We start from the raw sequence: 56,106 nt of genomic DNA, 5'->3' as shown, positions 1-56,106 counted from the left end.
TACAGCGGTTGGTGTCGACAGGGCAGGCTCTGCGCTCAGGCGGCGGGCTGCCCGCGCAATTCACGGCGCAGGATCTTGCCCACAGGTGTTTTCGGCAGTTCGTCCTTGAATTCGATGGTACGAGGCTGCTTGTAGCCCGTGAGGTTCTCGCGGCAATAGGCCCGCACCGCCGATTCGGTGAGCGCGGCATCCTTGCGAACGATGACCAGCTTCACCGCCTCACCCGTCTTGGCGTCCGGCACACCGACGGCTGCACATTCCATCACGCCCGGGCAAGCGGCCATGACTTCTTCCAGCTCGTTCGGATAGACGTTGAAGCCGCTGACGATGATCATGTCCTTCTTGCGGTCGACGATACGCACGAATCCCTCGTCATCCATGATCCCGATATCGCCGGTCTTGAAGAATCCGTCGGGCGTCATGACTTTGGCCGTTTCGTCCGGGCGCTGCCAGTAGCCCGCCATGACCTGCGGGCCCTTGATGGCAATCTCGCCCGCCTGACCCGATGCGACCGGGTCGCCGTTGTCGTCGAGCAGTTCGATCCAGGTCGACGGCAGAGGCAAACCGATGGAGCCTGTGAATGCCGTATTGGTTACCGGATTGCATGTTGCAGAAGGTGAGGTTTCGGACAGCCCGTATCCTTCGCAGATCGGGCAACCGGTCTTCTCCAGCCACAACCGGGCCACCGGCGCTTGTACCGCCGTTCCTCCGCCCAAAGCGACCCGCAGATGACTCCAGTCGACCGAGTTGAAGTCGGGATGATTGGCCAGTCCGTTGAACAAGGTATTGACGGCCGGGAAGCTGTGGAATCGGTGCTGGCTGAGTTCCTTGAGCACGGCAGCCAGGTCGCGCGGGTTCGGAATGAGGATGTTCTTTCCGCCCATGCGCATGGAGAGCATCATGTTCACGGTGAACGCGAAGATATGGTAGAGGGGTAGCGCGCAGACACTCGTGGGTTGTTCGCCCTCCGGCAGGTCTTTCATGACCGGTGCGTTCCAGGCTTCGGACTGCAGCACGTTGGCAACCAGGTTGCGGTGCAACAGGATGGCGCCCTTCGAAACCCCCGTGGTTCCCCCGGTATATTGCAACAGCGCCATGTCGCCGGATTTGATGGTCGGCCTTCGCAGGGTGCCCCGCGTACCGCGAGCCACGGCGTCATTGAAACGGACCGCATCGGGCAGATGGAAAGCGGGAACCATTTTTCGGACGTTGCGCACGACGTAATTGACCATCGAACCCTTCAGCAGTCCCAACATGTCTCCCATGGCGCACAGGACCACATGTTTGACGGGTGTTCTGGCGACACAGCTTTCCAGTGTCTTGGCAAAGTTTTCGATGATGACGATCGTGCGCGCCCCCGAATCACACAGTTGGTGTTCCAACTCGCGCGGTGTGTACAGCGGGTTGACATTGACCACCACGTAGCCGGCGCGCAGGATTGCGGCCACGGCGATCGGGTATTGCGGGAGATTGGGCATCATTACCGCAACTCTGTCCCCGCGCTCCATGCCCAACCCCTGCAGGTACACACCCAGAGCCTGACTCAGGCTGTCCACCTGGGCATACCGAATGTCTTTGCCCATGAAGCTGTAGGCGGCGCGACTGGCGTACTTGCGAAAGCTCTCCTCCATCAGGTCCACCAGAGAGCCGAACTGCGCCGTGTCGATGTCGGCCGGTACGCCCGGTGGATAGTGTTTGAGCCAGATGCGGTCGGACATGGGTCAATAGCTCCGGATAAGTCGAAAGGGTGGGTCGATGCCCACCATTCTGACGCGAAACTGACCGTGAAATCAGGGGGCTACCCCCAATCGGACGACCGGGCGGTACCCTTGCCCGGCCGGCGAGCCATCGGCCTGGCGGTGATGTCCTTCGGTGGCGTCCTGGCCCCCGGGGCCTGTCAGCCCCGCAACGCCGTCAGTACTTCATCCAGCATCTTCTTGGCGTCGCCGAACAGCATGCGGTTGTTGTCTTTGTAGAACAGCGGGTTGTCGACGCCCGCGTATCCCGAGGCCATGGAGCGCTTCATCACGATCGAGGTGCGGGCTTTCCAGACCTCCAGGACCGGCATCCCGGCAATCGGGCTGGCCGGATCGTCCTGCGCCGCCGGGTTGACGATGTCGTTGGCCCCGATGACCATGGCGACATCGGCGTCCGGGAAGTCCTCGTTGATCTCGTCCATCTCCATCACGATGTCGTAGGGCACCTTGGCCTCGGCCAGCAGCACGTTCATGTGGCCGGGCATGCGGCCGGCCACCGGATGGATGGCAAAGCGCACGTTGACGCCTTTTTCCCGCAGCGTTTTCGTGATCTCGTAGACCGTGTGCTGGGCCTGCGCCACCGCCATGCCGTAGCCGGGCACGATGATCACGCTCTTGGCCTCGCGCAGCATCTCGGCCGTTTCAGCCGCGCCCACCGGCACCACCTCGCCCTGCGGTTCGGCGGCGGCGCCCGAAGCGGCCGGCGCACCGCCGCCGGAGCCGAAGCCGCCCGCAATCACACTGATGAAATTGCGGTTCATGGCGTTGCACATGATGTAGGACAGGATGGCGCCGGACGAGCCCACCAGCGCGCCGGTCACGATCAGCAGGTCGTTGGACAGCATGAAGCCCGTGGCCGCCGCCGCCCAGCCGGAGTAGCTGTTGAGCATGGACACCACCACCGGCATGTCGGCGCCGCCGATCGCCATCACCATGTGGATGCCGAACAGCAGCGCGATGACGGTCATGACGATCAGCGGCGTCATGCCGTCGGCCACACTGGCGGCACGGACGAACTCGGCGCCGAACCAGATCACCACCAGCAGCGCGATCAGGTTCAACCAATGGCGCGCAGGCAGAAGCAGCGGTTTACCACCGATCTTGCCGTTGAGTTTGCCGAAGGCGATGAGTGAACCGGAGAACGTGACGGCACCGATCAGGATGCCGACGTAGATCTCTACCTCGTGAATGACCTTCTCTGCGCCGGTGTACTGGATCGACGTGTCGACGTAGCTGGCAAAGCCCACCAGGCACGCGGCCAGGCCCACCAGGCTGTGCATCAGTGCGACCAGTTCGGGCATCTGGGTCATCTTGACGGTCTTGGCCGCGTACAGGCCGATCCCGCCACCGATCACCAACGCGCCGATGATCCAGGCAATACCGGCCGAAGCTACGCGGGGGCCGACGATGGTGGCGATGACCGCCAGCGCCATGCCGACCATGCCATAGAAGTTGCCCCGTCGCGAGGTCTCGGGATTGGACAATCCACCGAGGCTGAGGATGAAAAGAATGGCGGCGCCGATGTAGGCGACCGTGGCCAGGCTGGAGGTCATAGGCGTCTCTTTTCTTGTCTGTTTATTTGCGGAACATGTCGAGCATGCGGCGGGTTACGGCAAATCCACCGAACATGTTGATGGCCGTGAGTACGATGCCGGCGAAGGCCATCCATTGGATAAGCTGATCGGGTCGTCCGTTGGTGCCAGCCTCCGGCGGCAGAATCTGCACAAGGGCGCCGATGACGATGATGCTGGAGATGGCGTTGGTCACGCTCATCAGCGGCGTATGCAGGGCCGGGGTGACGTTCCACACCACCATGTAGCCGATGAAGCAGGCCAGCACAAAAACTGTGAAGTGTCCCAGGAAGGCGGCTGGCGCATAGGCGCCGATAGCCCAGAACGCCAGCGCACCGAGACCAAAAACGACGGCCAGCGTTTTCGCGGGCAGGGGGCCGCTGCTGCCGTGACCATGACCGCCCTTTTTCTCGGCCACGACGGCAGCGGGTTTGGGCGCGGGGGTGGCTGCCGGTTTCAGCGGTGGCGCCGGCCAGGTGACCGCGCCGTTCTTGACGACAGTCAGTCCACGGATGGCGTCATCGTCCATGTTGACGTGGATGACACCGTCCTTGGTCTTGCACAGCTCCTCGGTGAGCCGGAACAGGTTGGTGGCGTACAGCGTCGACGACTGTTTGGACAGGCGCGAGGCGAGATCGGTGTATCCGACGATGGTCACCCCGTGGCGCACCACCGCTTCGCCCGGCACGGTCAGCTCGCAGTTGCCGCCCTGCTCGGCCGCCATGTCGACGATCACGCTGCCGGGTTTCATGGACTGCACCATCTCGGCGGTGATCAGCTTGGGCGCCGGTTTGCCCGGAATCAGCGCGGTGGTGATGATGATGTCCACCTCGCGGGCCTGCTGCGCGTACATGGCCCGCTGCGCCGCCTGGAAGCCCTCGCTCATGACCTTGGCATAGCCGCCGCCGCCCGAGCCCTCTTCCTCGTAGTCGACCTTGACGAACTCGCCGCCGAGCGACACCACCTGGTCGGCCACCTCGGCCCGCGTGTCGTTGGCGCGCACGATCGCACCCAGGCTGGCGGCGGTTCCGATGGCAGCCAGACCCGCCACGCCGGCGCCGGCAATGAACACCTTGGCCGGCGGCACCTTGCCCGCCGCCGTGATCTGGCCGTTGAAGAAGCGGCCGAACGCATTGGCCGCCTCGATGACGGCGCGGTAACCGCTGACGCCGGCCATGGACGTCAGCGCGTCCATCTTCTGGGCCCGGCTGAGCGTGCGCGGCAGGCAATCGATGGCCAGGGCGGTCACCTTGCGTTCGGCCAGCTGCTGCATCAGCGCGGGGTTCTGCGCCGGCCAGATGAAGCCGATCAGGGTCTGGCCTTCATGCATCAGGCCCACTTCATCGGCTGTGGGCGGACGGACCTTGAACACGATGTCCGACGTCGCCCACAGCTCGGCAGCGGTCGGCACGACCGTGGCGCCCTCCGCGCGATAGGCGTCGTCGCTGATGGTTGCGTCGTCGCCCGCGCCTGACTCCACCGACACGGCAAAACCCAGCTTGACCAGTTTGGCCACGGCTTCGGGCACCGTGGCAACGCGCTTCTCGCCCGGGAAAATCTCGCGGGGGACACCGATTCGCTGAGATCGGGGGGCGGCGGCTGCCGATTCGGTCACGGAGGAAGGCTGTTGCATGATGGAACTCCTCAGGAATTGTGGAGGTGGTGGCCGCCTGAGTGCGTAATCCTCCGCCGGGTCGGATCGAGCACACGGAATGACTCACTTCATATAAGTATCGGATTATTTATGTCGATGCTTACACGGACTGTCAGCGGCGCATTGTGCGGGATTTTGGGGCGCATGGGGCTGGTTCGGGCTCGTGTGGCGATTCCCGCCGGATAATCCGCCGATGGAAACCCGTTGGAAACCCAGCGTCACCGTGGCGGCCATTGTCGAACAGGGTGGCCGTTATCTGCTGGTCGAAGAACATACCCCGGAAGGGCTGCGACTGAACAACCCGGCGGGCCACCTGGACCCCGGCGAGGCACCCGTCGACGGCTGCACAAGGGAAGTGCTGGAGGAGACCGCGTGTGCTTTTCAGCCGTCCGGGCTGGTCGGCGTGTACCTGTCGCGATTCCAGCGTTCGGACGGTGAAGACATCACGTACCTGCGCCTGGCATTCTGTGGCGAGGTCGGCCCGCCCGACCCGGGGCGTTCGCTGGACGCCGGTATTGTTCGAACGCTCTGGATGACGCCAGATGAAGTGCGCGCAAGTGCCCACCGGCACCGTAGTCCTCTGGTGCTGCGTTGTATCGAAGATCACCTGGCGGGACACCGCTACCCACTGGCATTGATCCATACCGACCCCGGAGTCTTTGAAACGGGCCCGGCATGATCGATGGCCCGTTTCTCTGGGTCCTGCTCGGCGCAGCCGCTTTCGCCGCTGGCGGGCTTAACGCCATCGCCGGTGGCGGCAGTTTCCTGACCTTTCCGGCACTGGTGTTTGCGGGGGTGCCGCCCATTGCCGCCAATGCCACCAGTGCGGTCGCGGTCAGCCCCGGATATCTGGGCGGCAGTTGGGGCTTTCGACGCGAACTGGCCGAATTGCCGGCGGCGCTCCTGCGCCGCGAACTGGTCCTGGCGGCAACAGGTGGCGTGGCGGGCGCGTTGTTGCTGCTGGTGACTCCGGCCCGGCTTTTTTCGAGCCTGGTACCCTGGTTGCTGCTGTTTGCCACGGCCCTGTTCGCGCTAGGGCCTCGCATTGCCCAGCGGGCCGGTAAAGGCCGAGGACTGGCGCACTGGCGAAATCCCGGGCTGTTTCTGGTGGCGGTCTACGGCGGCTATTTCAACGGCGGGCTGGGCATCTTGCTGATGGCGCTGTACACGCTGGCAGGCGAGGCACGGCTGAATACGGTCAACGCGCTGAAGAATTTCAATTCATTTGTTCTGTCGCTGCTGTCTGTGGTGGCCTTCGCGTGGGCGGGTGTGATCGTCTGGCGGGAGGCTGTACTGATGATGCTGGCGGCCACCCTGGGTGGGATGGTCGGTGCGCGGCTGGCACGGCGCCTGCCCGTGGCCTGGGTCCGCGCGATCGTGATCCTGACCGGGCTGGTGATGAGCGCCGCATTCTTCTGGCGGGTTCGCTGAGCGGCTCGGCTACCGGGCCTGAATCCTTCACGCGGGTTATCCCCAGTTCACGCACCGCCCGCAATCCTCGACATTTGCTCCAGGTACCAGTACGGGTATTGGTATATGGAGTCAATCGGCTGTTTCGAGGAGTGTCTTGTGGAAACCATCGCAGTAGAAATCGGTCGCCGTCAAATGGTTCAGGCCGGCGTGCTCGGGCTTGCGGCATTTGCCAGCGGCTGCGCCTCGGTGGTGACGCCGGCCAAGGCGCGGGTTGTTGTTGTCGGCGGAGGTTGGGGCGGTCTGGGCGCGGTCCGCGTGCTGGCGGCGGCAGGTACGGTCGACGTGACCCTTGTCGAACCCAACGAGGCATTCATGTCCTGCCCTCTGAGCGCGCATTACATCGCGGGGCACCAGCCCGCCAGTGACTTTCAGCGCAGCTACACCCGCATTGACCAGTTGGGGGTGCGGCGCTTGCGTGAGCGCGTGACAGCAATTGACCGGGAAAAGCGTGAAGTCGTCACCGGCACCCAGCGGCTTCGCTACGACTATCTGATCCTTTCGCCCGGCATCGAATACATCGAAGACAGCATCCAAGGCTATGCCGATGCGCGGGCGCAGTTGCCGGTGGGTTTTCGCGCCTTCGAGCAGTTGGCGGTACGCCAACAGGTTGACCGTTTCCTGGACGCCGGAGGCAGCTTTGTCATCGGTATTCCGAAACCACCCTACCGTTGCCCGCCAGCGCCCTACGAGCGCGCATTCCTGATCGCCGAACAGATGAAAAGGCGTGGAACCAAAGGCAAGATCGTGCTGATTGATGCCAACCCCGCACCGATGCCAGCGCCGATCGCGAAACCTATACTGGATGCGATGAAGGCACTGTACAGCAACCAGATCGAATACCTCACCGACACCCCCATCAGTGCCGTGGACATGGGCCGAAAGACACTGAGCACGGCGTTGGGAGAGGTCCCGTTTACCCAGGCCAACCTGATCTTGCCGATGCGTGCGCCGGCGCTCATTCGCCAGGCCGGTCCGGGTGAGCGATGGGCGGCCGTCAGGTTGCCCAGTTTCCAGAGCCAGGCCGACGAGCGCATTTATGTCATTGGCGATGCGCAGGGCACACCGTTGCCAAAAAGCGGCCATGTCGCTTTTGGCGCCGGTCAGCAAGTGGCGGGGGATGTGCTGGACCTCGTTGCAGGCAAGCCGCTGCCCAAACCCGGTGGCGAAGTGGAACTGCCCTTGGGCATTTGTTGGGCCAACGTAACCCATGCCGAGGCGATCAACATCAATGTTCGCACCACGATCAGCGCTGCGGCCGCCCCCCAGTTGCGGTTTACCGTCGATCCGGCGCACAACGCCCGCTCAGGCGCGGCAGCTATGAGCTGGGGACAGGGCATGTGGAAGGCGATGCTCGGCTGAGCCGTTGCGACACGGGGATAATTCCCCCATGGCGAACAAGCAGCGTGTGGTCGTCGGTTTGTCCGGCGGTGTGGATTCGGCCGTGAGCGCGTACCTGCTCAAGCAGCAGGGCTACGAGGTCATCGGCATCTTCATGAAAAACTGGGAAGACGACGACGACAGCGAGTACTGCTCGTCCAACGTCGACTTTGTGGATGCCGCCGCTGTGGCGGACGTGATCGGCATCGAGATCGAGCATGTCAATTTCGCCCGCGACTACAAGGATCGGGTGTTCGCCGAGTTTTTGCGCGAGTACCAGGCGGGCCGCACGCCCAACCCCGACATCCTGTGCAACGCCGAGATCAAGTTCAAGTCGTTCCTGGACCATGCCCTGCGGCTGGGGGCGGAAAAAATCGCCACCGGGCACTACGCGCGGGTGCGCCACAACCCCGTCAGCGGCCGGCATGAGCTGCTCAAGGGGCTGGACCCGTCCAAAGACCAGAGCTATTTTCTGCACCGCCTGAACCAGGCCCAGCTGTCGAAAACGCTGTTTCCCGTTGGCGAGCTGCACAAGACCGAGGTGCGGCGCATCGCCGCCGAGATCGGTCTGCCCAATGCGAAGAAGAAGGACTCCACCGGCATCTGCTTCATCGGCGAGCGGCCGTTTCGCGAGTTCCTGAATCGCTATATCAGCAAGGAGCCCGGCCCCATCTGCGACGGCACCCCCGAACCCGGGAGTCGAGGGTTTGGTCGCGTTATCGCCCAGCATGTGGGCCTGTCGTTCTACACACTCGGCCAGCGTCAGGGGCTGGGTATCGGGGGCATCAAGGCCAAAGGGGCACAAAGGGGGGGCGGCGAACACGCTCCGTGGTTCGTCGCCCGCAAGGACATCCAGCGCAACACCCTGTGGGTGGTGCAGGGGCATGATCACCCGTGGTTGAAGTCCTTCGCGCTGAAAGCCGGTGACCCCAGTTGGTGTGCGGGCGAGGCACCACCAGCTGGTCACTATGCCGCCAAGACGCGATACCGCCAGGCAGACGCGCCCTGCGCCTTGGCGCTGGAGCCCGGTGGCGACTTCCACCTGCGCTTTGACCAGTCGCAGTGGGCTGTCACGCCGGGGCAGAGTGCAGTCCTCTACGACGGCGAGGTCTGCCTCGGTGGCGGCGTTATCGGCGGCGCCGAGGCCATCGAGCTCGCATAAGTATGAAAACAATAGCGTAAGGCGACCTTTTTACGCTGGGTATTGCCCCATTCGACGAATATCCCGGGCTGATTGCGCTCGGCATCGATTATCAGGCTCTCCACGCCGCCCCGGAAGCCGCCGCTGAGACGTGACGATCTGACATCAGGCTGACGCTTGTTGCAGTCTGCATTTGATCTTTCGCAAGAAATAGCTCTAGGGTTAACCCTAAAATCGGCATAGATTTCTTTGTCCGAGCTACCCCATGAACCACTCTCTTCCGAATACCCGTCGTTTCTCCCGTCAGCTGCTGCTGATGGCAGCTTTGGGCACCCTGGTGCCACTGGTCATGTTGGCGATGTTGTATGCCCTCGCGCCCCTGCCGCTGAGCACGGCTGCGGCGGCATCGCTGCGCACGGCCAATGCGGTTGCGGGCGTGCTGGTGAGCGTCAACGCGGTTGCCGTGGCGGTGCTGTGGGTCGCCCATCGCTTGATGCGCCGTCGCCTGCCGGTCCAGGGAGCCTGGCAGCCGGTCCGCATGACTCGCCGCGCGTCGGCCTGACGGTCGAGATCCTCGGCAATTCGCGCCTGAGGAAAGAAAAAGCCCGCCGAAGCGGGCCTTTTTTTTGGGCCGGGTGGTGCCGCCCGCCGGTTCAACTTGTGGATGCCGAGCGGTGAGTCGGGCGTTGCAAGCGGCATAGCAAGGGATAGGCGACGGCTGTACCCATGGCGCCGGCGGTCAGTGACCAACCGGCCAGATTGAACCAGTCAACCCAGTAGCCCATGTCGGACAAGGATGAAAGGTTGATCCCCGGCAAGGCGAAAAAAGCCAGCACCGTGGTGACGCCGCCAAGAATCAGCGCTTGTGGCACACGGGACAGGCGCAGATCCCTGCGGGCCATCCACATCAGGCCGATCCAGGCGGCCAGACAGACTGGAATCAGCGGGCCATAAGACCAGGCGATCTCGACCACGATATTGAGCATGAGCCAGATTTCGTACATGGTTTTCTCCGTTGGGTGGCGCTCAGACACGGCCTTTGAGCACGGCGATATAGGCGGGCTTGAGCATGCGGTACTTCAGCAGCCAGCCGAAGAAACCCGCTTGCAGCGGCTGCAGCATGGGCAGTGACGGCGTCAGTTTGCCGTCGTAGTCGAACTCGATCAGCATCGCCGCACCTTCATGCACGATCAGCGGACACGAGGTGTAGCCATCAAAGGCCAGCCCCGGTTCGCGTCCGGCAATCACGTCCACCAGGTGCTGCGCAACGATGGGCACGCTCTTCTTCACGGTGGCGGCGGTTTTCCCACGCGGTGTCCCGTTGCTGTCGCCGACGCCAAACACGTTGGGGTAACGGCGGTGCCGCAAAGTCGACTTGTCCACTTCCAGCCAGCCGCCTGCCGCCATGGGCCCCTCTTTCCAGGCCAGGTCGGACTGCTTCAGCGCGTCTGGTGCCCGCATCGGCGGGACCACGTGAATGAAGTCGTACGGTACCTCGCTGGTCAGGCCTTCCGGCGTGACGAAGGTGGCCCGGCGCGCACCGATATCCACTGCCTTGAGTTTTTGTGTCGTCTCGACGCCGATGCCCAGGTCCTTCCAGCGGGACAAAACGTTGTCGTTGACCGTCTTGACGCCGAACACGTTGCCCAGCGCCGAGTAGAACGTGACCTTGGACTTGTCCAGTGTGCCCCCCTTGGCCAGACGGTCTCGCAGCATGAAGGTCATCTTCAAGGGAGCGCCCGCACACTTCAACGGGGTAGACGGAAGGGTCATCACGGCCTGCCCGCCTTGGTAGCGGAATCGGTTCATGGCACTCCAGGTGGCCGCTGCCGCCTCGGCCGATGGGTACACGCTGGTGAGACCGTTGCTGCCTATGGCTTTCAGGTCCATGCCTTCGATAAGACTCCAGTCCTGGTGCGTACCGATGGCGACCACCAGATAGTCGTAGCGGATGCGCTGCCCTCCCGCGGTGCGAACGGTGTTGGCAGCGGGGTCGAACTCGACCACCATGTCCTTGACCCAGTCGACCGAGGCGGGAATGAAATCGGCGTTGCGGTCGATGACCTTCTCCACCGGCCAGATGCCGGTTGCCACCAAGGTGTAGCCGGGCTGATAGTTGTGAACCTCTTTGGCATCGATCAAGGTGATGTGCGCGCCGTCGAGCATGTGGGTGAGCCGGTTCGCCATGGCAATGCCGCCCAGGCCGCCGCCGGCTATGACGATATGGGCCTTGCTCGCGACCCGCGCGGCCCTGGCATCGGGATGGCTCGCCAGAGCGCCGGCAAGGCCGGCACCGGCCAGCTGGGAAAGCATGCGTCGCCGCGACAAACCGTCGGGGGGAGCTTCGGGCGTTTCGGTGGAATCCGTTGTCATGGCAGTCTCCTGGGTGTAATACTGGTAAGGGTATAAACGCACCACACATTGAACGGCAACTGTCAAAATATCCATTGATCTGCATCAATGGATTTGCGGGGACTTCCCCGAGGATTCGGTGCCAGCTTTCCTGTTCGCCCCTCTCTGGAGACCCGCATGACACACCCGACAACCGCGCCAGTGCCCGGCCGCCGCCGTCTTCTCACGGCGGGGGCTGCTGCCACCGGGCTGGCCGCCCTTGGCCTTTGGCCCGAAACCCGGTTGATGGCCCAGCAGGTGGCCGACTTCATCGAAGGACCGCCGGTGGCCGATGTGGCGCCGCGCCAACTCTCGCCGCGGGTCTGGCTGATCTATGCCGAAGATGGCTTTCCCACCCCGGAAAACCGCGGTCTGATGGCCAGCATCGTATTTGTCGTCACGTCTGCCGGCGTCTTGGTGCTGGACTCCGGCTGTTCCCTGCAGATCGGGCAGATGGCCATCCGCATGATCCGAAAGACCACCAACCGCCCTGTGGTCGCCGTATTCAACAGCCACTACCACGGCGACCATTGGCTGGGAAACCATGCTTTTGCTGACACTTATGGTCCCGCCTTGCCCATCTACGCTTTGCCCCACACCATCGAGCAAATCCGTGGCGTCGAGGGCAACCTCTGGCGCAGCCTGATGGAGCGATGGACCAACCAGGCCACCGCCGGAACCAAGGTGGTCCCGCCCAACCAGGCGGCTGCCCATGGCCAGATCCTGAAATTCGGTGACACCACCATCCGCCTGCACCATTACGGACAGGCGCACACGCCGTCGGACCTTTGCATGGAAGTGGTCGAAGACAAGGTCACGGTGGTCGGCGACATTGCCATGACCAACCGGATCGCCAACATCGATGATGGCTCTTATCCCGGTACGTTCAAGTACTACCGTGCCTTGCAGGCCGCCGCAGGAGAGCAGCTTTGGGTTCCCGGTCACGGCGAACCCAGTCGCGACCTCTTGCGCACCTACGGCAGTTTCCTCGCCGGTATCTGGGAGCCCTGTCTTCAGGCCGTCAAGGACGGCAAGCCCGAATCCGAGGCGAAGACCATGGTGCTCAGGGACCCACGCGTGGCTTCAAGGGCGAAGACCATGCAGGGCTTTGACAGCAACATCGGCAAATACACCAGCCTGGCCTATCTGGAAGCGGAAAAAGAGGCGTTCTGACGCCCGGGCGTGGTACTGCCCGGGCCAGCCGGCAGGCACGGGTTCCGTGCCCGTAACGGAACGTCAAAGGGATGTTCAGAGGGGCCGCTGCCCCACCCAGCGGGTGACATGGGCCGGACCCTGGTGGCCCGGGCCTTCGTCCAGCGTGGTTTCGCCGTGCCACGACAGCACAGGCGCGAGCAGCCCGGCAAAGTCGGCGTCGAGCTGCTGCGGGGTGCAGAGCATGTCCGGGTCTTTCGGCCCGCCGCTGTGGTGGCGCAGCTGTTCCGGGTGGAAGGCTTCCAGGATCAGCCAGCCGCCCGGCACCAGGCCGGCCGCCAGCCGCTGGTGTGCGCCGGTGCGGATGGCAGAGGGCACATGGGTGTAGACCAGCACCACGGCGTCCCAGGCGAGCGCCTCGGGCGCCCAGTCGGCCAGGTCGGCGAGCACCGTGGTCAGCGGCACACCGGCCGCCGCGGCCAGCGCCCGGGCTTTGTCCAGCCCCACGGCGGAGGCATCCACCGACGTGACGGCATGGCCCTGGCGCGCCAGCCAGACGCCGTTGCGGCCTTCGCCGTCGCCGGGCACCAGCACCCGGCTGGCGGGGGCGAGGCGCGCGGCCTGCGCGCGCAGGAAGGCGTTGGGTTCGGTGCCATATTTGTAGCCCGGCCCGGCGAAGCGTTCGTCCCAGAAGTTCATGGCGAAACGATCAGGGGGTGCTGTGCAGCCTGGCATGGATGCGGCGCGTGGTGCGCCACACGGCCCACAGCACCAGGGGAATCAGCGCACCGGCTGCGATCTCGGGGTTGATCGGCACGCCCGCGCCCTTGAGCGCCTTGCCGCCATACAGCAGCAGGCTGACCATGTAGTAGGAGATGGCGGCAATCGACAGCCCCTCCACCGTCGACTGCAGCCGCAGCTGCAGCTCTTGTCCGCGGGTGAGTTTTTCCAGCAGCTGCTGGTTCTGCTGCTCGGTGGCGATGTCCACCCGGGTGCGCAGCAGGTCGCTGGTGCGGGCCACGCGCTCGGAAAGCGAGGTCAGCCGCTGCGCGGTGGCGGCCACGGTAGCCATGGCGGGCGAGAGGCGCCGCTGCATGAACTCGCCGATCGTCTGCGTGCCCGGAATCGGGTGTTCCCGCAGCTCGGCGATGCGCTGACCGACCAGCGTGTCGTAGGCACGTGTCGCCGCGAACCGGTAGGCGTGTTCAGCGGTGGCCCGCTCCACCCGGGCCGCCAGCGCCACCAGGGTATCGAGCAGTTGGGCGTCAGAGGCGGCTTTCCCCTCCAGCTGGGCGGTGATGTCGGCCAGTTGCCGTTCCGCCGCCGCCAGTTCAGGCGCCAAGGCCTTGGCCACCGGAAGGCCGCGCAAGGCCATCAGGCGGTAGGTCTCCAGTTCGACCAGCCTTTGCGAAATCCGCCCCGCGCGGGTTTCGGTGGTATCGGGCTGGGCGATGACCAGCATCCGCTCGAACCCCCCGTCGCGCAGGCGAAAGTCTGTCGCCACCATGGAATGGTGCTGATTGCCAAGAACCGAGGCGACCACCCAGCGCTCGCCCAGCCAGTCCCGCGCCCGGACCAGGCCTGCCTCCGCATCGTGCAGGTCGCCGGTCAGCATGACCAGCTCGATCGCTGCGATGGTGCGGCCGGGAATGCCGGCCAGCCATCCGGTCGGAACCATCAGGTGGGGTGTCAGCTCGGGACTGGCGCTCTGACCCAGTGGCGCAGCGGGCAGAGGCTGCACCAGGGTGTACCGTGTGAACTCGGAATGACGCTCCCATTTGAGCACGGCATCAGGCAATGCAAGCCGGACGAAATTGCCCGCCAGCCGCCAGGCCTCCAGAGCCTCGTGGCCGGGAAGCCTCCGCAGGTGGTCATGTTCCTGGTCCCGCGAAACGCCGTGATTCAACACGGCGACGTAGACCACCAGCGCAGGCAGCCGAATTCGCGCCGGCGGCCGCACATGGACCTCGTTGTGCAAAATTGCGCGCAGGTCGTCGTCAGGCGGCAAGAACGGGTTGGACGTCGTTGACATGGCAGGCAAGGCAAAGTCGGACATGGATGCCAGCGGCTAAAAGGGGTTGGATTCGCGACTTCAATGCCCTGAATGCTACTATAAAAATAGCACAAAACGACCTTTGCACGCTGGGTATGGACCTAAAATGCCCAGAAACCGGCCGGATCGTCAGCTCCGACAGGCGAGCAGGGCCTGAAATTCCTGCAAGAGGTCGGGCAGACCGTCCGCAGCGGGCGAACCCGAGGGCAGCCGGTCGGCAAGTTCCTGTTCCAGCAGGCACACGGTCATGCGGGCGTAGGTGCTGTCCAGTGCCCGACGCACGGCCGAAAACTGCTGTGCCACCTTGCGGCAGTCGTCGCCGCGTTCGACCATGCGCTGAATGCCCCGCAATTGTCCTTCGACACGGCGCAGGCGATTGAGAACGTCGGTGCGCGCCCGAGGCGCAGTCAGCGCGCCGCCGCCGCAGTCCGCCTCTGACGCGGGGATGTCGGTGTTCGCGGTCACCCGCCGCTCCGCGCCGGCGCTGCGTCGGCAGCGGCGATCATGGCGACCGGCTCCGGTGCGAGCAGGGTGCCATCACGCAGGCCTTTGAAGCTGGCAAGCAACAATCCTGCGATGACCAGGGAGGCCAGCGCCAGCGTGAGCATGGCCAAAGTCTGGAACCAGACTGGCCCGCCCTGCGCCAGGCGCAGCGTCAGCGCCCCAAAAGCTGCCAGCGGAAATGACAGCGCCCAGAAGGTTACCGAGAACGGCTGCGCCACCGCCCGTTGGAAAACGGTCGCCGACCAGAACAGGAAAAACAGGGCAATACCCCAGGCCATCCAGGCCAGCACCGCAGGCGCTGCCAGCTGCAGCGCGGAAAGCCCAATGACAGCGGGCGGCGCCACGGTGATGAACGTGGTCGGCAACAGCCGCTCGGGCCACATGCCATTTACGCCCAGACGCACCGCCAGCAGCGCGAGCATGACCGGCCAGAAGAAGAGGCCCACGCCGAATTGCGCGGCGGCCCACTCGGGGTAGCCCAGTGCGATCCCGGCAAGCGGTGGAAGCACGTTGCCCACCACCGGAATGAACAGCACGGGTGTCACGCCTGGCCAGACCAGTCCACCCGGCTGGCTGCCCCGCAACCAGCGGGCCAGCACCCAGATCGTCACGCCGAACTGCCAGGCCGAACCGATGATCCACAGTCCCCGGCCGATGCCGCTTGGGCCGATCAGCGCGGTCAGCACCGTGGCCAGCAAGATCAGGGACACCGGGATGGCCGCCACAAAGGCATGACGAACCGGGTGCTTCAGGTCCTCGCCAAAGGCCTCAGGGTATCGCTGCCGCCGGAGAAGCGACAACAGTGCCAACACCAGGAACACCAGCGCGGCGACGGCGCCGATGGCCATCGCCCCCGCGCCCGCCATGTCGCCCAGGATGGGGGTGGCCTGTTTCCAGGCGAGCGACAGGCCGGCCAACCCCATCACGGTGGCGAACCATCCGGGCATCAGGAACTTGAGCGGTGTGGAGTGGGCGGACATGGCTGCAGGCCTTTCTGATACGGGTTCGCGCTCGTGTGCTTGCTGTCCGGTACGTGGTATCAGCAGGGGAGGGTTTGCTTCGGCCGGCTCAACGGCTGCACGCCAGCGCCTGGTCCGGAACGCCCAGCTTGCGCAAGATGATGGCCATCGGGCAGAAATTGGTCAGCCCGAATTGGAACAGATTCAACCCGACAAATGCGGTAAAGGCCAGCGCCCATTTGCTGACAAACAGCGGGCTGCCCTCCACACCCAACAGCAGGGAAACGAGGATGAACAGTCCGGCAATGACACGGATGTAACGTTCGACGGTCATGAGGAAACTCCTGAAAAAGTCAGCGGGTTGAAGAAACGGGTTGGCGCGTCGCCGGCGGCACGAGGGATGGGCCCTCGTGGCGTTTGCGATAGAGAGCGAAATACAGTACCGGAATGACCACCAGGGTCAGCATCGTCGACACCAGAATGCCAAAGATCAGTGACACGGCCAGACCATTGAAGATCGGGTCGTCCAGGATGAAGAAGGCGCCGGTCATCGCCGCCAGTGCGGTCAGTGCAATCGGCTGGGCACGCACCGCTGCCGACTGCACCACCGCATCCTTGAAGGCGACGCCCTGTTTGACCTGGAGCTCGATGAAGTCCACCAGCAAGATGGAGTTGCGCACAATGATGCCGGCCAGTGCAATCATGCCGATCATGCTGGTGGCGGTGAACTGGGCGCCCAGCATGGCGTGTCCGGGCATCACACCGATGATCGTCAGCGGAATCGGTGCCATGATGACCAGCGGTGTCAGGTAGCTGCGGAACTGCGCCACCACCAGCAGGTAGATCAGGATCAGGCCGACGCCGTAGGCGGCCCCCATGTCCCGGAAGGTTTCATAAGTGATTTGCCATTCGCCATCCCACTTGATGGCGTATTGCCGGTAGGGGTCTGACGGCTGGCTGATCCAGTATTCACCCAGCTCGCCCGCGTTGGGCAGCGCCGCATCGGACAGGCGGGGCCGTATCGCAAACAGGCCGTACAGGGGCGAATCGAGCTTCCCGGCCATGTCGCCGAACACGTAGCTGACCGGCAGCAGATCCTTGGTGAACAATGGCTTGTCAATGATGCCGCGCTCCACGCGTACCAGCTCCGACAGCGGCACCATCTGACCGTTTGCCGCTTTCATCGGCAAAGCCAGAACCTGGTCCAGTCCCACCTGGGATTCCCTTGGCAATTGCAGCCGGATCGGCACCGGGTACTTGGCCTGGCCGTCGTGCAGCCATGCCGCATCGGCGCCGGACAAGGCCCCATGTACCGTCTGGGCAACCGCGGCGACCGCAATTCCCAGCGATTCGGCACGTTGGCGGCGAACGGTCAGGTGGGCCTGGGCCGCATCCTCCCTCAGCGAGCTGTCTATCCCCACAATGTCCGGCGTTGCCGCGAACGCCTTGGCCACGCGGGCGGCCAGTTGCTGGCGACCGGCTTCGTCGGGGCCATAGATTTCAGCCACCAGCGGGCTCATCACGGGGGGGCCGGGCGGCACTTCGACCACCTTGACACGGGCGCCGTGACGGGCGCCGATCTGTTCCAGCGCGGGGCGCAGGCGTTGCGCGATGGCGTGGCTCTTCTCATTGCGGTGCGCCTTGTCGACCAGATTGACTTGCAGGTCGCCCTGCTCCGCATCGGCACGAAGGTAGTACTGGCGCACCAGCCCGTTGAAGGTGATGGGGCTGGCGGTCCCGGCGTAGCCCTGAAGGTCACGCACCTCCTTTTGCCCGGCCAGGAAGGCGCCCATGTCGTGCAGCGCGGCGGCGGTATTCTCCAGTGGCGTGCCGGCCGGCATTTCCACCACCACCTGGAATTCGCTCTTGTTGTCGAACGGCAGCATCTTCAGAACGACCCATTGCACCAGCGTCAGGCCCACGGACAGCATCAACGCCGCCAGGATGCCTGCCAGCAGCAGCCAGCGTTTGCGGGCGCTGTCCAGGAACGGTGTGAGGATGCGGGTGAACAGGCGCTGCAGCTTCGGCCCCAGACCCTTAGCCGGCGTCGCGGTGGCACCGCCGTGGCCATCGCCATGACTTTTCATCAGCTTGAGCGCCAGCCATGGGGTGACGGTGAACGCGATCGCCAGCGATATCGCCATGCCCAGACTCGAATTGATCGGGATCGGGCTCATGTAGGGGCCCATCAGTCCGCTGACGAAGGCCATCGGCAGCAAAGCCGCGATGACTGTCAGTGTGGCCAGGATGGTGGGGCCGCCCACCTCATCGACCGCCAGCGGGATGATCTCTTGCAGCGGTTTGCCAGGTTCCAGTTGCTGGTGGCGGTGAATGTTTTCCACGACCACAATCGCATCGTCGACCAGGATGCCGATCGAGAATATCAGCGCAAACAGCGAGACGCGGTTGAGTGTGAAACCCCAGGCCCAGCTGGCAAACAGCGTGGCGGTCAGCGTCAGAATCACGGCGGCGCCGACGATCACCGCTTCACGCCGGCCGAGCGCCAGGCCGACCAGCAAAATGACCGAGCCGGTCGCAAAGGCCAGCTTCTGGATGAGCTTGTTGGCTTTTTCGGCGGCCGTTTCGCCGTAATCCCGGCTGATTCGGGTTTCGATGTTGGCCGGGATCACGCTGTTGCGCAACGCTTCAATGCGCTCGCGTGCAGCGCGCGACACATCGACCGCGTTTTCCCCCGGCTTTTTTGTCACCGTCAGGGTGACCGCGGGGTATACCTGCCCGGGCTGCTCGGCAGTGGAGCCCGTACCGGGTGATGTGGCGGCGCCGGGCGAGTACCAGACATAACGCTGGGGCTGCTGGGCCCCCGCTTCCACGGTGGCCACCTCGCGCAGATAAATCGGTTTGCCCTGGTGAACACCCACCACCAGCGAGGCGATATCCTCGACACTGGTGAGGAACTCGCCGGTTTTCACACTCAATGTCTGCGGCCCGGCACCCGACGGGTCGAGCACCGCACCCGCCGGCATGCCGAAATTGGCTGCGGCCAGGGTTGCCTTGAGACCCAGAAGGTCCACGCCGCGTTCACGCAGGCGAACCGGGTCCAGGTTGACATGCACGGCACGTCCCGGGCCTCCGATGACTTGTACCTCCCGCGATCCTTTGACCGCCTTCAGTTCCAGCTCCAGGCTGCGGGCAACGCGTTCCAGGTCATGCGCAGCGAGCATGTCACGGCTCCACAGCGTGACCGCCAGGACGGGAACATCGTCGATCCCCTTGGGTTTGACGATCGGTGCCAGGGTGCCCAGACCCGCCGGCAGCCAGTCCTGGTTGGCATTGAGCACGTCATAGAGTCGCACCAGCGCCTCGGTGCGGGGTACGCCCACCTTGAACTGCACCGTCAGGATCGCCATGCCGGGTCGTGCGACCGAATAGGTATGTTCGATACCCGCGATCTGGCTGAGCACCTGTTCGGCCGGCCGGGCCACCATGTTCTGTACGTCCACGCTGCTGGCTCCGGGAAAGGGAATCAGCACGTTGGCCATGGTGACGTTGATCTGGGGTTCTTCCTCGCGGGGGGTGACCAGCACCGCAAAGAGCCCCAGCAACAGGGCCACCAAGGCCAGCAAGGGCGTGATGGCATTGGCCTGGAAGGCGGCGGCAATACGGCCCGAAATGCCCATGGGGGCGGCCGTCTCAGTGTGCGAGTTGTGCATGGACACCTCAGCGAACCGCTGTTGCGGCGGCTGGCTCTCCTGCGGGCCGAGCGCCAGCCAGTCCGGCGCGCACCGGATCGGTAGCGACACGGTCACCGGCGATCAGGCCCGCCAGAATCTCCACACCGGCCTCACCGTGATTGCTACCCAGCCGTACGGCCTTGAGGGCAAAGGTGCTGCCGCTGGCGACATAAACCGCGGTCAGTTCGCCGCGCCGGAGCACCGCCGAACCAGGAACGAGCATCCGCTGTACCGGCCCGGCCGCAAACCGTACCCGTACCTGCTGTCCGGGCACCACGGCAGACGCCACGGCGGCCGGAAGCTCCAGGCGCCATTCCAGGGTCTGTGAAACCGGGTCGGCCGCGGGCATCACCAGCCGTGCCACGGGGGCAATCCACTGCGCGCCTTGGGCTGCAGGAATCTGCACCTCCACCCGCGAGGCCGCCCGCGCAGCCTCCGCGCGGGAGGCCGGCACCTGAACCACAACACGCAGCGGCAGCGGGGCGTACACCGTCAGGATCGGTTTGCCGGGTACAGCGAGGTCCCCGGCTTCCGCCAGGGTCTGCAACACCCAGCCATCAAACGGAGCCGTCACCCGCGTGAAGCCCTGGGCGAGCGCCGACTGGCGCGCGCCCGCACCAGCCTGGTCTCGGCCCGCCTGCGCCGCCTTGAATTGTGTTTCGGCGGCATCCAGGGCGGCCTTGCTCACGAAGCCCTTGGCCTGCAGATCCCGTGTCCGCTCCTGGTTGAGCTGGGCGTTGCGAAGCTCCGCGTCGGCCTGTGCCACCTGGGCACGGCTGCGATCGACGCCGGTTGCCGCGTCGCGGTCGTCGACGATGGCAAGCACCTGACCGGAACGGACCCGATCGCCCGCCTTGACGGCGAGACTCGCGATCCGACCGGAGGCCTGCGCCGAAACGGTGCTCTGGCGCACCGGCTCCACCACGCCGTCAAATTCGAAGGCCGTGGGAACGGTCTTGGGCCCGACAGCGACTACCGGCACATCCAGTGGCGCGGCCGCCTGTGCTGGCGCCAATGCAGAGCACAGGACCAAGGCAGCCCCCAGAAATTGGCGGCGGACCGCAGGGGCAGACATCAAAGGCATCGGGGAACTCCTGACATACATGCCATAGTATATACCCCCCACTGTATATGTCAAGCGATGGAAATGAGGTGCAGATCGGGTCGGGACCGGGTGTCAGGCGAAAAAAAACCTCCAGAGGACGGCCCCTGGAGGTTGGGTGTGGACGTGGCAGACCGCGAGGTACTCAGAACGGAATGTCGTCGTCCATATCGTCGAAACCACTGGACGCCTTGGAGGCCGGCGCGGGTGGCGCAGGGGGGCGCTGCGCCGACGCGGGCGCCGGACGGGCTGCTGGCGCCGGGCGGCGCGGAGCGCTGTCGTAGCCGCCGTCGTCACCCGCCGGCTCACCCATGCCTTCGCGAGCACCAAGCATCTGCATTTCATTGGCAATGATGTCGGTGGCGTACTTCTCGATGCCATCCTTGTCGGTGTATTTGCGCGTCTTGATCCGCCCTTCGACATACACCGAGCGACCTTTCTTGAGGTATTGGCCGACGATCTCTGCCAGCTTGCCGAAGAAGGTGACGCGGTGCCACTCGGTTTCTTCGACCATCTCGCCCGATTTGTTCTTGTATTTGCTGCTGGTTGCCAATGCGATGTTGGCCACCGGCTCGCCGCTGGGCAGGTAGCGAATTTCCGGGTCGCGCCCCAGATTGCCGACCAGAATGACTTTGTTCACTGATGCCATGATGAAATCCTTGCAGGGAAACCCGATTATGCGTTGCCCACCGCGGCCGAATGACGAGAAGGTGCGCGCATCGGCCAGGCAATCAGCAGCCAAACAAGCATGGCCGCTGCGCACGCCAGAAAGAGCCCCTGCATGCCGAAATGTTTGGCCAGAAGGCCCCCGACAGCGCCCCCGGCGAAAAACCCGAGCGACTGCAGTGTGTTGTACACCCCCAGCGCGGCGCCCCGTGACGCGGACGGCGCAATGCGTGAGGCCAGGCTCGGTTGCGAGGCCTCCAGGATGTTGAAACCGATAAAAAACACAAACAACAGCCCGCCCAGCACGCCGACGTGCGGGGTACCCGAGGCCACGACCAGCAGCCCCAGCTGTACTGCCAGGATCAACCCGATGGCGGTCAGAAACGCGGCACGCAGATAACCGCGACGCTCCAGTGGAAACAGGGTGCCGCCCATCACCACAAAGGATCCCAGCACCGCCGGCAGGTAGACCCACCAGTGGTCGTCCTTGGCGATGCCGGCCTGCACCAGCAGCGCCGGTACGGCCACCCACATCGCCAGCTGCACCGCGTGCAGCACAAACACGCCAAAGTCCAGGCGCAGCAGGCCGCCATGGGTGAGCACATCCACCAGTCGCCCGCGTGGCTGGTTGCGGTGTTCAGCCGGTTCGGCCGGCACACCCCAGATCACCACGGCCACCCCACCCAAAGCCAGAATACCAGTCAGCACAAAAAGACCCGCCAGGCCGATACCGGCGGCCAGCAGAGGCGCGATGCCCAGTGACAACGCAAACATCAGCCCGATGCTCGCGCCCACAGCGGCCATGGCCTTGGTGCGGACCTCGTCTCGCGTCAGGTCGGCCAGCAAAGCGGTCACCGCAGCGGAAACCGCTCCCGCACCCTGCAGGCTGCGCCCGATGATCAGACCGGTCAGGCTGGTCGCGCTGGCAGCCAGAAAACTGCCGGCGGCGAAAACCAGCAGGCCAAGCACAATGACCCGTTTACGACCTAGCCGGTCGGACGCCATGCCGAACGGCAACTGCAGCAAACCCTGGGTGAGGCCATAGATGCCCATGGCCAGACCCACCATCGCCGGATCGTCACCGCCCGGAAATTTCTGTGCCTCCAGCGAAAAAACGGGGAGCACCAGAAACAAGCCCAGCATGCGCAGGGCAAAAATACTGGCCAGCGATGCGCTGGCGCGCCGCTCCAGCGGGGTCATCACAGACGACGAAGCAGGAGCCGAAGACAGGGAAGCGGGAGTCGCTGACACGCAGGGGGCCGATCGGGAAAAGCGGGGATGAACCGTCGATTGTCCCAAAAACAGCGGCCCACGCGCCCAGGCCCCCTGGCCCAGCGTCGGGCACGGCGGGGATAATGCCCGGTTGACCCTCCGATGCCTGCCGTGACCGAACCCGACAAACCCGACCGTCCTGCCATTTGCGACCGTGAACCGCCTGCCGTGGCCGGGCCTGGAGGTGATGACGGTGGTGCCCCACTTCCCGAAGAGGTGCGGCGACCGATCGCGTTGAAGGATGGGCATCGCAGCGCGATCAGCATCCGCGGCGCGCGCACCCACAACCTCAAGAACATCGATGTCGACATCCCGCGCAATCAGCTGGTGGTCATCACGGGCTTGTCGGGCTCGGGCAAATCCAGCCTGGCGTTCGACACCTTGTATGCCGAAGGCCAGCGCCGCTACGTGGAAAGCCTGAGTGCCTACGCCCGCCAGTTCCTGCAACTGATGGACAAGCCCGACGTGGATCTGATCGAGGGTCTGTCGCCGGCGATTTCCATCGAGCAGAAAGCCACCAGCCACAACCCGCGCTCGACCGTGGGCACGGTGACCGAGATTCACGACTATCTGCGACTGTTGTTTGCCCGCGCCGGCACGCCCTACTGTCCCGACCACGGCTTGCCGCTGCAGGCACAGACGGTCAGCCAGATGGTCGATGCGGTACTGGCACTGCCGCCCGAGACAAAAATCATGGTGCTGGCGCCCGTGGCGCGAGGCCGAAAAGGGGAGTTCGCCGAACTGTTTGCCGACCTGCAGACGCAGGGCTTCGTGCGGATTCGGGTAAACGGCGAGACCTTCGAGACGGACCGGTTGCCGCCCTTGAAAAAAAACGAGAAGCACGACATCGACGTGGTCATCGACCGACTGCGGGTGCGCGGCGCCGACGACCCGGCCGGGCGGGATCAGGTCCGCCAACGCCTGGCGGAAAGTTTCGAGGCCGCGCTGCGCCTGGCCGACGGCCGTGCGGTGGCGCTGGAGATGGACAGCGGACGCGAGCATCTGTTCAACGCCCGGTTTGCCTGCCCGGTCTGCAGCTATTCGATCAGCGAGCTGGAACCGCGCCTGTTCTCCTTCAACTCCCCGGCCGGCGCCTGCCCCACCTGCGACGGACTGGGCACCACCGACGTGTTCGACGCCGAGCGGGTCGTTGCCTTCCCGTCCCTGAGCCTGGCCGGCGGCGCCATCAAAGGCTGGGACCGGCGCAATGGCTACTACTTTTCCCTGATTGAAAGTCTGGCGCGGCACTACGGCTTCGACGTGGATGCGCCTTTCGAGTGCCTGCCCGCCGAAGCGCGGCACGCGGTGCTGCACGGTTCCGGTGACGAGGTCATCAAATTCAGCTACATCATGGAGTCAGGCGCTTCGCAGGGCCGCAAGATCACCAGGAAGCATGCTTTCGAGGGCATTCTTCCCAACATGGCGCGCCGCTACCGCGAAACCGACTCGGTGGTGGTGCGCGAAGAACTGGCCCGCTACCGCAGCACCCGCCCGTGCCCTGACTGTGGTGGAACCCGGCTGCGCCGGGAGGCCCGCCATGTCAAGGTCGGTGACGGGGCGCAGTCCAGGGCAATTTATGAAGTGAGCCACGTGACTCTGGGGGAGGCTCAGCACTGGTTCCAGACGCTGCGGCTCACCGGCGCCAAGGCCGACATCGCCGACAAGGTGGTGCGCGAAATCGGCAACCGGCTCAAGTTCCTCAACGACGTGGGGCTGAACTACCTCAGCCTCGACCGCAGCGCCGAGACGCTGTCGGGCGGCGAGGCGCAGCGCATCCGCCTGGCCAGCCAGATCGGCTCCGGCCTCACCGGCGTGATGTACGTGCTGGACGAGCCCAGCATCGGCCTGCACCAGCGCGACAACGACCGCCTGATCGGCACGCTGCAACACCTGCGTGACCTGGGCAACAGCGTGCTGGTGGTCGAGCACGACGAAGACATGATCCGCGCCGCCGACCACGTCATCGACATGGGCCCCGGCGCGGGCGTGCATGGCGGGCGCGTGATGGCGCAGGGCCGCTGCGACGAGGTCGAGGCCACCGCCGGCTCGGTGACGGGCGACTACCTGGCCGGCCGGCGCCGCATTGCCGTGCCGCCCCGCCACACCGCCCAGCCCGGCGCGGTGCTGCGCATCGTCGGCGCGCGCGGCAACAGCCTGCGGGACGTGACCGTCGAGATCCCCGTCGGCCTGCTCACCTGCGTGACCGGTGTCAGCGGCTCGGGCAAGAGCACGCTGGTCAACGACACCCTCTACACCGCCGCGGCGCGGCAGATTCACCGCGCCCACGACGAGCCCGCGCCGCACGATGCCATCGAAGGCCTGGACCTGTTCGACAAGGTGATCGCGGTGGACCAGTCGCCCATTGGCCGCACGCCGCGCAGCAACCCGGCCACCTACACCGGCCTGTTCACCCCCATCCGCGAGCTGATGGCCGAGGTGCCCACCGCGCGCGAGCGCGGCTACGGCCCGGGGCGCTTCAGCTTCAACGTGAGCGGCGGCCGCTGCGAAGCCTGCCAGGGCGACGGCGTGGTCAAGGTGGAAATGCACTTCCTGCCCGACGTCTACGTGCCCTGCGACGTCTGCCACGGCCAGCGCTACAACCGCGAAACGCTGGAAGTGCTGTGGAAGGGCAAGAACATCGCCCAGATCCTGGACATGACGGTGGAAGCCGCGCACGCCTTCTTCCGCGACGTGCCCGCCATCGAGCGCAAGCTGCACACCCTGCTGGACGTGGGCCTGAGCTACATCCGCCTGGGCCAGAGCGCCACCACGCTCTCGGGCGGCGAGGCGCAGCGCGTGAAGCTGGCACTGGAGCTGTCCAAACGCGACACCGGCCGCACGCTCTACATCCTGGACGAGCCCACCACCGGCCTGCACTTTGCCGACATCGACCTGCTGCTGAAAGTGCTGCACCAGCTGCGCGACGCCGGCAACACCATCGTCGTCATCGAGCACAACCTCGACGTCATCAAGACCGCCGACTGGCTGATCGACATGGGCCCGGAAGGCGGCGCCGGCGGCGGCACCGTGGTGGGCATCGGCACCCCCGAAGACCTGGCCGCCAACCCGGCGAGCTTCACCGGGCGCTATCTGGCGCGCGTGCTGCGCCGCCCTGCAACCGCACCGGACTCCTGAAAAGAGAGCTGAAGTCGACCATTTTGCGCTGGGTATGGTCACTTTTGACCATAAAAATGCGCCACAAGGCGGTTTCTGGCGTCGAGTGGCTTTGCGGACGGCGCGGCGGGTCCGGTTCAGGTCCGAACCACCACCGGGAACGTGGCGCTCAGGCCGTCCGGGCCAGAGCGAAAGTCAACCTCCAGCTGCGCGCGGGCGTCGGCGTCCAGACGGGCCAGCAACCAGTCGCGGGCATTGGCGCCTTCGCCGCGCACGTAGATCTGCGTCGTCAGCAACTCCCGCGAACCCAGGCGCACCTTCAGATGGATGTGGGGTGGCCGTCCCGGGTAGGAAACCGGCCGGATGGTGCGAAATCGCCAGCCGCCTTCCGCGTCGACCGTGGTGCGACCGAAACCCTGAAACGCCATGGCCCGGTCGCCGGACGACCGGCTGTGCCGGTACAGCCCCCGGTGGTCGCATTGCCAGATTTCCACCACGGCGCCCCGCACCGGACGGCCGTCGAGGTCGACCACCGAACCGTTGACCCAGGCGGGCTGGCCGCCGTCCGACATCTGGCTGCCGTTGCGCAAGAGGTCAGCGTCGGCATCGGCCAGGCTTTGGTCGGGGTAGAACGGGCCTTCGGACTGGGAGGGGGTCGGGCGCAGGGAGCGCGCATGCGCCGGCCGTCCCGCCATCAGCGCGGGAAACGCCACCCAAGCCGGCGCGGCCAGCAGCCAGCGGCGGCGGCTGGCGAGTCCCGGCAGCTGCGTGGCCCTGTCGGGGTGAATCACGGCGCCGCTTGGGGTGGGTGATCGGTGACTGACGGTCATGGAACGCCTCCAGTGTGAAAAGGGCAGCGTGCTTGGCGCACCTTGGCTTGAGCCAACCGTGCGCCGACAAGTTCCCGCCCGAAGGCCTCGGTGTGGGCGTCGCCGCGTAAAGATGAGAAAAACAATAGCAAAGAATGACCGAAATACGCTGGGTATTGCCAGTTTTTCCTCCGAAACGGCGGAAATCACCGCCACCCGAGGGCGGCGGGGCCGTTTGCAGACCCGGATTCAGGGTTCGGGCGTCAGTTTCGGCGGAGCCCAGTGCGCCAGCCAAGCCAGCCGGGGCTCCAGCTCGGCCAGCAGGGCGTCGACGTCGTGCCATCGACCTTCTGCGGCGGCCGGGCCGAGCCGCCGGGCCAGCGAGACGACCGTGACCGCCGACAGGTTGCCCGCCATGCCGATGATGGCGTGGGCGCGGCGGCGCAGCTCGGGGACATCCCGCTGCTGCGCGGCGCTGCGCAATGCCTGCGCAAGGAGTGGCCAGTCCGGCCGGGCCAGCTCGACCAGATCGGCCAGCAGCGCACTGTCGCCCTCAAAGCGGTCCCGCAGCTCGTCCAGGTCAATTTCAGCCAGCGCGGGGTCGGCGTCCGCAACGGGGCGCGCGCCGGTGGCGGGTGGCTGGGTGCCTGCGGCCATGACACGGGCCACCTCGGCGGCGAGTTCGTCCGCGCTGACCGGCTTGCCCACATAGCCATCCATGCCATGGTCCAGACACTGCTGGCGGTCGCCGTGGAGTGTCTGTGCCGTCATGGCAATGATGGGTACACGGATGCGACCCGTCTGCGCCTCGTGGGCGCGTATGGCGCGGGTGGCTGACAGGCCGTCCATCTGGGGCATCTGGATGTCCATCAGCACCAGGTCCAGGCCGCCTTGAACCGCCCGGGCGACACCTTGCGCGCCATCGGCGGCGACCTCGACCCGGTGACCCAGACGCTCCAGCTGGCGCACGGCCACCGTCTGGTTGATCCGGTTGTCCTCGACCAGCAGGACGTTCAGCGGTGCGCTGGCGGACAATGGGCGGGGCGGTGCGGACATTCTCGTCAGGCAACAAAAGCGGGTGGAGTGCCAATCCTACGGCATCGCCGTTGTGGTGCCGCCGCCGCCCGGACGGCCGCTGCCTATACTGGCGGCATGCAAGAGACCCCTGTGCCGGCCGCGCAAGACCGGACCCCCGCCGATCCCGGCCGATGTCCCGTGTGTGGTCAGGACAACCGCTGCGCGATGGAGACGGAACGAATCACCGGCGAAAAGCAGCCGCCGTGCTGGTGCACGCAGATTCGTTTCGACCCGGCTGCGCTGGCCGCGCTGCCGACCGGGGCGCGGGGTGTTTCCTGCCTGTGCCCGGCCTGTGCACGGCCGCTGCCGGCCTGAATGACCGGGGCGCCCCATGGTCCCGGCCGGCCTGTTCCCATGACGCCACCCGACACGGCGCCGCGCGGCAGCCTGGCCGATCTGCAGGCGCGCTTCGGGCGGCGGTACCGATGGCTGCTGCTGCTGGCGGTCATGGTGGGCACGATGGCGTCGATCATGTCGTCCACCATCGTCAATGTCGCGATTCCGGACCTGAGCGGCCATTTCGCGCTGGGCCAGGAGCGCGCCCAGTGGGTCACCAGCAGCTTCATGGTGGCAATGACGGTTTCCATGCTCACCACGCCCTGGCTGCTGCTGCGCTACGGATATCGCCGGGTCTATGGCGGGTGCATGCTTTTGCTGCTGGTGGGCGGTGTGGCCGGCGGGTTGGCCAACGACTTCAATCTGGTGCTGGCCGCCCGCCTTGCCGAGGGCCTGGCCGCCGGGATCGTCCAGCCCATTCCGGCCATCATCATCCTGCGGGCGTTCGAGCCGCACGAGCAGGGCCGTGCGAGCGCGGTGTTTGGCACCGGTGTGGTGCTTGCCCCGGCCATTGGCCCGAGCATTGGCGGGGTGCTGGTCGATCTGTGGGGTTGGCGGTCCATTTTTTACATGGTGGTGCCGTTCTGCCTGGCTGCGTTGTGGCTGGCGCGCCGCTACGTGCCGGTCACCGGGCCCGGCGGCCTGGCGGCCGACCGTGACGGAGCGGGCCTGGACTGGTGGGGGCTGGCGCTGGTCACCGTCGCTACCGTTGCCTTGCTGGCCGGACTGGTGGCGCTGCGCAGCGGTTTGAGCCAGCAATCGGCGCTGTTACTGGGTGCTGCCGCCGTGGCAACGCTGGGTTTCGTCCTTTTGCAGCGCCACTTGCTTCGGGGCGCCTCCGGCGGCGGACGCCAGCCTTTGCTGGACGGCCGGGTCTTCGCGCGTCAGCGCTATCGCATGGGTTCAGTGGTGGCCTTCATCTATGGTGCCGCCCTGTTCGGCTCAACCTATCTGGTGCCGGTTTACCTGCAGATGGGGCTGAAATTGTCGGCGGCGTATGTCGGCACGCTGTTGCTGCCGGCTGGCCTGGTGCTGGCGGCGACGATTGCCCTGGTCGGACGCCTGGCCGACCGTCAGCCACCGCACCGGCTGGTGGCGGCCGGACTGTTCATGCTGGCGCTGTCGTTCGCGGCCATGGTCACGGTGGGATACCAGACCCCCATGGGCTGGCTGCTGGCCTGGGTGGTGCTGGGGCGCATCGGGCTGGGATTCATCCTGCCTTCGCTCAACCTGGGCGCCATGCGGGGTTTGCCCGGGGCCCTGATTCCCCAGGGCGCGAGCGCGATCAATTTCCTGCGGATGCTGGGCGGCGCGGCGGGCGTCGCGTTGTGTGGGGTTGCCCTCGAATGGCGATTTGCGGTCCATGGCCCGACATTGACCGCTTTCAACGAAGTGTTTGTCGGACTGGCGGCCTTGTGTGCGCTGGCCCTGATTGCGGCCTTGCGGATGCGCGAAGCCGATTCGTCCACTACGGCTGCAAAGGAATGACGCGATGTGCCAGTTGCTGGGCATGAACTGCAATACCCCGACCGATGTGCGTTTCAGCTTCACCGGATTTGCCCAGCGGGGCGGGCGCACCGACCACCATGGCGATGGCTGGGGCATCGCCTTTTTCGAAGGCCGCGGCGTGCGCCATTTCGTCGATCACCAGGGCGCTGCCGAGTCGCCGGTGGCCGCGCTGATTCGCGACTACCCGATCAAGAGCTGCAACGTCATCGCCCACATCCGCAAAGCCACCCAGGGTGTGGTGGCGCTGGAGAACTGCCACCCGTTCGTGCGGGAACTGTGGGGGCGGTACTGGGTGTTCGCCCACAACGGCGACCTCAAGGACTTTCACCCGCGATTGCACGGCAGCTTCCAGCCGGTCGGCGCGACCGACAGCGAGCGGGCCTTCTGCTGGCTCATGCAGGAGCTGGCCAAATCCCATGCGGGCGTGCCCTCGGTCGCCGAGCTGAGCCTGACCTTGCGCGAGCTGGTGCCGCAACTGGCACGGCATGGCACCTTCAACTGCCTGTTGTCCAACGGACAGGCCCTCTGGGCGCATGCCACCTCCCAGCTGTGTTTTGTCGAGCGCCGGCACCCGTTTCGCAAGGCCCGCTTGTCGGATGAAGATCTGAGTGTGGATTTCGCCGAGCACACCCGTCCGAGCGACCGGGTCGCGGTGGTGGTGACGGCGCCACTGACCACCGACGAGCAATGGACGCCCTGTCCCCCCGGGCATCTGCACCTGTTCGTCGATGGCACCTTGCAGGACCGGTTGTCGGTCTGAGCCCGGCAAGGCCCTTTCAGCGCCGCCGCCGGTCCGCCAGCGCGAGCAGCGCCAGCGCCCACAGTGCCAGCAGGCCGCCCCATCCCCAGGCGCCGCCGCCGCTGGTCGGCGCCGGCAGGGCGGGTGTGTTGTCGCTGCCGGTTCCCGAACCTGTACCCGTTCCTGTACCCGTTCCGGGTGCAGCGGTTCCTGACCCTGTGCCAGTGCCGGTCCCGGAGCCTGGGCCGCTGCCCGGCAAGACGGTGAAACTCAATGCCCGGGCGTCCGAACGTCCGGCGGTGTCGGTCACCTCCAGTTCAACCTCCACCGTCGCGGCACTCACCACGGTACCGGGAATGTCAACCTGGATCACCGGGCCGGATGTGGCGAGGAAATTCAAGGTTGGGCCGGACAGCTGCCGCCAGCGGTAGGAAACCAGATTGGAGCCGCTCGCGGCCCGGCTCGCGCTGGCGTCGGCGGTCAGCCGCCCACCGGCCATGTAGGTCCCGCTGACCCGCGCGATCGCCCAGGGCCGCAAGGCCTGCAAGACGGCGCCGGGCGCGTCCAGCAGGCCCACGCCGCAGGTCGCGGTGGTACAGCGGCACACCTGGGGGGCACCTGCGGAGCAGGTGGGCTGATCGGCGCTGACCACATGGGCGCGGACGCCAGCCTTCAGGCGCTCGCCCAGCGACTCGGGGTTCAGCGACGGGTTGAGTGACAGCATCAGCGCTGCGACGGCGGCAACCTGCGGCGCGGAAAAACTGGTGCCGACCCTGTCGGTGTAGGTGTGGGTGGCGGGTTCGCGGGGACCACTGTTGCTCAGGCCGTGCAAACCCAATCCGCTCTCCCCGCCGGGTGCCATGAGCGCCAGCTGCGGGCCGAAATTGGAGTAGCTGGTCTTGAAGCCGTCCGCGCCCACTGCGCCGACCGCGAACACATTGCGGCAGTCCGCCGGCCGTCGTACCGCGCCGCCTTCGTTGCCGCCTGCCGCCACAATCAGCGTGCCGGCGGCTGTGACCTCGTCAATCACACTCTGGTAGGCGCTGGAGCAGGCTGCGTCTCCGCCCAGGCTGAGGTTGATGACCCGTGCCGGGTTGGCATTTGCGGGGGCCCCGGTTACCGCCAGCCCGGCTGACCACCGAAGGCCGTCGAGCAGGTCGCTCAGAAATGCACCACATTTGCCGGACACCCGCACGGGCAGGATGCGGCCATTCCAATGGATGCCGGCGATACCCTCCCCGTTGTCGGCCACGGCGGCAATCTGACCGGCAATGAAGGTGCCGTGCCAGGAGCTGGTCGCCACGTCGCAGCCCGCAAAAACCGTGGTGCGCTGGTCCTGCACACTGACCCAGTCGCCCGGGTCGGACGGGTCGGCGTCGCGCCCGTTACCGTCATTGGCGAATTCCACTTCCGAGACAAAATCGTACCCGGGCAGGATGCGGCCCGCCAACTCGGGGTGCGGCAGGATGCCGGAGTCGACCACCGCCACGGTGACCGGCGTGCCGGTGGTTACCGCCCAGGCAGCTGGCATGTTGATCGCCGCGGCGCGCGCACCGGCTGCCTGAAGGTTCCATTGACGGCTGGTGAACAGGGGGTCGTTGGGCGTGACGGCCTGGCGGCGGATCAGCACGTCCGGTTCCACGGACAGCACTTCGGGGTTGGCACGCAAGCGTGTTGCCAGCGCACGCGCCTGGGCGATGTCGGTCACGGTGGCAAAGCGCAGGTGGTGATGGCGTTCGGTCAGTGCACGCAGGTCGGTGCTCACAATGCCGCTGGCCTGGGCCGCAGAGCGCACACGCTCGCGCACGGCCTGGGGTGTTTCGGTGGCGCGGGCCGCCGGGGCGCGCATTTCGACGATCAGTCCCCGGACCGGCCGCCGATCGGTATCCGCAGACTCTGCGGCGCGCACGGGCACGGCCAGCATCAGTGCCAATGATGACCACAACAGGGGTTTGAGCATATTCATTGTGTTTTCTCCATGAGCGCGGGCTTCGGTGTTCCCTTCCTGGCCTCGGCACCCTGATAGGCGCATAACAGCGCTGCGACGCCGCCCGCCATGGTACCGCTCAGGTGCGCCGCCATAATGACCGTCATCTCCAGGCTCGCGTCCCAGGCGACCGGTTGCCGCCATGACGCCTCAAGCAACAGCTTGGCGGCCAGACCCGCGCCCAGCAGGGCGATGACTCCATCGCCGGGAGTGACGGGCCGGACAGGTGCGCCCCGCCGGCGGCGCATCAGATGGTCAACCACCATCGCGGCGGCCAAGCCATGCAGCGGACCGGACAGCCCGACATACCGGGGCAAATCCGGCCACGCCCCCAGTGCGAGCAAGCCCAGCGGCCAAGCGAGTGCGGCGGCGAGCCAGACCCTCTTGCGGGCTCGTGTCCCGTAGGCCAGGCAGGCCAGCGCGGCCAGTGCGAGCAGATTCACAACCAGGTGGGGGCCGTGCAGGTGGGCCAGCGGCGCGGTCAGCAGCGTCCAGGGCCGGGCCAGGCCGTCGGCCGCGAGCCAGGCCCAGGACGAATCAGGCAGCACCGACGGCGGCCTCCAGCGCGTCGACGAACATCGCCGCCACGTCAAAACCGGTCTGGTCGGTGATTTCCTGGAAACAGGTCGGGCTGGTGACGTTGATTTCGGTCAGGCAGTCGCCGATCACGTCCAGCCCCACCAGCAGCAGGCCGCGGGCATGGAGGATGGGGCCGAGGGTTTCGGCGATCTCGCGGTCGCGCTCGGAAATCGGACGTGCCACCCCCTTGCCGCCGGCCGCCAGGTTGCCCCGGATTTCACTGCCCTGCGGGATGCGCGCCAGGCAGAACGGCACCGGTTTGCCGCCGATCACCAGCACCCGTTTGTCGCCCTGGGCGATCTCGGGCAGGAATTTCTGCACCATCAGGCTCTGCGCGCCGTGGCGGTTGAGCGTTTCGGTGATGGAACCCAGGTTCAGCCCGTCGGGGCCGACGCGGAAGATGCCCATGCCGCCCATGCCGTCCAGCGGCTTGAGGATGATGTCGCCGTGCTCGGCATGAAAACGCTGGATGTCGGCCTCGTCGCGGGTCACCAGCGTGGGGCCGATGAACTGCGGGAACTCCATGATGGCGAGCTTTTCCGGGTGGTCGCGCAGCGCAGCGGGTGTGTTGAACACCCGCGCGCCCTCGCGCTCGGCCTGCTGCAGCAGGTGGGTGGCGTAGAAATACTCGCTGTCGAACGGCGGGTCCTTGCGCATCAGCACCGCGTCGAAGTCCTTCAGCGCCACCGCGCGGGACTGGGTCACCTCGAACCAGGCCTCGCTGGCGCCCGTCAGCCGGATGTCACGCACATGGGCGGTGACGCAGGTGCCGCGCTGCCACAGCACGTCCTGCGGCTCACACGCCGCCACGGTGTGGCCGCGGCGCCGGGCCTCGCGCATCATGGCGAAGGTGGTGTCCTTGTGGATCTTGAACGATTCGAGAGGGTCGGCAACAAACAGCAGCTTCATGGTGTCTCCAGGTCCCGGCAGGGGCCGGCTTGGCTATCCGCCAGCCTTGCGGGCCCCGTACTGTTGCACAAACAGCGCGATGCTGCCCGCCACCACGCCCCAGAAGGCGGAACCGATGCCCGCCACCACCACACCGCTGAGGGTGACGAGGAAGGTGATCAGTGCCGCTTCGCGGTGCGACTCGTCCTTCACCGCCGCCGCCAGCCCGCCACCGATGGTGCCCAGCAGCGCCAGGCCGGCAATGGCCGCCACCAGTTCCTTCGGAAACGCGGTCAGCAGCCCCGCGATCACCGCGCCAAACAGGCCCAGCACCGTGTACAGCACGCCGCAGGCCACGGCGGCGGTGTAGCGTTTGTCCGGGTCTTCATGCGCCTCCGGGCCCATGCAGATGGCTGCGGTGATGGCGCTGAAGTTGAGCGCATAGCCGCCGAAGGGCGCCAGCACCAGCGTGGCCAGGCCGGTCATGGTGACCAGGCGCGACACCGGCATGGTGTAGCCGGTGGCCCGCATCACCGCCACGCCGGGCAGATTCTGCGACGCCATGGTGACCACAAACAGCGGCAGCGCCAGGCTGACGAAGGCGCCGAACGTGAACACCGGCGCCGTGAACACCGGGCGGGCCAGCTCGAACGGCACGGCGCCGGGCGCGATGCGGCCCTGCGCCGCCGCCACCGCGACGCCGACCACCAGCGTCACCACCACCGCATAGCGCGGCAGCAGGCGCCGCGCCAGCAGGTAGGCCGCCAGCATGGCCAGCACCAGCGGCAGCGCGGTCTGCGCCGCCGTGAACGCCTGCAGCCCGAAGCGGGCCAGCACCCCGGCCAGCAGCGCCGAGGCCAGCGCCATCGGAATGCGCGCCATGACGCGCTCGAACCAGCCCGTGGCGCCGGCCAGCACGATCAGCACCGCACTGGCCATGAAGGCGCCCACCGCCTCCGCCATCGAAAAGCCCCCCGCCAGCCCGGCGGTGGCCAGCACCGCCGCCCCCGGGGTGGACCAGGCCACCATGACCGGTTTGCGCAGCACCAGCGAGGGCACGGCCGAGCACAGGCCCATGCCCAGCCCCAGCGCCCACATCCAGGAGGTCAGCTGGGCCGGCGTGGCACCAAAGGCCTGTGCGGCCTGGAACACGATGGCGACGGAACTGGTGAAGCCCACCAGCACCGCCACAAAGCCGGCAGCGGCCGCCGATAGGCTCAGATCAGAAAAGAACCGCATGCCCCGATTCTGGCAGGCCAGGAAGCGGGAGCTGGGAAGTTCGAAAACAATAGCTGAAAACGACCGAAATACGACGGGTATCGGCAGAAACCGTCGCAAAAGATCAGATTTCTATCTTGGAGCCGAGTTCGACCACTGCGTTGCTGGGCAGGTTGAGGAACTCGGCCGCACCGCTGGCGTTATGGTGCATCTGCGAAAAGAGCTTCTCACGCCAAAGCGCCATGCCGCCGTGCACAGTCGGAATGACGATGTCCCGCGACAGGAAGTAGCTGGTGAGCATGGGGTCGAGGTTGCAGCCTCGGCCCTTGATCTGCTCCAGTGCTTTGGGCAGGTCCGGGTCGTTCTTGAAGCCGTAGTTGACGATGACCTGCCAGCAGTCGTGACCCAGCGACTCGATTTCAACCCGCTTGTTGAGACCAACCCACGGAATTTCGTGGTTGCGAACGGTCACAAACAGGTTGTTTTCGTGCAGCACCTTGTTGTGTTTGAGGTTGTGCATCAGCGCGTTGGGCACCAGTCCGGGTTCGGCGGTCAGGAATACCGCGGTCCCTGCGACACGGGTCGGTGGTGCGACGAACACGGCCTCCAGAAAGCTGGGCAGGTCCAGCGCATCGGCACGCAGGGAAGTGTTGAGCAGCGAGCGCCCTTCTTTCCAGGTGGTCATCAGGAGGAACACCACTCCGCCGATCAGCAGCGGGAACCAGCCGCCATCGAACAACTTGAGCAGGTTGGAACTGAAAAACGCCAGATCCACCACGAAGAAAAAGCCCGTTGCCCCGACGCACAGCCACAATGGGTACTTCCAGCCATAGCGTATGACAAAAAACGTCAGCACGGTGGTGATCAGCATGTCCAGCGTGACCGCAATGCCGTAGGCGGCTGCCAGATTGCTGGACGAGCGAAACAGCACGACAGCCAGTGCGATCATGACAAACAGGCCCCAGTTGACGAAGGGCATGTAAATCTGGCCGGTGTCCTTGACGCTGGTGTGTTGCACCCGCAGGCGGGGCAGGTAGCCGAGCTGGATGACCTGTTTGGTCACGCTGAAGGCCCCCGAGATCAGCGCTTGCGAAGCGATCACCGTGGCTGCCGTGGCCAGTCCCACCAGCGGCAGCAATGCCCAGTCGGGCGCCATCATGAAAAACGGGTTTTTCACCGCAGCCGGGTTGGCGAGCAGCAGCGCCCCCTGGCCGAAGTAGTTCAGCGTAAGCGCGGGCATGACGACGGAGAACCAGGCCAGGCGGATCGGTTTCTTGCCGAAATGCCCCATGTCGGCGTACAGCGCCTCGCCGCCGGTGACACACAGCACGACAGCGCCCAGAATGATGAAGGTCGTGCCCGGGTTGTCGAGCATGAACCCCAGTGCGTAGTGCGGGCTGACGGCCCACAGGATTTCGGGATGCGCAACGATGTGGCTGAGCCCCAGCAGCGCAATCACGGCGAACCAGACCAGCGTCAGCGGGCCGAAGAACTTGCCGATGCCCGCCGTTCCGTGCTTCTGCACGGCGAAGAGGCCGAACAGGATGATCAGCGTGAGCGGAATCACCGCCTTCTTGAAGGCGGGCGACACCACCTCCAGGCCTTCGACGGCCGACAGCACCGATATGGCCGGAGTGATGACCCCGTCGCCGTAAAACAGGCAGGTGCCGAAGATACCCACTCCCAGCAGCCAGCGGCGCAAAGCCGGCTTGTCTTTGACAGATTGCGAGGCCAGCGCCAGCATCGCCACCAGGCCACCTTCGCCGTGGTTATCGGCCCGCAGCACCAGCGTCACATATTTCAGCGAGACGATGGTGGTGAGGGTCCAGAACAGGATGGAGAGAATGCCGTAGACGTTCTCGTGCGTGAACTCGACATGACCCGAGCCAAACACTTCCTTGACGGCATAGAGGACGCTGGTGCCGATGTCGCCGTAAACGACTCCGAGGGCGCCCAACGTGAGCGCCGCGAGGGATGACTTGGATGTGGACACACGACGGCGCCGCCGCAATGGCCGCGCTTTGTAGCTGAATTGGGGCTATTGTGCGCTGTCTGCCCGGGCGGGTAAACCACGCATGAGACCAAAACAGCGCGGGTTCGCAGCCGATGTTGCGGTGCGGCAACCGCCAGCAATCCGATCAGTCGTAGATTTCTGCGTCGGGGTCGGTGGCTTCGAGTTCGTAGCTGGCGGCCAGCATCGCCAGGCGGCCGACCACGCCGTACATGTAAAAGCGGTTGGGCACGCTGGCGCCCGGCTTCATGCCCGGCTGCGGCAGGTGGGCACTTTGCTCGAAGGCCAGCGGAACGAAACTGGCGCCCGGGGCATTGAGGTTTTCATCGACGCCGCGCTCGGCATGGACCCGGTAGAAACCGCCCACGACATAGCGGTCCATCATGTAGACCACGGGCTCGGCCACCGCATCGTTCATGCGCTCGTTGGTCAATACCCCCTCCTGGATGATGACGTCATTGACCGTCTGGCCGTCCTTGATGACGCTCATCTTGTTGCGGGTTTTGCGATTGAGGGCTTCCAGGTCCTTGACGTCGCGTACGGTCATGATGCCCATGCCATACGTGCCGTTGTCGGCCTTGACGATCACGAAGGGCTTCTCGGGGATTCCGTATTCCTTGTACTTGCGCCGGATTTTGGTCAGTAACGCGTCGACATTGCTGCGCAGGCATTCCATGCCGGTCCCTTCACCGAAATTGACTTCGCCGCACTGGTTGAACAATGGATTGATCAGCCAGGGGTCTATGCCCAGCAGTTTGCCGAACCGTTTGGATACCTCTTCGTAGCTCTGAAAATGCTTGCTCTTTCGGCGTACGCTCCATCCGGCATGAAGCGGCGGCAGCAGCCATTGCTCAGGCAGATCTTCCAGAATTCCCGGCGGGCCGGCCGACAGATCGTTATTGAGCAGGATGGTGCAGGGATCGAAGTTCTTCAGGCCCAGGCGCCGTTTGCTACGGATCACTGGCTCCAGCACCACCTGGTCGCCACCGGGCAGATCGATGGTGGTAACTTCCTTGATCTCGGGGTTGATCGAGCCTATGCGCACGTTCAGTCCCGCCATGTGGAAGATGCGGCGCAGTTGGGCGACGTTGGCCAGGTAGAAGGTGTTGCGGGTGTGGTTCTCCGGCACGATCAGCAGGTTCTTTGCCTCGGGGCAGATCTTTTCGATGGCCGCCTGCGCGGCCTGTACCGCCAGCGGCAGCATTTCGGGGGTCAGATTGTTCCATCCGCCAGGGAACAGATTGGTGTCCACCGGTGCGAGCTTGAAGCCGGCGTTGCGAACGTCCACCGAGGTGTAAAACGGCGGGGTGTGCTCCATCCACTCCAGCCGGAACCAGCGTTCGATGGCGGGCATGGAATCGAGAATGCGTTGTTCAAGTTCGTTGATGGGGCCGGTAAGGGCGGTGACTAGATGCGGGACCATGGGAACCTCGAAAAAGGGTTGATCACGATCTGGGGGCACAAGCCCGGATCGCAAGGGAGCGCCGGCACCTGCCGGAATCGACGGTGACCGGCCAGCGGCTTGTCACCGCTCGCCGGCACGACCGGAGCGTGCGAAAGTCCATGACAGCCCGATACCGACCGACACGCCAGTACGGCTCTCGAACAGCGGACTGGCCCGGTTGGCATGGTTGCCGTAGTGGTCCAGACGGAAGCCGGCGCGGAGCCACAGGTCGGGATTGATCTGGTAGCGCACGCCCAGACCCAGCCGGGACCCCAGAGAGCCGGCCTGCGCCTGATAGGCCGGTCGGCTGGCGGTCGCGTAGGCCGGTGCCACGCTGTAAAGATGGCTGTTCAGCCGCCGGCTTGCCCACAGCGCTCCCACGCTGGCGGAAACATCCCAGCCCGGCGCGATGCGGCGGCCCCATTTGATTTCCGGCTCGATGATGGTGCCACGGCCCTGGGCGCCCCCCTGAAACTCGATGACAGCTCTCAGCGGCAGGTCCAGCCGCCACTGGTCCTTCGCCTCCGGATCGGTCAGCCGCACCTTCAGGCGCGGGCCCAGTTCAATCAGGGTGCCGAGGTCGGGCATTCCGGCGCGAAGCTGCACATCGCGCGAGCTTGCGGGCAGCGCGCCACCAATGCCCACATCCAGTTCGACCCGAGGGGTTTTCAGCAGTCGCGCCCCGATATTGTTGTCTTCGATGCGGAAAAGCGGCCCGCGGTAGACCAGCCAGGGCGCTGCCACCGCGCGTGAAACCCGGTGCTCGGAGCCCGGATAGGCGGGGCTCGAACCCCATCCGGCGGCAATGCCTGCCTCCCACAGCGGGGGATCCGACTGGGCAGCCGCCGCGACCGGCATCAGCGCGGCCAGCGCAAGGATGGCCCTCTTGCCGCGCGGGCGGGTGCCTGTCATGTCCGTACCTCGCCCTGTCCGAGCACAACGTATTTGAGCGAGGTCAGTCCTTCAATGCCCACCGGGCCTCGCGCATGGAATTTGTCGGTGCTGATGCCGATCTCGGCCCCCAGGCCGTATTCGAAGCCGTCGGCGAAGCGGGTGCTCGCATTCACCATGACGCTCGCCGAATCGACCTCGCGCAGGAAGCGCTGGGCGTGCTGGTGGTCCCGGGTCAGAATGGCGTCGGTGTGGTGGCTTCCGTAGCGGTTGATGTGGGCAATCGCTTCGTCCAGCCCCGCAACCACCTTGATGCTGATGATCGGCGCCAGGTATTCCTCATACCAGTCCTGCTCGGTCGCGTCGGTCAGATGCGCCTGCGGCACAGCCGCGAGGATGGCACGTGCCTCGGCGTCACAGCGCATTTCCACGCCCTTGGCGGCGTAGACCGCACCAATCCGCGGCAGAAAAGCTCCCGCGACCCCGCGGGCCACCAGCAAGCCTTCGCTGGCATTGCAGGGACTGTACTTCTGGGTTTTCGCGTTGTCGGCCACGTGTACCGCCATATCCAGGTCACACGGATCGTCCACGTAGGTATGGCAGTTGCCGTCCAGGTGCTTGATTACCGGTACCCTGGCAGAGGAAGCAATGCGTTCGATCAGGCCTTTGCCGCCGCGCGGGATGATGACGTCGACAAATTCCGGCATCGCGATCAGTTCGCCCACGGCCGCGCGGTCGGTGGTGGGCACCAGCTGTACAGCGTCGGCCGGCAGACCGGCGACCACCAGAGCCTGTTGGACCAATGCGGCCAGAGCGCGGTTGGATTCGATGGCTTCCGAGCCGCCACGCAAAATGCAGGCGTTGCCGCTCTTGATGGACAGGCTGGCTGCTTCGATGGTGACGTTCGGTCGGCTTTCGTAGATCATCCCGAAAACGCCGATCGGCACACGCATCTGCCCGACACGGATGCCACTGGGCTGCTGTCTCATGCCAATGATCTCGCCGATGATGTCCGGCATCGCGGCGAGCTGTTCGCAACCCAGGGCGCAGGTTTCCAGCACCTTGGCTCCGAGTTTGAGACGGTCGACCATGGGCGCATCGAGGCCGGACGCAACAGCGCGTTCCAGATCGCGTGCGTTGTCCACTTGCAGCGCCGCGGTATGGGTGCGCAGCAGACCCGCCAGTTCGCGCAGCGCCAGGTTGCGGGCCGCAGCGCTTGATTTCGCCATGATGCAGGCGGCTGCGCGGGCGCGTTGCCCCATCGCCCGCACGGTTTCTTGAGTACTCATTGCAGCGGGGCGCCGGCGGGGCGCCCGATTCGTATCGTGAGGCGTCGATTGTTGCAGAAGCGGCCGCTGCGGACCGTCAGCGGCCCACGGCGCCGCCACCGTGGGCGCGCAGGCAGGCGCGGACGTCATCGAGGGTGACCAGCTGGTCGCGCTCACGGGCCGGAATTCGAATCCGGAACCGGGCCTGCAGCGCAGCAAGAAAGGATTCCCAGGCGGTCTCGGTAATGGCAGCTTGCAGCTGCAGCGGACGGTTGTCCCGCAGATGTGCGGCGTCCAGTGCCACCCCGCACGCTGCGAGGGTTTCGACAATGGCCTGCCGCAGCACCGGATCGGAGGGAAGTGCGGCGGTTTTCATGGCTCAGTCGATCGCGAAACAAAGAGGCAGGTCCGGGCGATTCTTGCTTCGTCGGACTGCCGCCGCTTTGACCCTGCTCAAACCCCGGCCCGATCGGGCCCCAGCCAAGCCTGCGGGTCAGGGCCGCCTGGCGCTCAGGGTCCGTCCGTCCGATGTGCGCAGAATCAGAGCGCCGCTGGCGTCGAACAGGTGTTGGGACACCGACGAAAGCAGCTGCAAGAGCTGATCCTCCTGTTTCATCAAGGGATCCGGGCAGGCCATGCGGGTGCCCGCCATGGCCGACAGACGCAGCCCGGAAGGCTCCAGTGTGTAACGCCCCATGAAACGGTTGCATCCCGAATGGCCGCTGACCCGTCCGTCCGGGGAGAAGGCCACACTGGGGCGGATGCCGGCGGCCGGCGCCAGCCCCTGAATCCGCTCGATGTGCCATTCGCCCCCGGTCAAGGCAGGGACGCCGACCGGTGCCGGAGCGGGAACTGTGGGGGGTGCAGGCGGTGGCAGAGGCGGGCTTGGCGGGCGCAGCTGGGGATGCTCGTGCCGGCAGGTCGGATGCATCCACCCGCCGATCTGCAGTGAGGCGACGCCCGCCTTGTCCCAGAACACCATGGCCTGACCGGCACTGTCACGGCCTTCATAGCGGGCGCCTGAAGCAGCCGGCGTGGGGTGCAGGTGGTGCGCACGGCCGTTGAACACCAGACGCATTCCGGCCCCGGCCGGGCGGGTCTCCACCGGGTAAGCGCCACAGCGCCAGTGGGTAACCGCCGCAGCGGGCTGGGGCGCGGAACGTATGGGTTCCGTAGTGGCCACACAGCCGGTCAACAGCCACAGTGCCCCCAGGAGCAGGATCGGAAAGGGGTGAATGTGTCGGCGCGACGGGGGGCGTGGAGTCATGAAAAGCCTTTCGGGGGAACGTGGCCTTGCGCCGTGGGCGGGCCTTTTCGGGTTGGGGGCAGGCGTGCTTCCATTCCGGTCAGGGCATGGGCGACGGCAGCGGCCCGAACGGCCGCACGGTCGCCGGCAAAATGAACACATTCCGCGTCGGTGTGACCGGCGACATGCCAGCCGAACCAGACGGTGCCCACCGGCTTCTCCGGGCTCCCGCCGGTCGGGCCGGCGACGCCGGTCACAGCCACGGCTACCTGCGCTGGCGCGTGGCGCACCGCCCCCTCAGCCATGGCGCGGGCCACTGGTTCACTGACGGCCCCGTGGGCGGCGATCAGCGCGGCCGGCACGCCCAGCAGCTCGGTCTTGGCCGCGTTGGAATAGGTGACAAAACCGCGCTCGAACCAGACGCTGGAGCCGGGCAGGTCGGTGCAGGCGCCAGCAATCAGCCCCCCCGTACAGCTTTCCGCGGTGACCATCATCCAGCCGAGATTTTGCAGCTTATCGGCCAATACCCAGCGTAAATTGGTCATTTATTGCTATGAAAACAGGATTATTGCCAGGCGTGCCAGGCGGCGATCACCAGCAGCGTACAAAAAGCGGCGACCAGATCGTCGAACAGGATGCCCCAGCCGCCGGCCCAGCCAAAACCGTGGAACCGGTTGTCGGCCCAGCCGACCGGGCCGGGCTTGACCGCGTCGAAGAAGCGGAACAAAAGGAAAGCCGTCAGTTGGGCGCCGAAACCCGCCGGCAGCACCAGCCACAGCACCAGCCAGAACGCCACCACCTCGTCCCAGACGATGGCGCCGGGGTCGAGCACGGCCAGGTTGCGGGCCGCCACGGTGCAGGCCCACCAGCCGATCAGGATCGACGCGGCGATCAGAAGCCCCTGCTGCAGCGGCGTCAGCCAGCCGGCCAGCAGCACCCAGGCCAGCCACGCCCACAGGGTTCCCACCGTTCCGGGTGCGACCGGCGACAGACCGGCACCAAACCCCAGGGCAATCAGGTGGGCGGGATGGCTGAGCAAAAAACGAACCCCCGCGCGCCGTGGTGACGGTGGAAGCGGTGGGTGCAGGTCGGGTCCGGAAGCGCTGTCGACGGGGGGCATACCGGCATTATCGGCAGATGTTCTGCCCAGGCGCCCAAGGCGGGTGACCGGTCAACGCCGGGCTCAGGCGAAATGGTCGAACGCCGCGAAGTGCCGAGGCACCGGCTGCCCGGCGCCATCAATCAGGCGCAGGCCCGGCGCGCGGTCGATGCAGCCGATGCGGGTGACGGGCGTGTCGGCCGCCTGTCCGGCCGCCCGAACCGCGTCCCGTGCCGCGGGCGGGGCGGTAAAGACGAGTTCGTAGTCGTCGCCGCCCGCCAGCACGCACTCCAGCGCAAAACTTGCATCGAAATTGCCATTACCCATGGTGAAATGGTTGCTTTCAGCTATTGTTTGTAGAGCGACCGACGTGTCGATGGTGGCGCCTGCGCCGCTGGCCGTCAGGATGTGGCCCAGGTCACCGACCAGCCCGTCGCTGACATCGGCGGCAGCAGTGGCGATACCCCGCAGCGCCAGGCCCAGCGCCACGCGTGGGGTCGGGGTTTCCATGCGGGCGCGCGCTGCCTCGAAGCCGCCCGGTGGTACCGGTCGGCCGCGGAACACTTCCAGCGCCAGCCGCGCATCGCCCAGTGTTCCACTGACCCACAGGTCGTCACCGGCGCGCGCGCCACCGCGCAACAGCGCCTGGCCGGGTGGCACCTCACCGAAAACGGTGATGCAGATGTTCAGCGGGCCCTGGGTGGTGTCCCCCCCGACCAGTTCGCAGCCGTGGGCGTCGGCCAGCGCAAACAGGCCGCGGGAAAAGCCTTCCAGCCATGTGGAGTCAGCGCGCGGCAGCGCCAAAGCCAGCGTGAAGGCCAATGGCCGGGCGCCACAGGCCGCCAGGTCCGAGAGGTTGACCGCCAGCGCCTTGTGGCCCAGCCGCGCCGGATCGACCGTGGACAGGAAATGCCGGCCCTCGACCAGCATGTCGCTGGACACCGCCAGGTGGTTGCCCGGTGCGGGCGCCAGCAGGGCGCAATCGTCGCCCACTCCCAGCGGGGCGCGGGTGGCGGGGCGGCGGAAATAACGGTCGATCAGCTCAAATTCACCCATGACTCGGGCGGGTCGGGGCGGGCGCATCGGGTGGCGGCACCAGAAAACTGGCGGGCTCGGTACGCAGGCGCTGGCGAACCGCCCGGTAGATCCGCTGGCGGTCAATGTCGGTGATGCCGTGCGCTGCCAGCGCCACGCGGAAGGCCAGGAAAAAACTGACCGCCAGATTCAACGGGCCGATGATCGCGAGTCCGGCCACGGCCCACCAGAACTCGGGTGTCTGCAGCGCCGGAAGCCCGAGGGTCGCCATCGCGGCAGCGACCTGTCCGGTCGACAGGGTGACGTGGCGCACCTCCAGGCCGAGTCCGAAGAAAGCCGCAAATGCGGGCACCAGTCCCAGCATCAGGCCCAGGGAGACGTTGGCGGCCAGTCCCGAGACATTGGCGCGCAGCCAGCGGGCCCAGCGCGCAGCACGTTCGCCGCCGAGTACCCGGGTAATCCGGGGGTTCCAGGTAATCGCCGAATCCAGGCGGTGCAACACGAACGCGTTTTCGGTCCAGCCGGCAATGATGCTGGATGCAAACAGCAGCACCCCCGTGAAGGCAGCGAACAAGGCACTCGGGCCGAGCAGGCTTTGCTCATGCAGTACATGGTGGGCATGTTCAGCATCGACCATGGGACCTGCTCCGGACACGTGCAGGGCGCCGCACAGCACCAGCACCACGGGAACGACCACTCCCAGGTTGCCGGCGATCGCGGCAACCTGGGAGCGCAGAAGGTGTGCCATTTCGTCGACAAACCGCTCGACAGCGTCGGGCGCGTCCATATGCCGCAGTTTGCCGGCCATGGCGGGGGCGGTAACGGCCGGCTGTTTGGTCGCCACGGTCCAGTGCAGCAACATCACGATCACAAACGAGATGGCGTAGTTCAGGCCGAAACCCAGTCCGGCCCAGAATGCGGGCAGTCCAAGGCCGTAGATTGCAAACTTGGCCCAGGTGGTGAAAGCGAGCACCGCACCGCCGCCGCCTGCGGTCGCCAGCATGTGGCGGTACTCCGTGCGGTTGCGGGTGATGTAGTGCTCGCCCGTCTCGGCGCTACGTTCAGCGACTTTGGCCGCAGTCAGCTGCGTGTTTTCGGCAATCAGTGCGCGGACGCTGCGCCGGTCGCGCGCGGCCATGGCCAGGTGAGTCAGCAACTGTCCGGCCGCAGCGGCCGGCCTCTCGGTGCCGAGAACCTGCAGCAAGAGGCGGATGCGGCGCACGCGCTGGCGCAATTGACGCACTCGAAACACGATGCCGACGGAAATGCCGTGTTCCTCCAGGTGCTGGTAGACCGTGCCGGCGGCGTCCTGGCAGCGGTCAAGCTGGGCCAGGAGTTGCTCTGTCGCCTCACGCCCCGCTTCGCTGTGGACGCCGTGGACGCCGACCACCTGCGTGAAGTGGCTGTGGCGCCGGGTCAAGGTCAGAAAGGGCCGCTCCTCGCGTGCGGCGGGTGCCATGCGTGAGCGTATTTCGGCGGCAAATCCGGTTGCCGCAACCTGCCCGACACCGAAGGCGACGGCATCCAAAAGGCTTTGCGGGCCCCAGGCGCCGGATTGGGATGGTCGCAGCAGGTCGGTTATCCGTTGCCAGGTGGCCTCGTCCAGTGCGGCAACCCAAACTGCGTCGCGCGGATCGCTGAGCAGCAAATCCAGCAGTTCGCCGGCATCGTCGGTGTCGGGCGTTGCCGGCAGCAGGCGCCGGCGCAGCCGGTCGCCCAGGGCGCTCAAAAACGCGGTCCGGGGCGCAAGACCGTAGTCGGACAGCAGCAAGGCGCAATCCAGGTCGGTGGTGAACTGGGCCCACCATCGTTGCCAGCGTGGTTGGAAGTCGGGGCGCACACTGGCAGCATCCAGGACCAGATGGACCCGGCTGACGGCTCCTTGGGGCGCATCACCGACCACACCGGCGCGAATCCAGTCGAAAAGACCGATCAGCCAAAGGTGGCGGTGTGGCCGGGACGCCCCAGGATCGAGGGTGTCGAGCAGTTCCGGCAGACCGGCAGGTGCAGGCATCATGAAAAGAGCGCGGAACCGCAGCTGGGTTCAGTGCACGGTTCGTCCATGGCCTGTGGCGTCCAGTTCAAACCGGGCAATCGGCACATCAAAAGGCTCGCCTTCGGTCGAGACAAACCGGTAATGGCCCTCCATGCTGCCCGTCGGCGTGCGCAGGCGACAGCCGCTGGTGTATTCGAAGGACTCGCCCGGCTGCAGCAAGGGCTGATGTCCGACGACACCGAGGCCGCGGACCTCCTCCTGGTGACCGTCGGCGTCCACAATGATCCAGCGGCGTGAGATCAGCTGCGCCGCGGCGTCGCCTTTGTTGGTGATGGCAATGGTGTAGGCGAAACCGTAGACCTCTTCCAGCGGCGACGACTGGTCCGGCAGGTACCGGGGAAGGACTCGGATGCGAATCTCGGGTTTGGACATGTCCGGATGGTAACTGCGAGAATGGCGCGATGAACAGCCCGTACCGTATAGCCCCTTCGATCCTGTCTGCCGATTTTGCCCGCCTGGGCGAGGAAGTTCGCGCCGTGATCGCCGCAGGCGCCGACTGGATCCATTTCGACGTCATGGACAACCATTACGTGCCCAATCTGACCTTCGGCCCCATGGTTTGCCAGGCGCTCAAGCCGCACGCGAAGACCCCCGCCGGCACGCCGGTTCCGATCGACGTCCACCTGATGATCCAGCCGGTCGATGCGCTGGCGGGTGCCTTTATTGATGCGGGCGCCGACCTGGTGAGTTTTCACCCCGACGCCAGTGCCCATGTGCACCGTAGCATCCAGGCCATTCGGGCCAAGGGTGCCAAAGCCGGACTGACCTTCAATCCTTCACAGTCGCTGGACGTGCTGGACTGGGTTATCGAGGACATCGATCTGATCCTGATCATGAGCGTCAACCCCGGGTTCGGTGGGCAAAGCTTCATCGATTCGGCGCTTCGCAAGATCGAGCAAGCCCGGCGGCGAATCGAGTCCAGCGGCAAGGATATTCGGCTGGAGGTGGACGGCGGCATCAAGACCGACAACATCCGCCGGGTGGCGGATGCCGGCGCTGACACCTTTGTGGCGGGCAGCGCCATTTTTGGCAAACCCGACTACAAGGCGGTGATTGATGCCATGCGGGCCGAACTGGCTCGCTGAAAAGGAAAGGGTGCCTGCTGGCACCCTTTGATCGCCCGGCCGAGGCCGCCTGGTCGCGTCAGGGACGCAGGTAGACGAAACCCTCGCGGGCCTGCAGTTTGGCCACCTCGGCCACGCCCGAAGGCACGACCTTGGACTCCATGAGCAGCCGGCTCGCGTCGATCTTGCGCGCGACAAGCGTGTTGTTGCAGACGCGGAATTCGACCCCTTTGCCGGCCAGATCCGCCACCGAACCGGCGAAGGGTTGCTCCATCTGGTTGGTTGCGCCGTCGATCAGGAAGTCGATGCCCAGGCCGTGAGTGACAACGACAATCCGGGCCGTGGGGTCAGCAGCCAGGTGGTTGCGGATGTTGCCGATGGCGCGCGAGGCCTGCGGAATCCCTTCGCTCAAATGGTAGACCACCTTGATCGGCGTCTGTGCGAATGCCGCAGCGCCCCACAGGCCGAGTGCCAGAAAAGCCAACAGAGTGGAGAGGAGTCGTTTCATGATTGATTTGGGTCGCTGTTCGGTAGAGGTTGAGCTGGCAGCCTAGCGGCCGCTTCACCAGCCGTCAATCCGGAAAAGTAACCCTCAGTTGCCGGGGGCCTTGCCCAGCAACGCGTCCTTGAGGCGATGGTCGGCCGGATTCGGTCCCAGCCAGATGCTCAGCAGGGCATTGAAAAATTCGGGCTCCTTGAACGGTTCGCCTTGCACCTTGCCTTTCACCGTGATCACGGTGCCTGTACCCGGTACCCATTCAATGAGGAATGACTCTCCGGTCAGCAGCTTTTTCTGGTCCGAAAAGATTTGGCCCATGCGGATCAGGCCCGGCACCAGACGGGACATCTGGGCTTTGGGTGCATTGTCTTCCACGCTGCGGGTGAACAATTTGCCCAGTTCGCCGGAATCGATGTCCCGCAGCATGGTGATGCTGATGCGTTTGGGCCCCGGCATGGCAAAAGCTTCCTCCGGCGTTCCCGCTTTCTTGCTGAGGTACAGACCGGCCGAGTAGACCTTGAACACGGCTCTGTACCGCACGCCTGCGCCATTCAGCACCAATTTGGTGCCACGAATGTCCATGACGTCTTCAAACTTGACGCCACCAGCGTCTACTGTCGCCGCGAAAGCCGTCGCTCCGCCAAAGCCGAGAACTGCCGCCAACAACCAAGGGATGCACTTTTTCATGGGGCTCTCCTAAAAATAGTACGATCGTTCGATTAATAGAGATTTTGCGCTGTGAAATGCGGCGCAACAAGAGGGTTTTGCCGGATAACCGGGGACGCAGGGGCTTGGTGTTTACCCGCGGAATTCCTTTGTTACACTGCAAACTCCATGGCTGAAGAGTGTTTCTGTTTGATGGTTGCCCGCTGCCCAGGTCCTTGTGACCGGGGAGCTTGGCCCTGGCGTACGCCACAGTAAACGCATATTTTTCTGCGCGGCATCACGCCCGCGCCAGCGCGTTCACCGACTTGCGGTCGGTGAAGGCCCCCCAAAAATCAGCTGGCATAGCTCCTCACGCCATTCATCGCTATGCCGACCATGGAGAATCGACACCGTGATCACCGAACTTGAATTCAAAAGCCTGGCTGGCCAAGGCTACAACCGCATCCCGCTGATGGCCGAGGCCTTTGCGGACCTGGAAACCCCGCTGTCGCTGTACCTGAAACTGGCGCACAGCCAGGGCGGCGGCAAATTCAGCTTCCTGCTGGAGTCCGTCGTCGGCGGCGAGCGCTTCGGCCGCTACAGCTTCATCGGCCTGCCGGCGCGCACGCTGGTGCGCGCCAGCGGGTTTGGCGCCGACACGAAGGTCGAAGTGGTGCGCGACGGCGTGGTGGTGGAAACCGCCACCGGCAACCCGCTGGATTTCATCGCCGCCTACCAGCAGCGCTTCAAGGTGGCGCTGCGCCCGGGGCTGCCGCGTTTCTGCGGGGGTCTGGCCGGTTATTTCGGCTACGACACGGTGCGATACATCGAGAAAAAGCTGGAAAAATCCTGCCCGCCCGACCAGATCGGCCTGCCCGACATCCTGTTGCTGCAGTGCGAGGAACTGGCCGTCATCGACAACCTCTCGGGCAAGCTGTACCTGATCGTCTACGCCGACCCCGGCCAGCCCGAGGCCTATGCCAACGCCAAGAAGCGGCTGCGCGACCTGAAGGAGCAGCTGAAGTATTCGGTCAGCGCGCCGGTGGTGAAGCCCACGCAGGGCTATCCGGCCGAACGCGACTTTGCCAAGGCCGATTACCTGGCCGCGGTGGAGCGCGCCAAGGAACTGATCGCCGCCGGTGACTTCATGCAGGTGCAGGTGGGGCAGTGCATCAAGAAGCGCTACACCGAAAGCCCGCTGTCGCTGTACCGGGCGCTGCGCTCGCTCAACCCCAGCCCCTACATGTATTACTACCACTTCGGGGATTTCCATGTGGTGGGCGCCTCGCCGGAGATCCTGGTGCGGCTGGAACAGACCGAGGAAGGGCCGAGCGGCGCCGGGCCGTCCCAAGGCGCGAGCGCTCCCTCGGGGGGCAGCGAACCACGCGCAGCGGGAAGCGTGGGGGTGCGAAAAGTCACGATCCGCCCGCTGGCCGGCACCCGCCCGCGCGGCGCGACGCCCGAAAGAGACAAGGCGGCCGAAGTCGAGCTGGTCAACGACCCCAAGGAGCGCGCCGAGCACGTGATGCTGATCGACCTGGCGCGCAACGACATCGGCCGCATCGCGAAAACCGGCAGCGTCAAGGTGACGGAGGCTTTTGTCGTTGAGCGCTACAGCCACGTGATGCATATCGTGAGCAACGTGGAAGGCATCCTGAAGGACGGCATGACCAGCATGGACGTGCTCAAGGCCACCTTCCCGGCCGGCACCCTGACCGGTGCGCCCAAGGTGCACGCGATGGAGCTGATCGACCAGCTCGAGCCCGTCAAGCGTGGCCTGTACGGCGGCGCCTGCGGCTACCTCAGCTACGCGGGCGACATGGACGTGGCCATCGCGATCCGCACCGGCATCGTCAAGGACGGCCAGCTCTATGTGCAGGCGGCGGCCGGCGTGGTGGCGGATTCGGTGCCCGAGATGGAGTGGAGGGAAACCGAACACAAGGCGCGCGCCCTGCTGCGGGCGAGCGAGCTGGTGGAAGAAGGCCTGGAGTGATCAGCATGACGGACCGCATCAAGCTCCTGATGGTGGACAACTACGACTCGTTCACCTACAACATCGTGCAGTACTTCGGCGAACTCGGCGCCGATGTCGAGGTGTTCCGCAACGACGAGATCACACTGGAAGGCATCGCCGCCCGGGCGCCCGACCGGCTGGTCATTTCACCCGGCCCTTGTTCGCCGGCGGAGGCCGGCATTTCGGTGGCGGCGATCCGCCACTTCGCGGGCAAGCTGCCGATCCTGGGCGTGTGCCTGGGCCACCAGAGCATCGGCGCGGCCTTTGGCGGCACCATCGTGCGAGCGCAGCAGCTCATGCACGGCAAGACCAGCGTGATCACCACCACCCAGGAGGGCGTGTTCGCCGGTCTGCCGGCGCAGTTCACCGTCAACCGCTACCACTCGCTGGCGATCGAACGCGCCACCTGCCCCGAGGTGCTGAAGGTGACGGCCTGGACCGACGACGGCGAGATCATGGGGGTGCGCCACCGCGCGCTCGACATCGAAGGTGTGCAGTTCCACCCGGAAAGCATCCTGACCGACCACGGGCATGCGATGCTGCGCAACTTCCTGGCGCCGAACGATCGAAAAGCAGTCCTGAATTCGTAGCAAACAATGACCTTTTTACGCTGGGTAATGGCCGAAAATGTCTGAAAATCCCTCGCGCAGCGCGGTGGACCTGCGCAGCGACACCGTCACGCAGCCCACCACCGCCATGCGGGCCGCGATGATGGCCGCCCCGCTGGGCGACGACGTGTTCGGCGACGACCCTACCGTCAACGCGCTGCAGGAGCGCATCGCCGCGCTCACCGGCAAGCAGGCCGCGCTGTTCATGCCATCGGGCACGCAGAGCAACCTGTGCGGAATCCTGGCGCACTGCGGTCGTGGCGACGAGTACATCGTCGGCCAACTGGCCCATACCTACCGCTACGAAGGCGGTGGCGCGGCGGTGTTCGGCAGTGTGCAGCCGCAACCGCTGACGCAGGACGCGCAAGGCCGCATGCAGATCGCCGACATTGCGGCGGCGATCAAGCCGGACGACCCGCACTTCGCGCGCACCCGCCTGCTGTGCCTGGAGAACACCTGGAACGGCCACGTGATGCCCGACGACTACCTGCGCAGCGCCACTGCGCTGGCGCGCGAAAAAGGTTTGAACACCCACCTCGATGGCGCACGCGTGTTCAACGCGGCGGTCGCTTCGGCAGCACCGGGGCAGGGCGCGCGTGCCCGCCTGCGCGAGATCGCAGACCACTTCGACAGCCTGTCGGTCTGCTTCAGCAAGGGCCTGGGTGCGCCTGTAGGGTCGGCCCTGTGCGGCTCGCACGAACTGATCCAACGTGCGCGCCGCATCCGCAAGATGGCCGGCGGCGGCCTGCGGCAGGCTGGGCTGCTGGCCGCTTGCGCGCTGCACGCACTGGACCATCATGTGGCCCGCCTGGCCGATGACCACGCCCACGCGCGTCGTCTGGCAGACGGCCTGCAGGGCATAGACGGCCTTGCGGTGAAGTCCGCCGAGACCAACATCGTGTTCGTCGATGTGGCCGACGCGCGCGGTCCGGCGCTGCTGGATTTCCTCAAGGCGAATGGTGTGCTGGCGACCGGCCTCATCGGCCTGCGGTTTGTCACTCACCTCGATGTGGACACGGCAGGCATCGACCACACCATCGCCACCGTGCGGCGATTCTTTGCAGAAGCGCCCACGCCATCGACCGCAGCCGTGCGCACCGGCCTTTATTGAGCCGACCCGATGAGACGCCCATGCCTGACACGACACAGCTTCTGATGTTCATCGCAGCCGGGTGGCTGCTCAACCTCACGCCAGGCCCCGACGTGCTCTACATCGTGAGCAGCGCGCTCAGGAGCGGCGCGCGCGCCGGCATCGTCGCGGCACTGGGTATCGTCAGCGGCTGCTTCGTGCATGTGTTTGCGGCCGCCTTGGGCGTGGGCGCATTGCTGGCCACATCCACCACCGCCTTCTCCGTGCTCAAGTGGGCAGGCGCCGCCTACCTGATGTGGATGGGTGTGAAGCTGTTGCGGACAAAGGGCGGCTCCTATGTTGTGCCATCTTCCGTAGGGGCGAGCCGCGAGCCGGCCGATCTGCGGCGTATCTTCCGTCAAGGGTTCCTGACCAACGTACTCAATCCCAAGGTGGCACTTTTCTTTCTGGCCTTCGTGCCGCAGTTCATCGCCCCAGGTACCGACGACAAGGTGACTGCCTTCCTGCTGCTGGGACTGCTGTTCAACCTGAACTCGCTGCCCATCAATTTCGGCTATGCCTGGCTCGCCGGCTGGGCTTCACGCCGGGTCGGCACCATGCAGCGCGCCATGCACTGGATGGACCGCGCCGCCGGGCTGATGTTCATTGGCTTCGGCCTCAAGCTCGCCCTGTCGGACAATCCCAACCGCTGAAACCGGAGACGCCCATGCCCCATACCCACAAGATCACCCCGCAGGAAGCGCTGCAGCGCACCATCGAGCATCGCGAAATCTTTCACGACGAGATGCTGCACCTCATGCGCCTGATCATGAAAGGGGAGGTGTCGCCGGTGCTGATGGCGGCGCTGATCACCGGTCTGCGCGTGAAGAAGGAGACCATTGGCGAGATCACCGCTGCCGCGCAGGTGATGCGTGAGTTCTCCACCAAGGTTCATGTGGCCGACACCACCCACCTGGTCGATATCGTGGGAACTGGCGGGGACGGTGCCCATACCTTCAATATTTCGACGTGTTCCATGTTTGTCGCTGCTGCGGCCGGCGCCAAGACGGCCAAACACGGAGGCCGAAGTGTCAGCAGCAAGAGTGGCAGTGCCGATGTGCTCGAAGCCCTGGGCGCCAACATCAATTTGCCGCCGGACGCGATTGCACGCTGCATCGCGGCGACCGGCATTGGCTTCATGTTCGCACCGAACCATCATCCCGCCATGAAGAATGTCGCGCCGGTGCGCAAGGAGTTGGGGATCAAGACCATATTCAACATCCTGGGCCCGCTGACCAACCCCGCCGCTGCGCCCAACATCCTGATGGGTGTTTTTCACCCGGATCTGGTCGGTATACAGGTTCGGGCATTGCAGCGTTTGGGCACGGAACATGCGGTTGTGGTCTACGGCCGTGATGGCATGGACGAAGTCAGCCTGGGTGCCGCAACCCTGGTGGGTGAATTGCGCAATGGAGAGATCACGGAATACGAGATCCATCCGGAAGACTTCGGTCTGCCCATGGCGAGCGCCCGTGCCTTGCGGGTCGAAACGCCTGAACAGTCACAGGCGGTGCTGCTTGGGGTACTTGAAAACCAGTCGGGGGCTGCGCGAGACATTGTTTTGCTCAACGCCGGCGTCGCCCTGTACGCGGCCAATGTGGCGGATTCCATCGCCGACGGTATTGCCCTGGCACGCGCCACGCTTGCGTCGGGCTCGGCGCGCCAGCGTCTGCGCGATTTCGTCGCGTTTACCAAGTCCGCCGCATGAGCACCCTGTTGCAGGACCCGGGGACCTGGATTGCCCTGGGCGTGTCAGCACTGTTTTTGTTGGCTGGCCTCGTCATGCACCGGGTGTTCGTGCGTATCCTCAAAAGCGAAACCACACCTTCGGCGCCCCAGGCTGCACCGCCTCCGAGCAAGGATACCCATGAGTGACATTCTCAACCGCATCGTCGCCGTCAAGCGCGAGGAAATTGCTGCCGGGCTGACGAAGCGGTCACTTGCGGCGATGCGCCAGGACGCGGAAAGCCGGGTCTTGACCCGCGATTTCGAAGGGGCAATTCGAAAGAAGATCGCCGCGGGTCAGTCGGCCGTGATCGCCGAAATCAAGAAGGCCAGTCCATCCAAGGGCGTGTTGCGCGAGGAGTTCATTCCGGCCGACATCGCCCAAAGTTACGCCGAGGCAGGTGCCGCCTGCCTGTCGGTCCTGACCGACCGCCAATTCTTTCAGGGCGGGGTTGACTATCTCAAACAGGCGCGGGCCAGTTGCATGTTGCCGGTGCTGCGTAAGGACTTCATGGTCGACGCCTACCAGGTGTACGAGGCGCGGGTCATCGGGGCCGATGCGATTTTGTTGATCGCTGCCTGCCTGGATGATGCGCAGATGGCTGACCTGGAAGCCGTCGCCCGCGGCCTCGACATGGCGGTGCTGGTCGAGGTCCATGACAGGGCCGAACTGGACCGTGCCTTGCGCCTGAAGACACCTCTGGTCGGCATCAACAACCGCAATCTGCGCAGTTTCGAGGTCTCTCTGGAAACCACACTGTCCATGATCGCCGATGTCCCTCCTGATCGTATTCTGGTCACCGAAAGCGGCATCCTGACGACCAGAGACGTTCAGTGCATGCGCGACGCGGGCGTCCATGCCTTCCTGGTTGGCGAAGCTTTCATGCGGGCGCGCGATCCCGGCACCGCCTTGTCGCAATTGTTCGGTGCAGCGTAAGAGGCATCGGCTTGAGTGCGAGTCGCACCAAATCCGGCCGGCCGAGCCGTGACGGAGAACTATTCGATATGCCATTGAAGGAATCGGTCGAAGCGGCCCCTGTGCCTGGCCGGCTTACGGTAGAGCGACTTTCGTCATGGCCGCCGAGTACCGAAGCAACCGGATCCTTGCGGCACGAGTTGGATGCTTTCCTCTTGTCGGTTGAGGGCCAGCGCCTTGGGGGCTTTCTGGCTGAACGAATCAAACAAGGCGCCACTATCTTCCCGCCTGGCCCTTTTCGAGCGCTGGAGCTTACCCCTCTGGAATCGGTGCGCATTGTCATCCTTGGGCAGGACCCATATCACGGCCCCGGTCAGGCACACGGCCTGGCCTTCTCGGTGCCCGACGGGGTGCCGATTCCGCCGAGTTTGCGAAACATCCTTGCGGAACTGCAGCGTGATCTCGGCGTCCCGATGCGACGAAGCGGCTCACTGGAAACGTGGGCGAAACAGGGTGTTCTGTTGCTGAACACTTGTCTGACCGTGGAAGAAGGAAGGCCCGCCAGTCATGCGGGCAAGGGCTGGGATGTGCTGATCGGGCGAATTCTGCACGCCATCGTCGCTCGGAGTCATCCGACCGTTTTCATGCTCTGGGGCGCACACGCCCAGTCGTGGCGACCCATTGTGGATGCCGGGGATGGTTGCCGCCTGATCTTGACCTGCAATCATCCGTCGCCACTGTCGGCGCGGCGCCCGCCGAAGCCATTTATCGGCTGCGGCCATTTCGGGCAGGCGACGCGATATCTCGAACAGCACGGCGCAGGGAGTCTGAACTGGTAGACAAGCTTTTTGTTCCCGCCTTGCGCCGCGCAGCAAAAAGCTGGCATAATCCTGTGTTCTTCGTGGAGGGGTGCCCGAGTGGCTAAAGGGGGCAGACTGTAAATCTGTTGGCTTACGCCTACGCTGGTTCGAATCCAGCCTCCTCCACCAGAAGTTTGAAGCGAATTGACAGCAATGGGGTTGGATACGAATCACGTGTCCATTGCTTGGTGAGATGGGCGGGTGTTCTGCGTCCCTCCCGAGCCTCAGGCGGGAGTAGTTCAATGGTAGAACCTTAGCCTTCCAAGCTAATGACGCGGGTTCGATTCCCGTCTCCCGCTCCAGATGCTTGTCAGTTCCGGTTTTTTGTGTCGCCCTTGTGGCTCAGTGGTAGAGCACTCCCTTGGTAAGGGAGAGGTCGCGGGTCCGATTCCCGCCAAGGGCACCATCAATGGCTGGCGTACGGCGGTCGTGTGCCTGTGTTTGCGTAGTTGAAAATCTGTTTTTTTCGGAGTCGAAAAAATGGCAAAAGAGAAATTTGAACGTACCAAGCCACACGTGAACGTGGGCACCATTGGTCACGTGGATCACGGCAAGACGACGCTGACGGCGGCGATC

Annotated in this window: 54 protein-coding genes and 3 tRNA genes (1 of these 57 only partly in view); 23 read left to right on the top strand and 34 right to left on the bottom strand. The window is 65.3% G+C overall.

The annotated features are described in order from the left end of the window. The 4 genes from AC2EBU_RS14975 to AC2EBU_RS14960 all read right to left on the bottom strand — a co-directional run. Nucleotide 1, bottom strand: a 1-nt sliver of a protein-coding gene (locus AC2EBU_RS14975) for a 5'-methylthioadenosine/adenosylhomocysteine nucleosidase (protein ID WP_484611246.1). It extends 752 nt beyond the left edge of the window; just 1 of its 753 coding nucleotides falls inside the window; only part of the start codon is in view: it crosses the left edge, with 1 base visible at nt 1; the stop codon falls past the left edge of the window. A 34-nt stretch (nt 2-35) separates the two neighbouring features. Beyond that, the gene (locus AC2EBU_RS14970) at nt 36-1,718 is read right to left on the bottom strand and encodes a long-chain-fatty-acid--CoA ligase (protein ID WP_484611245.1); all 1,683 of its coding nucleotides are present in this window, start codon (nt 1,716-1,718) and stop codon (nt 36-38) included. 179 nt (nt 1,719-1,897) lie between these two features. Then, nucleotides 1,898-3,310, bottom strand: a complete 1,413-nt coding sequence (gene pntB, locus AC2EBU_RS14965; protein WP_484611244.1) for a Re/Si-specific NAD(P)(+) transhydrogenase subunit beta — start codon at nt 3,308-3,310, stop codon at nt 1,898-1,900. 22 nt (nt 3,311-3,332) lie between these two features. Then, nucleotides 3,333-4,961, bottom strand: a complete 1,629-nt coding sequence (locus AC2EBU_RS14960) for a Re/Si-specific NAD(P)(+) transhydrogenase subunit alpha (RefSeq protein WP_484611243.1) — start codon at nt 4,959-4,961, stop codon at nt 3,333-3,335. 214 nt (nt 4,962-5,175) lie between these two features. Between AC2EBU_RS14960 and AC2EBU_RS14955 the strand changes: the two genes are divergently transcribed. The 5 genes from AC2EBU_RS14955 (at nt 5,176) to AC2EBU_RS14935 (ending at nt 9,535) form a co-directional block, all read left to right on the top strand. Then, a complete protein-coding gene (locus AC2EBU_RS14955) occupies nt 5,176-5,661 on the top strand; it encodes an NUDIX hydrolase (protein ID WP_484611242.1) in 486 nt (161 codons plus the stop codon). Continuing rightward, nucleotides 5,658-6,413: a sulfite exporter TauE/SafE family protein gene (locus AC2EBU_RS14950; protein ID WP_484611241.1), complete on the top strand. Its 756-nt coding sequence runs from the start codon at nt 5,658-5,660 to the stop codon at nt 6,411-6,413. Before AC2EBU_RS14955 ends, AC2EBU_RS14950 begins: the two co-directional genes overlap by 4 nt. A gap of 138 nt (nt 6,414-6,551) precedes the next feature. Next, entirely contained in the window at nt 6,552-7,814 is a 1,263-nt protein-coding gene (locus tag AC2EBU_RS14945) for an NAD(P)/FAD-dependent oxidoreductase (RefSeq protein ID WP_484611240.1), read from the top strand. Nucleotides 7,815-7,842: 28 nt separating this feature from the next. Then, the gene (gene mnmA / locus AC2EBU_RS14940) at nt 7,843-8,994 is read left to right on the top strand and encodes a tRNA 2-thiouridine(34) synthase MnmA (RefSeq protein WP_484611239.1); all 1,152 of its coding nucleotides are present in this window, start codon (nt 7,843-7,845) and stop codon (nt 8,992-8,994) included. A 244-nt stretch (nt 8,995-9,238) separates the two neighbouring features. Next, nucleotides 9,239-9,535 (top strand): hypothetical protein, encoded by a 297-nt coding sequence (locus AC2EBU_RS14935; protein WP_484611238.1) that lies wholly within the window; start codon nt 9,239-9,241, stop codon nt 9,533-9,535. A gap of 91 nt (nt 9,536-9,626) precedes the next feature. Here the strand turns inward: AC2EBU_RS14935 and AC2EBU_RS14930 are convergent, their stop codons facing one another. Continuing rightward, a complete protein-coding gene (locus AC2EBU_RS14930) occupies nt 9,627-9,977 on the bottom strand; it encodes a hypothetical protein (protein WP_484611237.1) in 351 nt (116 codons plus the stop codon). A 22-nt stretch (nt 9,978-9,999) separates the two neighbouring features. After that, complete coding sequence (locus AC2EBU_RS14925; protein WP_484611236.1) at nt 10,000-11,346, bottom strand: NAD(P)/FAD-dependent oxidoreductase; 1,347 nt, start codon at nt 11,344-11,346, stop codon at nt 10,000-10,002. A gap of 156 nt (nt 11,347-11,502) precedes the next feature. Between AC2EBU_RS14925 and AC2EBU_RS14920 the strand changes: the two genes are divergently transcribed. Then, nucleotides 11,503-12,537 carry an MBL fold metallo-hydrolase gene (locus AC2EBU_RS14920; protein ID WP_484611235.1) on the top strand — a complete coding sequence of 345 codons (1,035 nt, stop codon included), beginning with the start codon at nt 11,503-11,505 and terminating at the stop codon, nt 12,535-12,537. Nucleotides 12,538-12,612: 75 nt separating this feature from the next. On the opposite strand, the gene AC2EBU_RS14915 is transcribed toward AC2EBU_RS14920, so the two are convergent. The 9 genes from AC2EBU_RS14915 to AC2EBU_RS14875 all read right to left on the bottom strand — a co-directional run bounded on the left by AC2EBU_RS14915 (nt 12,613) and on the right by AC2EBU_RS14875 (nt 22,692). Then, entirely contained in the window at nt 12,613-13,215 is a 603-nt protein-coding gene (locus AC2EBU_RS14915; RefSeq protein ID WP_484611234.1) for an SAM-dependent methyltransferase, read from the bottom strand. Nucleotides 13,216-13,225: 10 nt separating this feature from the next. Beyond that, the gene (locus AC2EBU_RS14910; protein WP_484611233.1) at nt 13,226-14,572 is read right to left on the bottom strand and encodes a DUF3422 family protein; all 1,347 of its coding nucleotides are present in this window, start codon (nt 14,570-14,572) and stop codon (nt 13,226-13,228) included. A 126-nt stretch (nt 14,573-14,698) separates the two neighbouring features. Next, nucleotides 14,699-15,034: a metal-sensing transcriptional repressor gene (locus tag AC2EBU_RS14905; protein WP_484611232.1), complete on the bottom strand. Its 336-nt coding sequence runs from the start codon at nt 15,032-15,034 to the stop codon at nt 14,699-14,701. Then, nucleotides 15,031-16,053, bottom strand: coding sequence for an SLAC1 anion channel family protein (locus AC2EBU_RS14900; RefSeq protein WP_484611231.1), 1,023 nt, complete (start codon nt 16,051-16,053; stop codon nt 15,031-15,033). The genes AC2EBU_RS14905 and AC2EBU_RS14900 overlap by 4 nt, the downstream gene beginning before the upstream one ends. Nucleotides 16,054-16,141: 88 nt before the next feature. Further along, nucleotides 16,142-16,366 (bottom strand): YgaP family membrane protein, encoded by a 225-nt coding sequence (locus AC2EBU_RS14895; RefSeq protein WP_484611230.1) that lies wholly within the window; start codon nt 16,364-16,366, stop codon nt 16,142-16,144. Between the two features lie 19 nt (nt 16,367-16,385). Then, on the bottom strand, nt 16,386-19,703 hold the full coding sequence (locus tag AC2EBU_RS14890; protein ID WP_484611229.1) for an efflux RND transporter permease subunit: 3,318 nt from the start codon (nt 19,701-19,703) through the stop codon (nt 16,386-16,388). Between the two features lie 7 nt (nt 19,704-19,710). Beyond that, nucleotides 19,711-20,808 carry an efflux RND transporter periplasmic adaptor subunit gene (locus AC2EBU_RS14885; RefSeq protein WP_484611228.1) on the bottom strand — a complete coding sequence of 366 codons (1,098 nt, stop codon included), beginning with the start codon at nt 20,806-20,808 and terminating at the stop codon, nt 19,711-19,713. A 163-nt stretch (nt 20,809-20,971) separates the two neighbouring features. Further along, nucleotides 20,972-21,475 carry a single-stranded DNA-binding protein gene (ssb, locus tag AC2EBU_RS14880; protein ID WP_484611227.1) on the bottom strand — a complete coding sequence of 168 codons (504 nt, stop codon included), beginning with the start codon at nt 21,473-21,475 and terminating at the stop codon, nt 20,972-20,974. Nucleotides 21,476-21,501: 26 nt separating this feature from the next. Next, entirely contained in the window at nt 21,502-22,692 is a 1,191-nt protein-coding gene (locus tag AC2EBU_RS14875; protein WP_484611226.1) for an MFS transporter, read from the bottom strand. Between the two features lie 288 nt (nt 22,693-22,980). Here AC2EBU_RS14875 and uvrA point away from each other — a divergent pair, with 288 nt between their 5' ends. Beyond that, the gene (uvrA, locus tag AC2EBU_RS14870) at nt 22,981-25,899 is read left to right on the top strand and encodes an excinuclease ABC subunit UvrA (protein WP_484611376.1); all 2,919 of its coding nucleotides are present in this window, start codon (nt 22,981-22,983) and stop codon (nt 25,897-25,899) included. A 116-nt stretch (nt 25,900-26,015) separates the two neighbouring features. Here the strand turns inward: uvrA and AC2EBU_RS14865 are convergent, their stop codons facing one another. Both AC2EBU_RS14865 and AC2EBU_RS14860 read right to left on the bottom strand, forming a co-directional pair. Next, complete coding sequence (locus AC2EBU_RS14865) at nt 26,016-26,708, bottom strand: dioxygenase family protein (protein ID WP_484611225.1); 693 nt, start codon at nt 26,706-26,708, stop codon at nt 26,016-26,018. A 228-nt stretch (nt 26,709-26,936) separates the two neighbouring features. Then, nucleotides 26,937-27,743: a response regulator gene (locus tag AC2EBU_RS14860; protein ID WP_484611224.1), complete on the bottom strand. Its 807-nt coding sequence runs from the start codon at nt 27,741-27,743 to the stop codon at nt 26,937-26,939. Nucleotides 27,744-27,839: 96 nt separating this feature from the next. On the opposite strand from AC2EBU_RS14860, the gene AC2EBU_RS14855 reads away from it, so the two are divergent. From AC2EBU_RS14855 to AC2EBU_RS14845, 3 genes are read left to right on the top strand one after another with little or no spacing between them, the layout of a single operon-like run. After that, complete coding sequence (locus AC2EBU_RS14855; RefSeq protein WP_484611223.1) at nt 27,840-28,079, top strand: cysteine-rich CWC family protein; 240 nt, start codon at nt 27,840-27,842, stop codon at nt 28,077-28,079. A 39-nt stretch (nt 28,080-28,118) separates the two neighbouring features. Next, entirely contained in the window at nt 28,119-29,588 is a 1,470-nt protein-coding gene (locus AC2EBU_RS14850) for a DHA2 family efflux MFS transporter permease subunit (RefSeq protein ID WP_484611222.1), read from the top strand. Nucleotides 29,589-29,592: 4 nt separating this feature from the next. After that, nucleotides 29,593-30,369 carry a class II glutamine amidotransferase gene (locus AC2EBU_RS14845; RefSeq protein ID WP_484611221.1) on the top strand — a complete coding sequence of 259 codons (777 nt, stop codon included), beginning with the start codon at nt 29,593-29,595 and terminating at the stop codon, nt 30,367-30,369. 16 nt (nt 30,370-30,385) lie between these two features. Here AC2EBU_RS14845 and AC2EBU_RS14840 read toward each other — a convergent pair whose 3' ends face one another. From AC2EBU_RS14840 to apaG, 15 genes are all read right to left on the bottom strand, one after another. Continuing rightward, entirely contained in the window at nt 30,386-32,314 is a 1,929-nt protein-coding gene (locus AC2EBU_RS14840) for a S8 family peptidase (protein ID WP_484611220.1), read from the bottom strand. Then, the gene (gene rrtA, locus AC2EBU_RS14835) at nt 32,311-32,883 is read right to left on the bottom strand and encodes a rhombosortase (protein ID WP_484611219.1); all 573 of its coding nucleotides are present in this window, start codon (nt 32,881-32,883) and stop codon (nt 32,311-32,313) included. The genes AC2EBU_RS14840 and rrtA overlap by 4 nt, the downstream gene beginning before the upstream one ends. Then, nucleotides 32,873-33,823: a glutathione synthase gene (gene gshB, locus AC2EBU_RS14830; RefSeq protein WP_484611218.1), complete on the bottom strand. Its 951-nt coding sequence runs from the start codon at nt 33,821-33,823 to the stop codon at nt 32,873-32,875. The genes rrtA and gshB overlap by 11 nt, the downstream gene beginning before the upstream one ends. 33 nt (nt 33,824-33,856) lie before the next feature. Then, nucleotides 33,857-35,041, bottom strand: coding sequence for a benzoate/H(+) symporter BenE family transporter (locus AC2EBU_RS14825; RefSeq protein WP_484611217.1), 1,185 nt, complete (start codon nt 35,039-35,041; stop codon nt 33,857-33,859). Between the two features lie 103 nt (nt 35,042-35,144). Continuing rightward, on the bottom strand, nt 35,145-37,013 hold the full coding sequence (locus AC2EBU_RS14820) for a potassium transporter Kup (protein WP_484611216.1): 1,869 nt from the start codon (nt 37,011-37,013) through the stop codon (nt 35,145-35,147). A gap of 145 nt (nt 37,014-37,158) precedes the next feature. Next, nucleotides 37,159-38,454, bottom strand: coding sequence for a glutamate--cysteine ligase (gene gshA, locus AC2EBU_RS14815; protein ID WP_484611215.1), 1,296 nt, complete (start codon nt 38,452-38,454; stop codon nt 37,159-37,161). Between the two features lie 102 nt (nt 38,455-38,556). Continuing rightward, nucleotides 38,557-39,387 (bottom strand): MipA/OmpV family protein, encoded by an 831-nt coding sequence (locus AC2EBU_RS14810; RefSeq protein WP_484611214.1) that lies wholly within the window; start codon nt 39,385-39,387, stop codon nt 38,557-38,559. After that, a complete protein-coding gene (locus tag AC2EBU_RS14805) occupies nt 39,384-40,655 on the bottom strand; it encodes a glutamate-5-semialdehyde dehydrogenase (protein ID WP_484611213.1) in 1,272 nt (423 codons plus the stop codon). Before AC2EBU_RS14805 ends, AC2EBU_RS14810 begins: the two co-directional genes overlap by 4 nt. 76 nt (nt 40,656-40,731) lie before the next feature. Beyond that, entirely contained in the window at nt 40,732-41,010 is a 279-nt protein-coding gene (locus AC2EBU_RS14800; protein WP_484611212.1) for a hypothetical protein, read from the bottom strand. Between the two features lie 117 nt (nt 41,011-41,127). After that, nucleotides 41,128-41,901, bottom strand: coding sequence for an META domain-containing protein (locus AC2EBU_RS14795; RefSeq protein WP_484611211.1), 774 nt, complete (start codon nt 41,899-41,901; stop codon nt 41,128-41,130). After that, a complete protein-coding gene (locus AC2EBU_RS14790) occupies nt 41,898-42,425 on the bottom strand; it encodes a CinA family protein (protein WP_484611210.1) in 528 nt (175 codons plus the stop codon). Before AC2EBU_RS14790 ends, AC2EBU_RS14795 begins: the two co-directional genes overlap by 4 nt. 20 nt (nt 42,426-42,445) lie before the next feature. Continuing rightward, nucleotides 42,446-43,000, bottom strand: coding sequence for a phosphatidylglycerophosphatase A family protein (locus AC2EBU_RS14785; protein WP_484611209.1), 555 nt, complete (start codon nt 42,998-43,000; stop codon nt 42,446-42,448). Nucleotides 43,001-43,063: 63 nt separating this feature from the next. Beyond that, entirely contained in the window at nt 43,064-44,035 is a 972-nt protein-coding gene (gene thiL / locus AC2EBU_RS14780) for a thiamine-phosphate kinase (protein WP_484611208.1), read from the bottom strand. Further along, a complete protein-coding gene (locus AC2EBU_RS14775) occupies nt 44,028-46,031 on the bottom strand; it encodes a site-specific recombinase (protein WP_484611207.1) in 2,004 nt (667 codons plus the stop codon). Before AC2EBU_RS14775 ends, thiL begins: the two co-directional genes overlap by 8 nt. 27 nt (nt 46,032-46,058) lie before the next feature. Beyond that, nucleotides 46,059-46,442: a Co2+/Mg2+ efflux protein ApaG gene (apaG, locus tag AC2EBU_RS14770; RefSeq protein WP_484611206.1), complete on the bottom strand. Its 384-nt coding sequence runs from the start codon at nt 46,440-46,442 to the stop codon at nt 46,059-46,061. A 29-nt stretch (nt 46,443-46,471) separates the two neighbouring features. Here apaG and rpe point away from each other — a divergent pair, with 29 nt between their 5' ends. Next, nucleotides 46,472-47,155 (top strand): ribulose-phosphate 3-epimerase, encoded by a 684-nt coding sequence (gene rpe / locus AC2EBU_RS14765; protein ID WP_484611205.1) that lies wholly within the window; start codon nt 46,472-46,474, stop codon nt 47,153-47,155. A 58-nt stretch (nt 47,156-47,213) separates the two neighbouring features. Here the strand turns inward: rpe and AC2EBU_RS14760 are convergent, their stop codons facing one another. Together AC2EBU_RS14760 and AC2EBU_RS14755 are read right to left on the bottom strand one after the other, a co-directional pair. After that, nucleotides 47,214-47,642, bottom strand: a complete 429-nt coding sequence (locus AC2EBU_RS14760; RefSeq protein WP_484611204.1) for a DsrE family protein — start codon at nt 47,640-47,642, stop codon at nt 47,214-47,216. 84 nt (nt 47,643-47,726) lie between these two features. After that, nucleotides 47,727-48,320: a chalcone isomerase family protein gene (locus AC2EBU_RS14755; protein WP_484611203.1), complete on the bottom strand. Its 594-nt coding sequence runs from the start codon at nt 48,318-48,320 to the stop codon at nt 47,727-47,729. A 370-nt stretch (nt 48,321-48,690) separates the two neighbouring features. Here AC2EBU_RS14755 and AC2EBU_RS14750 point away from each other — a divergent pair, with 370 nt between their 5' ends. From AC2EBU_RS14750 to AC2EBU_RS14695, 12 genes are all read left to right on the top strand, one after another. Further along, entirely contained in the window at nt 48,691-50,271 is a 1,581-nt protein-coding gene (locus AC2EBU_RS14750; RefSeq protein WP_484611202.1) for an anthranilate synthase component I family protein, read from the top strand. Between the two features lie 5 nt (nt 50,272-50,276). Further along, nucleotides 50,277-50,882: an anthranilate synthase component II gene (locus tag AC2EBU_RS14745; RefSeq protein ID WP_484611201.1), complete on the top strand. Its 606-nt coding sequence runs from the start codon at nt 50,277-50,279 to the stop codon at nt 50,880-50,882. Between the two features lie 37 nt (nt 50,883-50,919). Further along, nucleotides 50,920-52,011, top strand: a complete 1,092-nt coding sequence (gene ltaE / locus AC2EBU_RS14740; protein WP_484611200.1) for a low-specificity L-threonine aldolase — start codon at nt 50,920-50,922, stop codon at nt 52,009-52,011. A 20-nt stretch (nt 52,012-52,031) separates the two neighbouring features. Continuing rightward, the gene (locus tag AC2EBU_RS14735) at nt 52,032-52,682 is read left to right on the top strand and encodes a LysE family translocator (protein WP_484611199.1); all 651 of its coding nucleotides are present in this window, start codon (nt 52,032-52,034) and stop codon (nt 52,680-52,682) included. Nucleotides 52,683-52,696: 14 nt separating this feature from the next. After that, nucleotides 52,697-53,737 carry an anthranilate phosphoribosyltransferase gene (gene trpD / locus AC2EBU_RS14730; protein WP_484611198.1) on the top strand — a complete coding sequence of 347 codons (1,041 nt, stop codon included), beginning with the start codon at nt 52,697-52,699 and terminating at the stop codon, nt 53,735-53,737. Next, complete coding sequence (locus tag AC2EBU_RS14725) at nt 53,734-53,904, top strand: hypothetical protein (RefSeq protein WP_484611197.1); 171 nt, start codon at nt 53,734-53,736, stop codon at nt 53,902-53,904. The genes trpD and AC2EBU_RS14725 overlap by 4 nt, the downstream gene beginning before the upstream one ends. Beyond that, nucleotides 53,897-54,691 carry an indole-3-glycerol phosphate synthase TrpC gene (gene trpC, locus AC2EBU_RS14720; protein ID WP_484611196.1) on the top strand — a complete coding sequence of 265 codons (795 nt, stop codon included), beginning with the start codon at nt 53,897-53,899 and terminating at the stop codon, nt 54,689-54,691. Before AC2EBU_RS14725 ends, trpC begins: the two co-directional genes overlap by 8 nt. A 68-nt stretch (nt 54,692-54,759) precedes the next feature. After that, nucleotides 54,760-55,509: a uracil-DNA glycosylase gene (locus tag AC2EBU_RS14715; RefSeq protein ID WP_484611195.1), complete on the top strand. Its 750-nt coding sequence runs from the start codon at nt 54,760-54,762 to the stop codon at nt 55,507-55,509. 64 nt (nt 55,510-55,573) lie between these two features. Next, nucleotides 55,574-55,659 (top strand) — tRNA-Tyr (locus AC2EBU_RS14710). 99 nt (nt 55,660-55,758) lie between these two features. Beyond that, nucleotides 55,759-55,832: transfer RNA gene (locus tag AC2EBU_RS14705), tRNA-Gly, on the top strand. A gap of 29 nt (nt 55,833-55,861) precedes the next feature. Next, nucleotides 55,862-55,936: transfer RNA gene (locus AC2EBU_RS14700), tRNA-Thr, on the top strand. 74 nt (nt 55,937-56,010) lie between these two features. Further along, nucleotides 56,011-56,106: GTP-binding protein (locus AC2EBU_RS14695; RefSeq protein ID WP_039011239.1), on the top strand; the 96-nt coding region annotated here is incomplete at its 3' end.

Source organism: Curvibacter sp. T50, from assembly GCF_057219955.1.
Note: the sequence above shows the minus strand (reverse complement) of the source record. Positions and strands in the feature narration are given on the sequence as shown.

Excerpts from the sequence above, each read along its gene's own strand:
- AC2EBU_RS14875 (WP_484611226.1), bottom strand. The coding sequence starts at position 22,692 with ATGACCCCGCTGGAGCGGCGCGCCAGCGCATCGCTGGCCAGTATTTTT.
- AC2EBU_RS14860 (WP_484611224.1), bottom strand. The coding sequence starts at position 27,743 with ATGTCCGCACCGCCCCGCCCATTGTCCGCCAGCGCACCGCTGAACGTC.
- AC2EBU_RS14855 (WP_484611223.1), top strand. The coding sequence starts at position 27,840 with ATGCAAGAGACCCCTGTGCCGGCCGCGCAAGACCGGACCCCCGCCGAT.
- AC2EBU_RS14745 (WP_484611201.1), top strand. The coding sequence starts at position 50,277 with ATGACGGACCGCATCAAGCTCCTGATGGTGGACAACTACGACTCGTTC.
- AC2EBU_RS14900 (WP_484611231.1), bottom strand. The coding sequence starts at position 16,053 with ATGTCCGCCCACTCCACACCGCTCAAGTTCCTGATGCCCGGATGGTTC.
- AC2EBU_RS14795 (WP_484611211.1), bottom strand. The coding sequence starts at position 41,901 with ATGACTCCACGCCCCCCGTCGCGCCGACACATTCACCCCTTTCCGATC.
- AC2EBU_RS14970 (WP_484611245.1), bottom strand. The coding sequence starts at position 1,718 with ATGTCCGACCGCATCTGGCTCAAACACTATCCACCGGGCGTACCGGCC.
- AC2EBU_RS14935 (WP_484611238.1), top strand. The coding sequence starts at position 9,239 with ATGAACCACTCTCTTCCGAATACCCGTCGTTTCTCCCGTCAGCTGCTG.
- AC2EBU_RS14810 (WP_484611214.1), bottom strand. The coding sequence starts at position 39,387 with ATGACAGGCACCCGCCCGCGCGGCAAGAGGGCCATCCTTGCGCTGGCC.
- AC2EBU_RS14760 (WP_484611204.1), bottom strand. The coding sequence starts at position 47,642 with ATGAAACGACTCCTCTCCACTCTGTTGGCTTTTCTGGCACTCGGCCTG.
- apaG (WP_484611206.1), bottom strand. The coding sequence starts at position 46,442 with ATGTCCAAACCCGAGATTCGCATCCGAGTCCTTCCCCGGTACCTGCCG.
- AC2EBU_RS14920 (WP_484611235.1), top strand. The coding sequence starts at position 11,503 with ATGACACACCCGACAACCGCGCCAGTGCCCGGCCGCCGCCGTCTTCTC.
- gshB (WP_484611218.1), bottom strand. The coding sequence starts at position 33,823 with ATGAAGCTGCTGTTTGTTGCCGACCCTCTCGAATCGTTCAAGATCCAC.
- trpC (WP_484611196.1), top strand. The coding sequence starts at position 53,897 with ATGAGTGACATTCTCAACCGCATCGTCGCCGTCAAGCGCGAGGAAATT.
- AC2EBU_RS14885 (WP_484611228.1), bottom strand. The coding sequence starts at position 20,808 with ATGCCTTTGATGTCTGCCCCTGCGGTCCGCCGCCAATTTCTGGGGGCT.
- trpD (WP_484611198.1), top strand. The coding sequence starts at position 52,697 with ATGCCCCATACCCACAAGATCACCCCGCAGGAAGCGCTGCAGCGCACC.
- AC2EBU_RS14915 (WP_484611234.1), bottom strand. The coding sequence starts at position 13,215 with ATGAACTTCTGGGACGAACGCTTCGCCGGGCCGGGCTACAAATATGGC.
- AC2EBU_RS14715 (WP_484611195.1), top strand. The coding sequence starts at position 54,760 with ATGCCATTGAAGGAATCGGTCGAAGCGGCCCCTGTGCCTGGCCGGCTT.
- pntB (WP_484611244.1), bottom strand. The coding sequence starts at position 3,310 with ATGACCTCCAGCCTGGCCACGGTCGCCTACATCGGCGCCGCCATTCTT.
- AC2EBU_RS14845 (WP_484611221.1), top strand. The coding sequence starts at position 29,593 with ATGTGCCAGTTGCTGGGCATGAACTGCAATACCCCGACCGATGTGCGT.
- AC2EBU_RS14725 (WP_484611197.1), top strand. The coding sequence starts at position 53,734 with ATGAGCACCCTGTTGCAGGACCCGGGGACCTGGATTGCCCTGGGCGTG.
- AC2EBU_RS14755 (WP_484611203.1), bottom strand. The coding sequence starts at position 48,320 with ATGAAAAAGTGCATCCCTTGGTTGTTGGCGGCAGTTCTCGGCTTTGGC.
- gshA (WP_484611215.1), bottom strand. The coding sequence starts at position 38,454 with ATGGTCCCGCATCTAGTCACCGCCCTTACCGGCCCCATCAACGAACTT.
- AC2EBU_RS14735 (WP_484611199.1), top strand. The coding sequence starts at position 52,032 with ATGCCTGACACGACACAGCTTCTGATGTTCATCGCAGCCGGGTGGCTG.
- AC2EBU_RS14790 (WP_484611210.1), bottom strand. The coding sequence starts at position 42,425 with ATGACCAATTTACGCTGGGTATTGGCCGATAAGCTGCAAAATCTCGGC.
- AC2EBU_RS14930 (WP_484611237.1), bottom strand. The coding sequence starts at position 9,977 with ATGTACGAAATCTGGCTCATGCTCAATATCGTGGTCGAGATCGCCTGG.
- AC2EBU_RS14895 (WP_484611230.1), bottom strand. The coding sequence starts at position 16,366 with ATGACCGTCGAACGTTACATCCGTGTCATTGCCGGACTGTTCATCCTC.
- mnmA (WP_484611239.1), top strand. The coding sequence starts at position 7,843 with ATGGCGAACAAGCAGCGTGTGGTCGTCGGTTTGTCCGGCGGTGTGGAT.
- AC2EBU_RS14950 (WP_484611241.1), top strand. The coding sequence starts at position 5,658 with ATGATCGATGGCCCGTTTCTCTGGGTCCTGCTCGGCGCAGCCGCTTTC.
- AC2EBU_RS14955 (WP_484611242.1), top strand. The coding sequence starts at position 5,176 with ATGGAAACCCGTTGGAAACCCAGCGTCACCGTGGCGGCCATTGTCGAA.
- ssb (WP_484611227.1), bottom strand. The coding sequence starts at position 21,475 with ATGGCATCAGTGAACAAAGTCATTCTGGTCGGCAATCTGGGGCGCGAC.
- AC2EBU_RS14890 (WP_484611229.1), bottom strand. The coding sequence starts at position 19,703 with ATGCACAACTCGCACACTGAGACGGCCGCCCCCATGGGCATTTCGGGC.
- AC2EBU_RS14800 (WP_484611212.1), bottom strand. The coding sequence starts at position 41,010 with ATGAAAACCGCCGCACTTCCCTCCGATCCGGTGCTGCGGCAGGCCATT.
- AC2EBU_RS14840 (WP_484611220.1), bottom strand. The coding sequence starts at position 32,314 with ATGAATATGCTCAAACCCCTGTTGTGGTCATCATTGGCACTGATGCTG.
- AC2EBU_RS14910 (WP_484611233.1), bottom strand. The coding sequence starts at position 14,572 with ATGTCCGACTTTGCCTTGCCTGCCATGTCAACGACGTCCAACCCGTTC.
- AC2EBU_RS14775 (WP_484611207.1), bottom strand. The coding sequence starts at position 46,031 with ATGATGCCTGCACCTGCCGGTCTGCCGGAACTGCTCGACACCCTCGAT.
- AC2EBU_RS14850 (WP_484611222.1), top strand. The coding sequence starts at position 28,119 with ATGACGCCACCCGACACGGCGCCGCGCGGCAGCCTGGCCGATCTGCAG.
- AC2EBU_RS14825 (WP_484611217.1), bottom strand. The coding sequence starts at position 35,041 with ATGCGGTTCTTTTCTGATCTGAGCCTATCGGCGGCCGCTGCCGGCTTT.
- AC2EBU_RS14785 (WP_484611209.1), bottom strand. The coding sequence starts at position 43,000 with ATGCCCCCCGTCGACAGCGCTTCCGGACCCGACCTGCACCCACCGCTT.
- thiL (WP_484611208.1), bottom strand. The coding sequence starts at position 44,035 with ATGGGTGAATTTGAGCTGATCGACCGTTATTTCCGCCGCCCCGCCACC.
- AC2EBU_RS14865 (WP_484611225.1), bottom strand. The coding sequence starts at position 26,708 with ATGACCGTCAGTCACCGATCACCCACCCCAAGCGGCGCCGTGATTCAC.
- ltaE (WP_484611200.1), top strand. The coding sequence starts at position 50,920 with ATGTCTGAAAATCCCTCGCGCAGCGCGGTGGACCTGCGCAGCGACACC.
- AC2EBU_RS14925 (WP_484611236.1), bottom strand. The coding sequence starts at position 11,346 with ATGACAACGGATTCCACCGAAACGCCCGAAGCTCCCCCCGACGGTTTG.
- rpe (WP_484611205.1), top strand. The coding sequence starts at position 46,472 with ATGAACAGCCCGTACCGTATAGCCCCTTCGATCCTGTCTGCCGATTTT.
- AC2EBU_RS14805 (WP_484611213.1), bottom strand. The coding sequence starts at position 40,655 with ATGAGTACTCAAGAAACCGTGCGGGCGATGGGGCAACGCGCCCGCGCA.
- AC2EBU_RS14960 (WP_484611243.1), bottom strand. The coding sequence starts at position 4,961 with ATGCAACAGCCTTCCTCCGTGACCGAATCGGCAGCCGCCGCCCCCCGA.